Here is a 57,302-nt window from a genome sequence, read left to right as displayed (position 1 = left end):
AGACTTCTGCCTAGCAAACTTAAACTTCCCTTCTAACTCCTGTGGTACCTCCATCCCCTCAGAAAGCTTAAAACCAACGGCCCGCTTCTTAGGGTCATCAACCGTATACATGACATTAAGCCCAAGACCATCCTCATAAAAGACGTAGGTAAATTGGATATTTTCAACTTGAAAACGCGACGTTTCTAAAGGTTTGGCCGCAAACGCAATATCACGTTCTTCTTTCAAAATTCGGTTCACGTAATCAAGGCTCTCCTGACTTTCGCTAGCGGGTACAACCGTAAATTCATGCTTGTATTTGTTCATAAAGTAACGTGCTTCATTCGCACGTAAACCAGCAAGCGCTTCTACTACAGGCGAAGACTCTAAACCAACCGTAGACACATGATTAAAATCAACGATATACGACATTTCCATCCCTCCTATTCTCTCATTATTCCCTAACTGGTATTAATAAACACCAATTAAAATACTCGATAAATATTCGACGTTATTACGTCAAAACCTTTCATTTCGAGGAATTGAAACCGTACCAACATCCGCCGTCACTTATGGTATGGTTCTCCGCGCTGTCTGTAACGGCAAGTTTTAGAGCCATCCTTACGGGATGGCTCTTTCTTTGTCTCTCTTTTATTCAAACATCGTTATCCAATAGGTATCGAGCTTTACTGCGGACCATCATTTCCCTTCGTTCGAAGCCGTACTTCTCATAGAGTCCATGCGCGTCTCGTGTACCGAGATAAATAGACGTATGGCGAATGCGAGGATGGTCGACCAAGACAGCCATCATCCATTTGCCGAGTCCTTTTCCGCGATGTTCAGAGTCGACGATCACGTCGCACAGCCAGGAAAAGGTTGCTCCATCCGTTACGACCCGCATGAAACCTACTTGAAGCCCGACCTCGCTGTAAACTCCGAGACAAAGCGATTCTTTCCAGCTATTCATGATGGTTTCTTCCGACCGTTCCGCGGCCCAATAACTGCTCTTCAATAAGGCAATGATCACATCCGGCTGCAGCTCTTCCACACTGTCACTAATTCTGTAAGGTAAGCAATCATGAATCCACTCCATCTGTATACCTCCTATAGTTCACGATACGCAATGCGTTTAGTATAATGGTAACAGTTAGAAGTGAAAAATGAATTATTTTGCGACTATACCCATACAGATTGGGGTGGAAAGATCATGAAATACGAGAATGTGAAGGACGATCTGAAACAACAGATTAACAATGGGTCGATCAAGCCGGGCGGTAAATTACCGTCCATCCGAGAGCTTAGTATGCAATGGGAGTGCAGCAAAAACACAATAATCCGAGCCATCGATGAATTGGAAAAAGAACACCTGATTTACTCGGTACCGAAGAGTGGCCACTACGCGATTGTTCGTTCCTCCAAGTCTGAGGATCGGCCGGAAAGGCGGATTGATTTTGCCGTGGCTGCTCCGGATCCCGGTATTATCCCCTATGAAGAAATTCAGCACGGGTTGAACCGGGCGGTACAGCTATATGGGGATCGCCTTTTTACATACGGCGATCCGCTTGGATTTCCATCTCTACGCGAGGCTATATCCCGGCACCTGGCAGTCTCTCAAATTTTTGCCGGACCCGAACGGATCTGCGTCGTCTCCGGCGCCCAACAAGCTCTTCACTTGCTTACCTCCATGCCGTTCCCGAACGGGAAATCGGCCATCTTGGTCGAACAGCCCTGCTATGCCGGAATGCTGAAATTATTGAGCCTCCTCGGGGTAACCGCAATTGGAATTGCCCGAACGGAATCAGGCCTCGACCTTGATGAACTGGAACGGCATTTTCGGAACAATTCCATTAAGTTTTTTTATACGGTCCCCCGATACCACAACCCGCTCGGAACCAGTTTGTCACGTCGGGAGAAAAAAGCAATCGCATCCATGGCGGAGAAATATGATGTGTATATTGTAGAGGACGACTATCTCGCAGACTTGGAAACGGACAGCAAATCCGATCCAATCTGCAGCTATGATTATTCGGGCCGCGTCATCTACATCCGAAGCTTTTCCAAAATCATGCTACCCGGCCTGCGACTCGGTGCCGCTGTACTTCCCGAAGCATTCATCGCTTTGTTCCGAATGTACAAATCGTCGAGCGATTTAGGTACAACCGCCCTTTCACAAGCCGCTTTGGAGATTCATCTGGGCAGCGGATTGTTTCAGCGCCACGCCGCCATGATGAGGGAACGCTATGGCATTCGAATGAAGGCTCTGCAGGAGGCATCTCGCCGATATTTGAACGAGGGTTTTCGTCTAAGCAAATCAGCCGGCGGTATTTTTGCCCAACTCGAGCTGCCCAATCATCTGGCGGCAGAGGAGCTGGCCGCGACCCTTCGTCAGAAGGACGTATATGTTTTTCCTACGATGCATTGCTACCTTCCTAGCGTGGAAAGCGCGAACAGCTTGCGCCTCAGCATTATTCGCACGAATGAAAAAGAAATTGAGGACGGCATCCGGATCATCCGCCAGACGGCCGACGAGCTAATGAGCCAAAGAAGTGCAAACAAATTCAGCCGATCAGCCATTACTTGGATTTAGAAGCGGTCGCTAAAGAAGAAACTCCAATACTTGTTAAATCTTACGGATAAATGTTAATCCATGTAAACGGTCGACTTCGTCAGTTCTTCATACTTTAAATCCGATTCCGCCAACCGCTTTGCCCCGTCCCGTGCAATTTGCCAAGCACTCGTCCCCATTAATAAATGCACCGGTGGCTCAGCCATCTCCGTTAGCTTCCATACGGCTTCCGCTATTTTGGCAGGGTCGCTTAATTTTCCGATTCGCTCTTCGGGAGTCGAGGCATTCATGTCCCGCATATATGCCGCAACGGGACCAATGACAGGAAGGTAAGGTTCGCTTATCGGAGGGATATTCATGGACGAACCGGCCCAATCCGTCGCAATGCCGCCGGGTTCGACGGTTGTGACCTTGATACCGAAGGAAGCAACTTCTTTCGCAAGTACCTCCGTAAAACCGTTGACGGCAAATTTGGAGCTTTGGTAAGCGCCAAGACCTGCACTGCCGAAGCGTCCGCCAATCGAGGAGATATTGATAATCGACCCCTGCTTCTGCTCACGCATGATCGGCAGAATGGCCTTCGTCGTATACACCACGCCGAAGAAATTCGCGGCCACTTGATTTTGAAAATCATGGATGTCGATATCCTCAATAGAAGCGACGTTTGCATACCCTGCATTATTGACGAGCACATCAATTCTGCCAAAACGGCTCAAGCCCTTTTGGACGGCTGCCTGCACTTCTTCAACGTCTGTAACATCCAGCTTGAGCGTCAAAACACGATCTCCATGCTTAACCGACAATTCTTCTAAAGAAGCAAGATTGCGTGCGGTTGCAATAACACAATCGCCATGCAGCAAAGCTGTCGATGCAATCTCGTGTCCCAATCCTCGAGAACTCCCGGTAACCAACCAAACTTTGTTTCTCATTTCATTCACCTCTCATGGTTTTGTCAAGATGAAGTATAATAAATTCGAGTTACTCGAAGTCAACATCAATTTAAAAGGTGGTCATCCATGTCTTATTCTGTCAAGGAAGTCGCCGAAATGTTCCGTATCTCGCCTCATACGGTGCGCTACTATACAGATCAGGAACTAATACCCGGCGTCGCGCGAGATCATAATGGCCGCAGGATGTTTGATGATGCTGCGCTCGGGTGGCTGCGAACCATTATCGCGTTTCGATCCGCAGGGATGTCGATTGATATGATTCGTCATTACTTGGATTTGTATAACCAGGGCGAGGAGACGATCCCCGCAAGGTACCAATTGTTAGTGAAGCAGCAGCAACTCACCAGGCAAAAGCTTGACGACCTCACGCAACAGCTGGAAGTTATTAACGAGAAAGTCCAATCTTACGACGGCTGGATTCATCTTGCCGGAAGTACCCAAAACAAAAATAGCGGCTCAGACTGTTGAGACCCCCTGGTCCTTAGCTTACGAAGTCCGCGTTTTGTTGGCAGGTCCCCGTTAACTCAAGTCGCTGTGATCGGACCATCTTTCGTTAAAAACAGCGCGGCGAAGCGGCGGCAAGACTCCGAAAAGCTTCAAAAAGCTTTTGCCCGCCAATCGCGCTGCCGGGTTGGCGATGGCTTGTTTGGTGTTGCGAAGCGAATCCCCCACGGCGGCAAAGCCGTATTCCAGCATTTGCGTCTCATAACCTTCGATTGCAGCAATCAGCGCCGATTTCCCCTGGTTGACGGAGATCAATTGCTTGCAGATCAGACACGCATCGCGAAGTGCGGTATTGGCACCGATCCCTCCCGCCGGAGTCATGCTGTGAATGGCGTCGCCGAGCAGCGTAACATTTGTCGTCTTCCATGGTTTTACCGGAATCGATGTTCGGAAAGGGAACGCTTGGATGGTGACGGGATCGGTTTCGCCAATGATTCTACGAAGGTCGGGATGCCAACGATTGACCATCCGGCCAACCAGCCCTTGTAAGGCATCTCCGCGCATATGATCGGACTCGAAGGCGGGGTTATCCCGACGGGTAATGAAGGCCCAGAGAATGTAGTCACGGTCCTCGAGGTTTTGAAGGAGCTCTTCCGGGTTTAATCCTGCTGCACGAATTTCATCGCCAAGAAGGGGCAAAATTTCTTCCTGTTTGCGCCTCCGGTTGAAAACGGCGGTGAACAGAAAATGTCGGGGCCCTAGTATGACGTTCATTCCATTCTTAATTCGGCCAGGCAACCAGGCTCGAGTGGTGTTCGTTAATTCAAGCTTGCCGCCGATGCCGACGGCCCCCGTGTCCACACGTTCGGCATGGGGCAAGAACTGACGACGCACCCTGGAGTTCGCGCCATCCGCTCCTACGAGCAGGTCGCCAACAGCCGTCGTACCGTCAGCGAAAAAGGCGGTAACCTTTCCATCGGGAGATTGCTCATAACGGACGAACTCTTTGTCAAAGATAACCGCGTCTTCGAGGCCGGCCAGCAGAATCTGACGCAACGTAAGCCGACTCGCAGCATGGTGGCCTTCGGCGGGATCGTACACCCCTCCAGTAAAAATCTCATCTTCAATCATGACGAGCTTCCGCAGCCGTTCGGTGAGAAAACCGAAACCTGTGCCGGGATCGCCAGCCGTAGCGACGAATGCGTCCCATAAGACAGGAGGCAGACACTCGTGAAGCGATCGGCTACCGGTCGGATCGATGTGAATGCGGTAGCCCTGCTCTCGCGCAGTAGGGGTGCGGTCGCGTTCGTACACGGCGACGCTGATGCCGGCTTGCTTCAGCCCCTGGGCCAAACACAAGCCGCCGATGCCCCCTCCGATAACGAGGATATGGAGCGGCGAAGCCATTCCGTCATTCCTTGATACGGTGAAAGGTGGCGTTGAAAGCTGCGGCATCGCTCATTCTCCTCGTTCCTTCAACATGGTTTGAACAATTTCAAGATCGGACTTCCACACTTGGATATTGCGATTCATTACGGAAATAACGGAATTCAATTGGCCTTCGTTGTTCTCGAATCTTTGCCGAAGGTCCTCCAGCTCTTTTTGAATGTAGGAGATGTGCGCCTGGCAATAGCTCACGTAATGGTTAAGCAGATACTCCCGTTGATCGGACGTTAACAGGTCGAAAAATATCGCTTTAAGCCAAAATATCTTTTGATATTCGCCCAGGTTGGCCGAGCAATCCATCACCAATTGAATAAATTGCTTGCGTCCGGCATCCGTTATTTCATACATTCGTTGTCTGTCATCCGAATTTGCATGGCTCAATGTCAGATAGCCTTGTTTCTCCAGCTTGCCCAGCAACGGATACAGACGGCCGCTACTGAACTTGGCGTATGGCCCGACAATGTCATTCACGATTTTCGAAATTCGGTAGCCATGCATGGGATAGCGCATAAAAAAGCCTAAAACAATGAACTCGTACATGACGTACTCCCCTTCGTATTTATGTCATCATGATATATCATTATGACATATTATCATCACGAATGTTGGAAGTCAATATGTGGCAATATCCCGGATCCGAAATATAGAGCAAAATGAAAGGGCACCCGATTGGGCGCCCTTGGATCTCTTTATTTTTCACATACCATCAATCCGTTATGATCCGGATCGTAGAAAATGAAGAATCGAACGCCCAATCTTTCTTCAATGCCTCGTTCAACTTGAGCACCTTTGGAGATGACGTATTCGTGAGCTGCTTCGATATCAACGGTTTCGATAATCGCAACTGGATTCACTCTAAGATCCAATTGCAACCGCTCATAAAAGACGCGTGGCGACTGGCATAAACGATTGTCATCAATGAGCAAATGGGCGCCCCGGTCCATACGAATGAGCGGCAATTCATGGATCCAAGCGTCCGTCTCTGCCTTGCGATCCAAAAACGTTTCGTACCATCCTATGCTTTCCGTAAGCTGTTCGGCGTGTACAATCACTCTGCTGATGCGATTCAACAAGGCATGCGCCGGCTTGGGACGATCGGATTCCGGTGCTCGATGCGCTTTGCAGACCATGATTGAATTGATATTGAAGAAAGAGACTTCGTCCAATCTTTGGATATCTGTTATAAATCCATGAGGAAGCGTCTCGCAAAAGGCTCGCGACTCATCCACACGCTGCGTATCAAACATGATGGTCGGGGGAAATCCCCAAGCATTGCTATCTAATATCATGTCGGTTCCATCAAAATCAAAATAATAGATTCCCCCTCCATCCTGTCTCGGAACGATCGGTTGTTCAAGCAGGTCGGCATACCACTCGGTGGAACGCTTCAAATTGCTTACAGGCAAAAAAACGGCTGGCATAAACGGCAAAATCGGATGTTGCATGGTGTGACTCCTCCTTGATTATTAGTTGGATCCAACTAATAGACACAGCCGGTCCAAATTTTCTATCAAAATTAACGGATAAGGGATTCCAATAGGCATATCCCTTCCTTCTCTGCCTCCAATGCCGTGAGCAGTCCTGAACGTATGGAACTTAATCGGTTGGCATTGCTGCCTCCATATCCGAATGGAAAGGATGGGTAGATCCCTTCAAATGCTTCGCTCACACTCCGAAAGCATAAAGAAGCTTCTTCTAACTTCAATTGACTTTCTGCTCTCTCCGCCTTTTCCGACAACCTTTGCAAGTATAAAGCCCCTTGCTTCCGCGCTTCAGCTAAAATGGCTACCTTATAAGCATGTCCTTGAAGGTCAAGGCGTCCATTTTCAACGGCTTCCATCCATTGAGCATACCCTTGAAGACCAAACGCAAATCCGCTAAGTTGTGGTTCCTTTCCTTTACAGCAATTGACGATTGATGTTAGAGTTTCTTGCTCTGACGCTGGTAGGGTTACACGCCCGCGAATCGTTGCGACGAAAAGAGCAGGTTCCTCGCAAGTGCGTCCTAGTTGCTCATATCGGAAAGTATGATGACTTTGATAACTTGTGTAAGAGATCGTACGCTCCTCGTCGTTATATCCGTAAACAAAACCAAATTGATTTCGATTCAAATTCCATATGATCGCGGGCAAGCCACGGTCTATCGAATCTTGAATCATAGACAGGACGGTTATTTGATGTTCCGGAGAGGTTGTGCGTTCAGGTCTGCCGAAGCATCTTCCGCTTATCCCCAAGCTTTCGAATGCACATTGCGTCACATAACTCCAATCAAACGTGGAAATTCCTCTCCAGTTGCAATTCTGGGGTATATTCATTCGGAAAGCGTCGCCTGTCATACCCATTATGTCCGTCAGCGTCCAATCAGGCTCTCCTGCTATCCGAAGCAGCTCCCAAATCAGAAGAGAAAGGAGCGCATATGGGCGTCTAACAACAGGTGCCGGTAGTTGGCGATAAGGCGATATCCCAAGACGTCTTCTGTTCATAAGATGGCGCTGAATTTCACGGCTGTATCGTTCATCGTTCGCTTTTACCCTTGAACGTGAAAGTATATTGTAGACATTGCTTTTCTTCATGTTGAACTGCGCGGCTAATTCGTCGGGTGTCGCCTCCTCTAACGCATGCGACAATATCATGGAACGAGCCTTCTTGGGGAGCGGCTTAAGCGCATCCTGCAAGATGTCTTTTCCATCTTCAATTTGCTGTATGTATTCCAAAGGGTCATCTTCAAATTTCTGATTTCTTTCGCTAAGCCCAACAGGATCAGGAATGTCCTTCATAAGTAACGTGCGATTAGACAACCCGCGTATATGATTCATGGCCGTTCGGCGTACAATTTGGCGAAACCATGCCGGAAACTTAGCGGGATCTTGCAAATGATGAATTTTATCTCTCATCTGCAGGAACGACTCTTGAACGACATCCTCCGATAAGTAGGAGTCGCGTACAATCTGTAATGCCCAACCCTGTGCTTGACCGCTAAAGGAATGGAATATCTTTTGAAAGGCTTCTAGATCTCCGCGTTGCATGTTTGATACCGCTTCTACCCATTGCTTAGGTTCCATTGTGGTTCACCTGCAATCCAAGAATCGTGCAAGAATATATCCAATCTTAATCAGTTCGGTAAAATCATCCATATTCCTCCAAGAAGAAGGCCATCCTTTGCAGGATGGCCTCGAGGTTTCGACGATCGTATCCGTTAGTAGGCTTCTTTCAGCAGTCGGGCGGCTAGAGCGGAAACCCAACCGAAGGCGACCATCCCGGCTACGCCCATGATAATCCCGACCCAAATGTTGATCCCCATACCCGCAACAATTAGTAAGGGTGCGAGAATCGAAGCCGAAAGGCAGTAGACTCTCCAACCCCGTTCGCCTTGTACGCGGAATCGACGGGAGAATACGACCATTGCCGCAATCAGGCAGATAAAGGACGCGAAGAATGCCATGGAATGGAGCGCCGCGTGACCGCTCATGGATGTCGGCATACCTTCAGGGGCACCTGAAGGAAATCCAAGGCCGGGGTCGGGCTTAAATAAGCCTGCCATGATCATGCCGATCCCATAAACGCCAATCAGCCATAAGCCTGCCCTGCCTGTTCCTCTCATGAGTAATCCCCGTGCCCCAATGGCTGCCAATACGGCCAGCAATCCCGTGACGATAAAATTAGCGCTTTGAATCCATCCCAAGTCGCCCAAAGTGAGGGTGCTGATGGCATGACGCTTGATATCGAATTCTGTACGGGTGATTACCTGTACGATTGCAATGATAAAGAACAGCGGCGCGGAGATGACTCCTCCAAGCAATAATAACCTGGTTACGTTCATGTTTTTCATTGAAACCCTTCCCTTCTGATGATCGCTTCTTTCTTGCTTCTATCATGACGACGAACCACTGACGGTTAAATCGACACGTCCGGAAAAATGAATTTCGCGATACGCGATGAAACGGGGCTCCAATAAAAAAACCGCCCCATAAAGGGCGGCAGATACTGGTGCCACAAAAATTAATGTCCCATCGGTATGACGTTCGCCTGATGATCTGATTGTCCAGCCTCCGGTTCGACTTTGGGCTTTCGCAAAATCAGCGCAAGTACGGCGCCTGCGACGGCGAGGCATGCCGCGAATAAGAACGTATCCGCGAACGCCGTGGTCATGTCTACTACTTTGTCGCCTTTGGACGTTGCCATATAATGCGTGATTCGCGAGGAATAGTAACCGGTCAGACCCGCGACGGCGAAGGAAACGAAAACCTGCTGAGAAGCTGTCGTGAGCGAAGTGACCCGGCTGACCAGTCTCTGCGGCGCCGATTTGAGAATATGCGTATTGATCGGCATCATCGATAGCCCCATGCCCGAACCCATCAGCATATACGCTCCGATCACGTAGTACTTGCTTGTGTCGACGGTAATTTGGGACAGCATGAACAAGCCGCTTCCAACCAGACATAGACCGATAATCGCGAGAATTCTCGCTCCGATCTTGTCGAACAGTTTTCCGCCGATCGGCATGAACAACCCGGCCATGATAACTTGGGGAATGCTCATCAATCCTGATTCCATCGGGGAGAAGCCTTTCACGGTCTGCAAATACATCGGAACGAGCAGGAATGACCCGAACAACGCCATCGCCGATAGCCAAAAGACGAGAATGCCCCGCGTGAAGTCGGAAGAGCCGAAAACGCGTAGCTCCAAGAGCGGCTGCCTGTGGCGGAGCTCGGTGACAATGAACAGGATCAAAGCAACGCCCCCGACGATCAAGCCCGTGACCGTTTGCATGGAGCCCCAGTCTTTGCCGCCTTCGCTTACGGCATAGGCTAGCGATGCGAAGGTGATCGGGGCAAGCACCATGCCGAATACGTCAAGAGCGGGCACCGTTTTTTGCTCGAATTTGGGCAAATATTTGATGCCGATCAGCAGCGCGATGATTCCAATCGGCAAGTTGATCAGGAAAATCCAGTGCCAGCTGGCATACTCGACCAGGAACCCCGACAAAGTCGGACCGACGGCAGGCGCCAGCATCATCGGAACGCCGAGCACCCCCATGATGGAGCCTTGTTTGCCGGGAGGAGCGAGCCGGAAGATCATCGCCATGCCGATCGGGGAGACCATCCCCCCGCCCAAGCCCTGAATAATGCGGTACAGAATGAGTTGCTCCGGCGTTTGGGCTATCGAACAGAGCAAGGAACCCAATGTGAACAAGACAAGGGTGATCAGAAAGATTTGTTTGGCTCCGTACCGGTCCGTCAGCCAACCGGCCAAGGGGATAACGGCGGATAGCGCAAGGGTGTACGCCGTGACCGCCCATTGCATGGTAGATACTGAAGTGCCGAAGTAATGAATCAAGTTCGGCATGGCCACGTTGACGACCGTGCTGTCGAGAATGACCATAATCATGCCCACGACAACGGCCATGACCGGGCCGATGATGGTTTTGATCGAAAAGGGACGTTCAACTGAAGCCGATGAGACGGCGGATTGCGTAGTCATCCTTAACCTCTCTTCCTTCTCTTTTAAAATAAAAACGGCCGAAAATCCTACGTTTCGTCCGGAATCCGAACGGTTGTCAATTTATCAGGGTTGCGAACCACGTCAATCGCCACGATTCGTTGGTTATCGATGGTGATGGACACGACCGATAGCACACCGTCGGAACCACGTACGACGAAGCCCGGCACGCCGTTGACGAGAGCCATCCTGATCCGCAGGGGAACCCCCTTCGTAAATACGAGCAACCCATGCGCCACAGCCTCTGCCCCTTGGATGACGCGCGGTGACGTGCGGACCTTGCCGCCGCCGTCGCTTCGACATACCACCTGGGGATCGAGCATGTGGGCGAGCCTTTCCAGGTCGCCACCTTGGCAGGCTGCCGCGAATGCGCTGACGAGCTCCCGCTGCTCCGCCTGCGTTGGCGCGAATCGCGGTCGGCCGCTCTCGACATGCTGACGCGCGCGGGAGGCGAGCTGGCGAACCGCCGCAGGAGAACGACCCACGACTCCGGCAATCTCGTCGAAGGAAAGCCCGAACACGTCATGCAGCAAGAACGCGGTCCGCTCCGCCGCCGTCAATCGCTCGAGCACGACCATCAGCGCCATGCTGACCGATTCGTCCATCGCCATATGTTCGTAGGGATCTTCCGGGCCGACATCTTCGACCAGCGGCTCAGGCAGCCACGTGCCGACATAGTGCTCCCGGCGGGCGCGGGCGCTGCTCAGCGCATTGAGCGCCAGCCGGCCGACGGTCGTCGTCAGGAATGCCGACAGGTTGCGAATCCCTGCCGGATCCTTCATTCGCTGCACCCGCAGCCATGCCTCCTGCACGCAGTCCTCCGCTTCGGTAACGGAACCGACAATCGCATAAGCTACCCGCAGCAGTCGAGACCTTTGCGCTTCGAATGCCTGTAACAACGCCATGTTCTCATTTGGATTGGGAATATCCGCTTTTCCGTATGACTCGTTCATCGTTAACGTTCCCCCGTTCCCGCTCCATCGGCGACTTGCCGCGAATATCTGGACGTTCTTGATGTTCCGGCGCACTTCGGCTGGATCGCGATCTTCATATCGTTCCTCCCCACTCCTGTGATCCTTTACACCTTAAAGACCGCGCAGCAAGCTGAAGTGTGACATGGATTTCATCACAGGGTGAGATTATTGCTCCGAAAAATTTCGCCTTAGATGGGATGCGGTTCGGCGTATCCTATCCAAGGCGATATTTCAGGGCACCTACGATGGCGCCCAAAAGAACCTTACCCGATGCTACAATAGAGCCTCCTCCTGCCGTTCTCGTTTGGGTGCTCCTTTTTCTTTTATCCCTTTTGAGTTAAAGAATATAATTTTGATTACAATACAGGCAAGGGCCAATACAATAAACAGCAGGCCACTCCACAAGGTCCCTTTCACGCCTAAAAAATCAATAAACATCCCGCCGGCTCCCGAACCGATGAACACGCCAAGATTGATAAAAGAAATATACAGTCCGGCAGCAAATTCAGGCGCTTCGGGAGCCTCGGATGTGATCCATATCTGCGTTATAATGAGGCCGCTGGTATGAACCGCTCCCCACAAGACCATGATCAGAATAAGAGATACTAAAGACGACGTTTCGCCTAGGGCAAGCAAAAAGTAAGAGAACGCTAATAAGATCGGTTGGAACACAGTCGTTCTCGCCATGTTGATTCCAAGCCATCTCCCCGCGAGCAAGTTGCCGGCTACTCCCCCGACGCCGAATACGACAAGCATGACACTGACGGTCTCTCCGTTCACACCCATCACTTGTTCTAAATATTCGGCAGAATAACTATAGACTGAAAACATCGCCGCAAATATGAAAATGGCAGCGCCAATATTGATCCAAAGGGGAATTTTACGCAATATCCCGAGCTGACTCCCATAAGTTACTTTCTCCGCTTTCGGCGTTTTCGGAAGCATTATGGCGATCCCGATACCGGCGGCGATGTTGACAAGGGAACAGAATAGAAAAGCGGCCTCGAACGAGAATTGATGCTGGATATAGGTTGTGATCGGAATTCCAAGCACCATGCCCATACTGGTCCCGACAAATGCTTTGGCGGAGGCTTGCGTCGCTTTTTCCTTCGCATACAGTGAAATAGCCGTGACAAAGGCTAAAGAAAAATAGACGGGATGGAACAAAGCCGGAATCATGCGAAGCGCTAGCAAAACATAAAAATTCGGAGCGTAAGCTGACAACAAACTGCTCCCGGCAAAAATGATCAGGCATGTTACCAACACCGTTTTGCGGTTCAGTTTGGAAAGCAGCAATACCATAAAGGGACCAAATAACGCGATGACAATCGCAAACGCGCCAACGAGCATCCCGGCCTGGGATGTACTGATGCCGTAGCGTTCAATGATGGCCGGCAGGATCCCGACAACGCCAAATTCAATGGTGTATACGCCAAATAGCCCAAGCGCAATGAAAAATATAGGGTTAACGGTCTTTTTGACGGAACTGAATTGAACCAACTTCTCCACTCCCTTGTATAAAAGAGCCTGGTCCGGATCATACCGTACTAGGCTCTTAAACGAATCTTTATGGCTTGATTCCGTCATAAACGGCTTTGCAGAGATCGACGGTAAACTGGCCCGACATGCCTTCCAGAGCGGTATTGGTAAATGCCACAACGCTGAGCTTCCGCGCAGGATCAACGAACCACGAATGGCCATAGGTCCCGCCCATCCGCCAGGTGCCCGGCGATTCCGGCGTGTCTGCGGCGACAGGATCCTGAAGCAGCGTAAATCCAAGACCAAAGCCTCTGCCCGGCCAATAAGCCATCGGCAGATCGCCGATCTGGTTGGTCGTCATTTCGCGTACCAGCCGCTCAGGCAGCAGCGGCGTTCCTCCCTTGCGCAATGCTTCCAGCAGCCGCAAAAAGTCACTTGCGCTTCCGACCATGCCGGCTCCGCCGGAAGGAAAAGCCGATTCGTCAAGCGCCCGTCCAGGGGCAAGCCGGAAGCCCGCCGTGCCTTCCAAGAATGCCAGGCTGTCGGGATCATACAAAGGCCGCGGCAGAGGAACATCATTGGCATAAGCAGTGGTCAGTCGTTCCGGGTCAACGGCAGTAAACCCGGTGTCATTCATGCCAAGCGGTTGAAGCACCAAAGAATGAACGGCTTCTTGAAGCGGCACGTCAGCAACCTTGGCGATAACGGCGCCCAGCACATCTGTCGCGATCGAATATTTCCACTGCGTGCCTGGCGTGTAGAGGAGCGGAACGGAGGCAATACGGCGCAGATTCTCTTCCAATGTGATGCCGGCCTGGTCCATCCCATCCGACACCCCTGCACGGTGATAGGGACCATTCTCTTCCTGAAAGAAACGGTAAGTCAGCCCCGCCGTGTGCGTCATTAAATGCCGAATCGTGAGCTCCGCGATTTCGCCATTTGGCAAACGCGGCCGAAAGGATGGAAGCCATCGATCAACGCGGTCGTCCAGTTGAAGCCGGCCTTGCGATAGGAGTACCATGGCAGCCGTTGAAACGATCGGTTTCGTTACGGAGGCAAGCCTGAACAAGGCATTTTCTTGCATCGGAATGTTCCTCTCACGGTCGGCAAAACCGGCAACACCGTTATAAACCAGCACTCCGTCTACCGCCACCTTAACAACAGCGCCAACCAGCCGATGATCGGCAAGCGTATGCTCGATAACTTCATCCACGCTTTTATCCAAATTGTTATTCATCTTTCGCCACCCTTTCTCAATAGTCAAAGTCTTGATCACTTTACTATTGTGAGTTTATTATAATTATTAAGTTTAGTGATTTGCATAAAGCATTGAAGTTACATCTACCCTAAAACAAAGGAAATCGAGTTTGTTGATGAGGAAATCCTTAAAATTAAAGGAGCCAAGTTTGATGGACCATATCGATAAGCAAATCCTGTATTATCTTCAAAGCCAGGCGAGAATTTCAATGACGGAATTAGGCAAGTGTGTCAGGTTATCGCAACCCGCAGTAACGGAGAGAGTAAGGCGCATGGAGGAAAACGGAACCATTGAGGAGTACCGCACCATGATTTCCCCTGAAAAAGTCGGGAAACAGGCAGCGGCCTACATTCTGTTTCATACAAGGGAGTGTCATGCATTCCTCGATTTTTGCCGCTCATCTCCCGATGTCATCGAATGCCATCGCATAAGTGGAGAACACAACTATTTATTGAAAGTCATGACTGAATCCACACGATCGCTCGAAGAGTTCGGAAACCAATGCGATAAATACGGGACCTACACCATCCTCATCGTGATGTCATCACCAATCGAGACAAAGTTTCTTATCCCTTCGCTGGAAGAGGCAAGCGTACTTGCCGAGTCAAATTAATGCTGCTCGGGAACGCAAAAAGGAATCCGGATTTCCGGATTCCTGGCAATGAGATGATTTACTTGTGCCTCGACCCGGCCAAGCTAACTTTTCACGATCTGCACAAAAGGCCGACGATTCGGTGCCGAGGCACTTCGAAAAGTCGGCTATTTTATCTTTTACCTTAGCCACCAAACCATCCCTAACACTTGGTCTGGAAATTCGCTTTCCCTTCCAAAACGTCCTCCAGGAATTTTTTCGACTTCCTCAACTGCTTCTGAATGTCTTCAATTTCTTTGATTTTCTGCTCCACCACTTTTTTCTTTTCCTCGTAGGATAAATGAAGTTGTTGATTGACCAGCAAACTTAACTCTTCTATAGAAAATTCCACGGACAAAAGTGCCTTCACATCGTTTAAATATTCGACAATCTCTTCAGAGTAAATCCGATAATTGTTCGCATCTCTTTGAACAAATACGTCCGGAATGAGGTTTTTGCGTTCATAGAATCTCAAGGTGGATATCGGCAGACCCGTTAATTTGGAAACGTCATTTATTTTCATTATACGACCTCTCCTTGCCCCTCTTGCTATAAACCTAAGTTTATAGTTCATAATGCGTTTAGGATAACGAATGACATACGCCATGTCAAAAAAATAAGGTTATCCAAAGGAGAGATTCTATGTTCAACCATATCCAAAATAACGATTTCGCCAGCATCGTCAAGGAACGACGTTCCGTTCGCCATTATGATGAGAACTTTAAAATATCGAAAGAAGAGATGAACGAAATGATTGCGGAAGCCAGCTTGGCTCCGTCCTCTGCCAATATGCAGCCTTGGCGCGTAGTCGTGGTCGACACGCCGGAAGGAAAAGAGAAGCTAAGGCCTCTTGTGCGGTTCAATACGTTGCAAAACGACACTTCATCGGCCATGCTGTTAATTTTCGGCGATACCCAAAGCTACTTGAATGCTGAAGAAATCTACAATACGGCAGTGGAACAAGGGAAAATGCCGGCTGAAGTACGAGACAACCAACTCAAAACCATCCTATCGATGTTCCCGGCTCTCCCCCAAGAAATAAAAGTTGAAGTGGCAAAAGTCGATAGCAGCCTTTTTGCCATGCAATTCATGCTGGTAGCTCGTGCGCATGGATATGATACGAACCCCATGGCAGGCTTTGAAGTCGATCAGGTAGCCAAAGCGTTTGATTTGGATGAAGAACGCTATGCTCCGGTAATGATGATCTCCATCGGAAAAGCCAAGGTAGACGGGTATGAATCCGTTCGATTAAGCTCGGACAAGATTACATTTTGGAGGTAACCTTCAAAATAACGATGATTAGCTTGCTTCCGATTGCATCAAAATATTCGGCTGACGGGAAGCGATCGGTTCATTAAATACAAACAACGGCAGCTACGGACATTTTCTCGTCCATCGCTGCCGCTGTTTCTTTACGAGCTTGCATAGATCTTCTTCCACTCTTCCCAGGCCTGCAGGTACTGGGGAAAATCTTCCGGATGAAAGCGCAGGCATGTCGACATCCTTCTATATAGTTCAAGGATCATGTCTCGGGACAACAGCCTGATGTCGACTTTTTTCCCTTCCTCTACCCGTCGCACAGCATGAAGCAATAGGGGAAGGGTAAGCTCATCCGGAGACGAGCAGAAGGCATATAGCAAGTCGTATCGTTTGCATCCCATGACCGGAATCGGATCGATGACCCCCGTCAGCCCATTGTCGGTGAAAAGAAAGTTATGGACGCCGAAATCGCCGTGCAGCACATAGAGATCTCCGCGGTCCGTGACGCCAGAACGTTCCCGACTTAACGCCGTAGCCAATCTGTGATCTTCCTCGCCGAGCTGTCCGCCGATGAAGGACGCCGCATATCGGATCGAATCCACCGCATGTTCGGGTGCCTCAATCGACTTATATGCGTCGTACGACTCCGGGTGGACATAATGGGCAAGAATCCCGTCCACAAGCTCAGCCATTAACTTTTGCTTATTCCCGCGGACATAGCGAGTGCTGCCCGGAATAAAATCATAAACGAAATAACGAAGTGCCGGGTCAACGTAAAGGACCGTAGGTAGAAGCTCAATGCCCGGATACAGGGAAAGAAATCGTGTCTACCGGCTGTGAAAGAAACCCCAGCTCTATGACTTCATCGATAAATGCTTGCAGCATATCGATACTCCTTCTTTACAAGCGTTCATTAATTTTCATCAGTATTTCCTTTAAGGTTTGCTTTTCCTCTGCGGTAAGGGCTTGGACGATTTCGTCCTCCACGCTTTGGAAGGAGTCATGAAAGTCTTCAATCAATTCAACGGCTTTGGGCAAAACATATATATTTTTTTGCCGTTCATTATTGGCAGGGATCTTACGCTCTATAAATCCTCTTTTCTCAAGACCCTGAAGCATGTTTGTAATACTGGCTCCTCGCACATGAAACCGATCGGCAAGGTCCCTTTGAATTATATTTTTATCTTGGTTTTCGTAGATATAGTCGATTATTTTCCCTTGCTGGGCGTTTAAACCCAACTCTTTGATGCTCTCGTCCGCTCTTTTCTTTAACTTAAGGCCGATAATCTGAAACAAATCCAGATAAGGCGTATCCTTGCGGGGCTTCATGATCGTACCTCCTCAAATTATTAGAAGGCTAACTGTCTGTAAATAAACTATACAAAAAACCAGCATACACGTCAAATGAATCTTAGCTTGTTGACAGTTAGTGTTCTAACTTTTATACTCCTAATTGATCATGATACCACGCTAGGGAGGAATAAGAATGAAGAATGCAACTCCATACGCTCCGTTAGAAAAAGTGACTGCTATTACGAATGCGCGTATTTTCGATGGGGAAAAAGTGATCGAGTCCAGGAGCATTGTCATCAAAGGAGAAACCATTATTGCGGTGGGCGGCGACATTCCGGCGAATGCAACGATCATCGATGCCGAGAATGCGACATTATTGCCCGGCTTGATTGATGCGCATGTCCACACTTCCATCGGCGGATTACGGGATGCCTTACAATTCGGCGTGACGACAGAACTCGAGATGAACGGCGATTTTACGGAAAGAGGACGCGCGATCCAATTGAAAAATGTGGATGACGTCGCCGATGTCCGCTCCGCAGGCACGGCGATCACCGCCCCGGGTGGTCATCCGGATGAATTGCTGCCAGATGGGGATGAGATTCCGGAATTCGTGTTAAAGGAATTGGAGAAGCTATCGAAGGAAGACCGGGAAGCTATGCTGGCCGCCTACGCCCACGATCACGAAGAAGTGCCGCAAGTAACGACGGTGGAAGAAGCGATCAAACATGTGCATGCCCAGATAGAGAATGGCGCCGACTATATCAAAATCATGATTGAAGAAGGAACCGTCATGGGTGCCCCTGGCCTGCCTGTTCTAAGCGATGAGATTCTACAAGCAGCCGTGGCAGAAGCCCATAAGTTCGATAAAGTCGTCATCGCCCACGTCTTGACCGCTCATTCTTCGCAAACCGCCATCGATCTTGGAGTGGATGGATTGGGCCACCTGTTTATCGACAGGCCCGAGTACACGTCGGAGTTAGTGCAATCCATCGTCGATTCTGGCGCATTTGTTACACCGTGCTTGGTGTTAAACTCCTCCATTCTTGGAAACCCCGCATCGGAATTGGCGAATGACCCGCGTGTTTATTCCAAATTAAGTCCGGAATGGATCGATATTTTGAACGCCAGCTTCAATACTTTCCCGCAAGGCAATATGGAAAATAGCTTCAAAAACGTGATGGATCTTCACCATGCCGGAGTGGATATTCTGGTCGGGACGAATGTCGCCCCCGTTCCCGTTCCGAATCTTGGCGGCCTTGCTCATGGAGCCAGCGTGCATCATGAATTGCAATTGCTGGTTATGGCCGGGTTCACGCCGATAGAAGCGCTTCAGTCGGCCACCTCGAAACCGGCTCGTCGGTTCGGTCTTCATGATCGTGGCCGAATTGCCGAAGGGGCGCGCGCTGACCTGGTGCTGGTCAATGGCGATCCGACAACCCATATCTCGGATACCCTATCCATTCAAGCCGTATGGTTCAAAGGGGTGCAAAGATTAAGCAAACCATTTTGATTAGTCGAAAATGGCGCAAGGAGCATGCCACGGCATGCTCCCGCCCTAAGATATAAGCGATCCAAGGCCGGGTCGCATTCAGCCGCGTATTTTTATGCGGCTTTCATCACTTTACAGTTATATAACCATATGGTAATATAAAAGTCATTAAGGCTAATCTTGATAGTCGGAGGGATCATGTGGACGGAAAGGTTTTACAGATGGATGGTCACCGTATCGTTAGTTTCGAGCGTTTCTTGAAGCATCCGGTGGAAAAAGTATGGAGGGCTATATCAAATCCGGAGCAAATGTCCAAATGGTTAACCGTGAATTCGGAGATGGAATTGAAGGTAGAAGGTCAGCTTGCGTTTCGGTGGGAGAACGGAGATGTCGTTGAGGGGAAGTTCACCAAAATCGACCCGCCGTACGAACTGGAGTACACATGGCTGGAGCAAACTTCAGGATACTCCTTGGTGCGATGGAGACTGAAAAACGAAGTTGGGGGTTGTCGTCTTCATCTGACGCATACCTTCTACGAGTCCGCCGTTGTTCCCGATTTTTTGGCAGGCTGGCATGTGCATCTGGATGTACTGGATGTCGTCCTGAATGAACAGTTTACCCGTTTCCCTTGGGAACGCGTGAAAGAAATGCGCAAGAAATATGCATCTATTATGACTTGACAAGAGGAGGAAGAATAAGATGGAGACACTTTCTATTCACCATCGTACGTTTATAAATGCGACGCCGGATAAAGTGTATGAGGCAGTTGCAACGGGAGCAGGTTGGGATGCGTGGTTTACGCAAGGCACGACCGTCGACGCGAGACCGGGCGGATCGATTCATTTTCGGTTCATCGATTTCGGACCTGACCATATTACGCTTGAGGATGGCGGAACGGTGCTGGAAACGGTCCCCGGAGAGAAGTTCGTCTATCAGTGGACACCGGGCGAATCGACGACGACGATTTCCTTCCAGCTGACGAAACTGGGCGAAGGGACTTTGGTTTCATTAGTGGAGTCGGGCTACAAGCGGACCGACACGGACTTGAAGGCGTTCGCCGATTGCGCGGTCGGATGGGGAGAAGCATTGACTCTGCTCAAATATTACCTGGAGCATGGGGTTACGTACGGCGTCGTTCCGAGGCATCAAATGGAGAAGCCGATGACAGAGCAATACACGAAGCGAACGGACAACTTCGTGAAATCCCGCCAATGAGCTGGAGTACAGACAATGACAACTAGAAGCGTTTTTGAAGTTTTGGCAGAGCCGCACAGACGAACTATCCTGGACTTGCTTCGCATTCGTGAGCGTTCGGTGGGAGAGCTTGTGGACATTTGTCAGTTAAGTCAACCGGGAGTTTCCAAGCATCTTCGAATCATGCGGGAAGCCGGTTTGGTTGCAGTACGATCGGTTTCTCAAAAAAGCATCTATTCCATTCGTCCGGAGCCGCTTCAGGAAATCGATCAATGGCTGGAGTCGTATCGACACTTCTGGTCCGGGAAGCTTGATGATCTTGAGGCCTTTCTTGATCATGAAGAATAGAAAATATGGAGAAGCGATCGTTCATTCCATACAAACAGCGGCAGCTTCGGACTTTATTTTCTCGTCCATGGCTGCCGCTGTTTCTTTCCTTTCATCGGCGAAGATGCGCCTTCTGTATTCATGCCCTTTCGCTCGAACCCAGGCCCTCATCGACAATGGTTTGTCTCAGCAGGCGAATGAATTGCTGCGCCGCAAAGCCGATATATTTCTCTTTATGATAGACAAGCCCAATCTGCCTGCGGACAGACGGATTCTCAATTTTGATCATTCTGAGCTGATCATGGCCCCACATGTGAAGCAGCGTTTTCGATAATATCGATACGCCCGCCTCCGCCTGCACAAGATTAAGGATGGACTCCGTCGCATCGGTTTCAATAATCGGGCGAAGCGGCGCATCTATCAGCTTGAAGGCTGCCTCAATCTGCTGGCGGCACTTATAATTTTTCGGAAAAAGGATGAACGGCTCCTCCTTGATCTGTTCCAATCGGATCGTTTGCTGATCCGCCAGGGAATGCCGGTGCGAGACGGTCAAATACAAATCCTCCTCATATAAAGGAACAATCGTCAGCCGCTCATCATGGATCGGGACAATCGTTAGAGCGATATCGATTTCATTTTGAATGATGCCGTCTACCATATCATCCTTGCCAACTACTGTAAGCTGAATATTCGGGTATTGCTGATGAAAGGTAAACAGCAAGGTAGACACAAACTGGTTAAGCTCCCCTTTCAGTACGCCGATCGATAGCTTCCCGCCCTTCACCTCCTGAAGCTCTTGAATTTCCGCCATGGCGCTCTGGATGCTCTGGAAGATATGCGTACCGTGCCGGAACAAAATTTGGCCCGCCTCCGTCAAGGCGGTCTTCTTGCCGATCCGGTCGAACAGCGGCATCCCAATCTCGATTTCCAGCGCCTTGATCTGATGGCTCAGCGTCGGCTGGGTTACCCCCAATTGCTCGGACGCACGGGTGAAGTGCAGCTCCTTGCATACGGCCATAAAATATTCCAATTGTCTAATCTCCATCTATATGTCCCCCTAAACTGCAGTATTTCCAGGCTGATGACACTCCCTATTGGCATGACGAGACCAGAAAAAACACCCAATATTTTGGATGTTCTTTCTGATCTCGTCCTTATTCCGTCCAAGGCGAATGCAGAACACAATCGCAAAAGTTTGTTCTCTGGAAGCCCGGCATCAGCAAAGCGCACACATCGGCCTTGATGTTGCCGAAGGTGGTCTCCGGTTTATGCTTGAAGCCTTCGAGGAATGCAGGCAATATCTTGTGCTTGAAGTGATCTCTTGGGAACGCCGTCACAACCTGCTCCCGAATATCCTCGGTGAGACTGTCAAAATTCTCTCCCATTACATCGTAGCCGACACCGGAATAAATCAGCGCAACCTCAGGCTCTTTATACTGGGCAATCCCGATCGTCGTATGAAGAGCTACTGCATCCCATACCAGTTGGATCGACTCAGCCGAAACCCCATGCGACTGAAGATAGCTGCGAGCGGCATTCGCGCCATCCACCTCGAAGCGTTTGTCCGGGCTGCTGTAATGCTTGGTCAGACCTAAATCATGGAATAAAGCACTGATGTAAAGCAGCTCGGAATCAAATTTGACCCCGGCATTTTTTCCTTGAAGGGCGCCAAACAAAAATACGCGGTGGGAATGGTTCCACAATAAATCATTACCGTGCTCGCGAAGCAGTTCGGCTGCCCCCGCTGCCAATTTGCTGTCCGGAATTTTGATATCTGCGACGATACTGCTCATACCTTCATCCTCCTTGGGGTTTCATTTTGCTTGCACCTTGATTGTATAGCGCGGAGGAATTATTGATCAATATTATCATTTTTATGATAACAATAGATATCGTGCATAATAAAGGATTCTATCGGCGAAAATAGGGGAGAGAACAAACACCGCTTTCTACAATGCGGAATATACAAATGCATAGGCACTTATCCCACGCATGCTTATTCTGATCGATACCCCTGATCCTGTAAACTTGGCGAATCGGAATAGGCACAAAAGGAGTGTTTCAGGTTGGTGGAAAATGCATCTCACTACTTTGCCCGCGGCAACACAGCGCACGGAGCCCATTTCTTGTATCAATCCGCCTTTGATGGGCTGAACAAGATCTTCGTCCTTACGGGTCCCCAGGGTACGGGGAAATCGACGGTCATTCGCTGTTTGGCGGATAGCCTGCTGGATCAAGGCCAGCATGTGCAATGCTTCCACTCCCCACTCCGACCCGACGAACTGGATGGCATCATTCTAACGGAATTGAAGGTTGGTATTATCGATGGGCGCGTCTGCGGGGGAATTCCGGATAACGAGGCCGGAGAAATTGTCTTGATCCATTTCGGGGAAGCGCTTGATAACAGTCTTATTTCACTTGGACATTCCAGGACGATCGAAGATCTTAGTGGCAAGCTTGCCAGTGCTTATTCAAAAGCGTATGAAGCGTTCTTAACCGCATTGCGGATTCATGACGAATGGGAAAAATATTATATCGAAAGCATGGATTTCGCGAAGGCCGGCCAGGTTGCGCAGGATTTGATTCAAGAGTTGTACGCTGGTCATGAAAGCGATACGCCAACCGTTGGGCGTCACTTGTTTTTCGGAGCTGCGACGCCGAAGGGGGCATTCGATTTTATTCAAAGCTTGACCGCTCAGCTGGATAGACGGATTTTCATCAAAGGAAGGCCGGGATCCGGAAAATCGACACTGCTAAAAAAGCTTGCCACGGCTGCCGAAGAGAAAGGAATCGAAGTTCAAGTGTTTCATTGCGGCTTTGATCCCAACAGCCTAGATATGTTGATATTCCCGAAGCTCCGAACGGCGATCTTCGACAGCACCGCCCCTCATGAATACTTTCCTGATCGGGACGGGGATGAAATCCTGGATATGTACACGCTTACTATGGCTCCTGGCACAGATGAAGCCTTTGCAGCCGAAATAGCCGCTATTAAAGAACGTTATTCGGCAAAAATGAAAGAGGCCACCTCCCTTTTGGCGGAAGCCGAGGCCATCGATTCTCAAATTAAGGCCTACTATGTTGCGGCCACCAATTTTTCGATCGTGGAGGGACTCCAACAGCAATTACAGTCCGAATTGAATGAACTGATCGGCTCTGTGCAGCTTTCAAAATAAAGCTACAATCCAAAAGCGTTCTGTCCCAGACTGGGCTCAGCTGTCTTATGAAAGCTGAGCCCACTTTATTTCTCCCAAAGCTCGACCAGTCGACCTTCAGGAAAGTCTAGGATACACCGACCGTCCCGCTAGTTAAGACTTCTGACTTGCAAACTTAAACTTTCCTTCTAACTCCTTGGGTACCTCCATCCCCTGATGGAATAATCTTAATCTTTATATATCGTGATATAAATAAGACTGCCGAGACTTTCTCGACAGTCTGAGGCGGTCTATTCGACCACCACTCATTTACGTATCATCATTTCCCCAGAAACCGGTCATTCAATCGATCTAATGAATGGCCACATCCTTTATTGCGTTAGAAAAAGAACCCTGTAGACAGAATGATTACCAACAGAATGAAGAGAACCAGCGTGAACGCAGAAAAGCTACCTGTACCATAAGTTCCGCCTCCGTAACCCATAGGAATCACCTCCACATAAGAATTGTGATTTGTCATCACCGTATAACATATGGTTCGTCCACTTTGTTGGACAGGGCTTCAACACAACCTGCGTTAAATAGTGCTAACATCTAAATTTTTCTGCTTGGAGTCGATTTGCGCATAATAAAGCGGTGAATTGACCCATTCTAAGGGGCGTTGATTGCTTCAATATTCTCCTTTAATGACGAAGAACGAACCTCGAATTGTCCCAGCCAGTTTGGACTTCTGTCTTGCAAATTTGAACTTCTTCTCTTCCAGCTCCTCAGGTACTTCCATCCCCTCGGATAGCTTAAATCCAACCGCCCGCTTCTTAGGATCATCCACCGTATACATGACGTTGACCGCTAGACCATCCTCATAAAAGACGAAGGCCCATTTGATATTTTCTACTTGAAAACGCGATGTTTCTAGAGGTCTGGCCGCAAACTCAATGCCACGTTCTTCTTTCAAAACTCGTTTCACATAATCAAGCGTCTCCTGGCTTTCGCTGGCTGGTACGACCGTAAATTCGTGCTTGTATTTGTTCATGAAGTAACGGGCTTCATTCGCACGCATACCAGCTAGCGCTTCTGCTATTGGTGAAGATTCCAGACCAACCGTAGACACATTTTTAAAGTCAACGATAGGGGACATTCCACATTCCTCCTGCTGATCTCGTTTACTTTTCCACAACCGGAATCCACATTTCGCCATATACGAAGCCGTCTCGCTGCCCCATCTCAACCGTTGCATTGGGCCCGCCAACATAGGCGTAATTATCGGCTGCTGGCAAGACTTGACCAAAGGCAATGCCAGTAAGCATACTACTCAACTCATCAGCCGACTTCCCTTCGCCTTTAACGACGAGGTATTGTCCCTTAGGGAATTGGATCACTCTGTGTTCTTCCGGTATCGATGAATCTGTCATGACGCCAGCATAATACATCATCTTGTGATTTACCGCTTCGTTTACGGCAAAAATATAGTCGTTCGCAGCAATAGCCTTTAACGTGTCAAGCCTTCCATCCTGCTCCACTGCCCGCCAAAAGTTTTCCTTCTCCTTGTTCATGCCGGCATAATCCGTGTAATCGCTCTTCAGCTCCGTTCCAATACCAAGTACGATAAAGCTATCTTTTTCCTCAAAGGTATGCGTCGCCATCATCCCAGCTCCTTTTTTTGAATGGATCAATTGATTTGTTTTTTCACTTGATAAGTCAATAATAACTATAAATCATGTCAGAATGTGATACTTTTTAGAGGGCCGATGAAAAAAATCAATACCCACTAAAGTCTGCGGCTTTTCGGACGCAGCGCCCAGGAGGCGATGCCAAGCGCGGCATAGAAAAGCGGAAGAATAATATGGAATCCATAATCGCCGTAATCATTAGCGAACACGTGGGATAAGGCCGCACCCGTCATTAGAAAAAAGATACCGCTATACGCCCATTCCTTAAGCCGGGGGAAACCTGGCATTACGATCGCAATGATTCCAAGCAATTTCCAAGTTCCGAGAATGTTGGTGATATATAACGGGAAACCAATATCGGTCACTAAATCGACATTACCCCCATATCGCATCAATTGCCCGACACCACTTAATGCAATAGAGAATGCGAGAATGATTGTGACGGTCCAATAAGCGGCCATCCTTCCAATAGGGCGGGATTCTACATTCGCGATCTTTTCATTACCGATAATCGTACTCATTCCCATTCCTCCTTTGATCTCGTTTACTTCTTCACAACCGGAATCCACATTTCGCCATATACAAGGCCTTCTCGCTGCCCCATCTCAACCGTTGCATTGGGCCCGCCGACATAGGCGAAGTTATCGGCTTCCGGCAAGACTTGACCAAAGGCAATGCCAGTAAGCATTCTACTCAACTCATCGGCCGTCTTCCCTTCGCCTTTAATGACGAGGTATTGTCCCTTAGGGAATTGGATCACTCTATGTTCTTCCGGTACCGATGCTTCTGTCATGACGCCGGCATAATACATCCTCTTGCGGTTTACCAATTCGTTCACAGCAAAGATGTAGTCGTTCGCAGCGACAGCCTTTAAAGCGTCAAGCCTTCCATCCTGCTCCACTGTCCGCCAAAAGTTTTCCTTCTCCTTGTTCATGCCGGCATAGTCCGTGTAATCGCTCATCAGTTCCGTTCCAATACCTAGAACGATAAAGCTGTCTTTTTCCTCAAGGGTATACATTGCCATCATCCAAGCTCCTTTTTTTTTGAATTGATCAAGTAATTTGTTTTTCCACTTGATGGGTTTATAATAACCATAAATCATGTCAAAATATGATACTGTTTAGAGGGCCCGATGAAAAAAGTAGAACGGATTAACATCATTATGCGGTACATCAACAACCGCGCCCATTTTACCATTTCGGAAATCATGCATGAGTTTAACATCTCCCGTTCGACGGCGATTAGAGATATCAGGGAAATTGAAGCGATGGGAATGCCTCTAGTCGCCGAAGTCGGGAGGGACGGTGGTTATTTTGTGATGAACAACTCCGTCCTGCCCACTGTCCGCTTTACCGATAATGAGATTAAAGCTCTTTTTATCGCCTTCATGGCCACACGAAATCTACAACTCCCTTATCTCAAGAGTCGCCACTCTTTAGCGGAAAAATTGCTCGGCCTCATCTCTGAAAACCAGCAAGATGATCTTGTTCTGTTAAATCAAATCTTGCTCTTCGAAGGTACCAACCCCCACAATCCTGACCTGCTTGATCTATCAGATCTGCCCCATCCTATGTTAGAACAACTCATCCAAATCCTTCTTGTAGACAGCTACTTAGTGGTTTCCGTCGAAGAAGGAAGGGAAACAAAGTCTTATCCCATCTATCTCATGCGCCTATTTCGTGAAAAGAGCTCTTGGCAAATTGAAGGCTTCGACCTAGGGGAGGAAAAGAGGCGGATTATTCCTGTCGACAATCTCATCGATGTCAAACCATACCCCGAGAAAAAAAGAATAAGTAAGAAGAAGATTGTAGAACAACTAAGCAAGCAGGAAGAAGCCATCAACCTAGTCCTCGAGCTTGGTCCCAAGGCGATTGCCCAGTTCAAAAAGTACCATCCATTAAAAATTACAATTTCATACACGAATCCTTATCAAACTACGGCTATTTTAAAGACTTTCATCAATGTTCATCATCCGGATGAATTGGCCGAAATAACAAATTGGCTACTTTTCTTAGGTGGAGATAACAAGGTCAGGGAGATACCGAAAGAAGTCGTAGAAGGATTACGGGAGAGAGTGGATGTTTTAGGGAACAAGTAATTGACCATACCTACCGCCTGTAAAGCTCATCGAAGCCAGCAAGCCTGGGTTAACCGAGTTTTAAACAAAGCTCAATCAAGCAATCATCGAAACTTTCATAAAATATACACGGAAAGCCACCGAAGTATGGTGGCCTTATATCAATGCTTCAACTATCGTTCCCTGCTACTTGAATAATTCGTTTCTGAATCTGACCATCGTCTGTTTGGAAAAATCCCCACAGAAAAAGGGCCGGCTCACGATGTTATCATGAAACCGGTGCTAATTCGATCGTTTCCACATATACGTTCAAATGGAGTCTCTGTTAGGAAGCCCCGTTAATTGATGAAATGGAGCTGCTTTAACAACCGTTCCAAGAACACCGCCGCTTCCACCCGGGTCGTATACGCCAAGGGTGCAAATTGATCAGCGCTGCGCCCCTGGGCCTACTCAGTCCTATTGGGTACTGTGGGACTCCGGCTGGTTGCTATTCAGGAAGCGCGTGTCAATTGCGACGAGCCGTTCGCTCTATGCCATCAGCAGTTACTTTGTATAGTTGGTGCGGCAGGTCGTGTCCCATGCCGTCAACCAACATTAGCTCGGCGCCCGGGATGGCAGAAGCCGTGTCCTCGCCACACGCCGGGACGAACAGGGGATCGTCCACCCCATGAATGACAAGTGCTGGTACTTTTATGGTCGCCAGCCGCGGACGACGGTCGCCGGAGACAGCGATCGCAGCAATTTGTCGTCCGACACTGCCTGGATCGTAGGCTCGCTGGACTTCCTCCAGAATGAGCGCCCGATAAGCGTCCTCTTCAAACGGATAGCCGGTGCCGGCGATGCGTTTGGCAAAAGAGAGGCTGTGCGCCAAAAATCCTGCTTCATCCTCAAAGGGGTTCGGCGCCGGTTTAGTCATCATCGCCATGACATCCGGGGAAGCTTGCGGAAGGGTGGGATTACCGGAACTAGACATAATGGAGGTGAGTGATAAGACCCGTTCAGGGTACTCACTGGCTGCAATCTGGGCGATCATTCCGCCCATCGACCTGCCAACGAAATGTGCCCGGTCAATTGAAAGGGCGTCGAGCAGTCCGATAGCGTCGTTGGACATGTCATCGAGAGTGTAAGGGATATCCGGTCGCTGTCCTGACATGAGCGCAGTCGCCAGTGCGTCAAAATCCAGCGCCCGATAATGGCTAAAGTGTGTCGAGCAACCTACGTCGCGATTGTCAAAGCGGATTACGCGAAAGCCCCGCGCTGCTAATATCCGACAAAACGGAACCGTCCATCGAATCATCTGGGTTCCAAGCCCGGCGATTAGGATAATAGCCTCGTCATTTTCGTTACCGAAACTGTCATAGGCCAAATCAACGCCGTTGACTTTCAGAATATTCATGATCATGTTCTCCTTCAATTAATTCGGTATCGGAAGTTCTGCCATAGGCAGAAGGCGTGAATCTTCGATCGCTGCAGTCCGATGCCCGATGCGTTGCGATGGTTCGATGTAACGAATAGATTCAAACGCTGTCATAGCGGCTCCTTTCGTAGTTCCTTTTTAATTCTTTACGCCTCCAAATGCTTTCATTCATAAGTTCTCTTCAGGGAATGCATTAGCGGCTAATCTTTTGACATGGTTTCTGATATCAGGTGCCCAGTCATCGATGAAGTGGTAAAAACGATCCAAATCACCAGCATACAGTGCCCGCAGAGCTTCTTCGTATTGATGGAAGTTCCCGGCCATAGCTGTCATAAAGTTAAATGTTGCTTCTTGTGACTCTCGGATATTGCTCTGTTTTTCTCCAGCACGGCGAGCCTCATCAATGAGTTTTCGTAATGTTACCGACGCCCCTCCAGGTTGACTCTTGAGCCATTCCCAATGCCGTGGCAATAACGTAACCTCTCCGGAAACAACCCCCAGCTTGGGGCGACCGACCCGCCGTGTAGGCTGGTGATTCACTTCCGTACCGGGCAAGTCACCAAACTGTTCTCCTAATCGTTTGAGCACATCATCTGTCTTTCCACGAAAATCAACATCTACCGGCTTCCCCGTGGAATCGTCAAATAAAAGCAACTGTGTGAGGTCTCTGTCATCCAGAGCATCCTTCACTGTAGTAACAACGTGCTGTAACGAACCACTGGCGACGACTCCCACACCCAAAAATGCCGTGCAGTAAAAGCGCGTTAGGGCATTACTCATGCTGACCTCCTCTCTGATTGTCTCACCAATTATACCCGGATAAAAATAAATAATCAATATTACCCGGGTAAAATGTATTTTCTCGTTCGTTATGGAGGGAATAAATGCAAAAGGCACGGCCTAAGAGGAACCGCGCTGTTGAGGGCTAGTGTTTGCTTTATCCGCAAGAATTCGAGCTTTACGCCGCTGGCGTCTCCGCACGACATCTACGTATAAAAAATAGATTTATTTATTGTAGATCACTGGCATTTTACAGACCCAACGCTTCCATAGCAAGGGGTCTGTGGCCAGTTCCGCCATGAAGTGGCCTACATTCCTTCTGCTTGTTTTACCCTGATTGAATAATGGGCTTCTGACCAGGGAACTTGTTACTTCATAGGGGCTTACTTCGTCATCATTCACTAATGTGTCCGGTCTTACGGCAATCCAACTGATATTCTCATCTTCTTTTCCCAAATCGTCAACCAAGTAGTCGGCCGCCATTACATTGTCGCGATGCGGGGGCAGAAGCAAGCTCAATACAGAGAAGAGCACCCTCTCCCCCCAGGAATGCGACTCCCCTTCTGAGTGATTCGTATAGCCCGTCGTACTCATAAGGATCAGTTTTATTTTGTGTTCGGACCTTTTCACAGTTTCGCTTACTTTTTTAACCGCATCCGAAACCAAATCGCGGGGTTTTCCGAACATTCCCTTGAGAGTAGGGGTGTGGCCAAGACAAGAGATCACGACGCTACAATCGCTCAGCAGTTGATTCAGTTCGGATCGATCAAGTTCGCTTATGTTCCCTTTCACAATCTCAACGAATGAACTTTTCTCAATGTCAGGATCAAGAACGGCTGTTTTTCGGATAAGTACCCTGGTGTGAATGTTACGGTTAATCAATTCCCAGACAACTTGCCGACCGGTGGTTCCACTTGCTCCAAGCACAACGATTTTCATACGTTCTTCCCCTATCCTCTCAGCTTTTTTCGTAAACATGGAATCCTCTTATCATCAGAAATAAAGCCAGAACCAATTCGCAAAAAGCCGTTGGCGCATTTAAGAGCAGATAGGCCGGACTTGTGACCGTAATCTTGTTCGCTAATAGAATCAACGTAGCGGCAAGTGTACAGGCGGAACCTATTATCCCCCATACCGCCAGCCATCTTGGAACCCACCCATTTATAAAGAGGCAATAATACAGAATCAGACTGCCGATGCTCCACGGCAAGATCATGCCAATATGATTAACGAAATCCCTGCCTTGCCGAAGCCATTCGACATTCCGTTCAAAGATAACTTCGTTTACATGAGTGGCCGATGCTGCACTTTGGCTGATTTCCACTAAAAGAGGAAGAAAACCGATTCCGAGAAACAGAAAACCTGCCCCTATCATTTTAAAAGCGACAAATCCTGTTACTAATCGCTCGCTGTGAGGCTTAAGAATGGAATAAAACAATACGGTTATGGCAACATATGCTACAGCCATTGCCGCTTGAAAGAAAGCCGCTATCAACACTTGCTTCTCGAGATCAGGCAACTGTTCAAAGTAATCCGGACGTTCTAATACAGGTACGGAGCTAAAGATACCGAATACGAAGCTGCATATAAGGAGCAGCCCAAGGTGGATCGCCGTTCTTCTATTTGCTTTAATAGCCATTCACTCCCCGATATGATCAATGCGCTTATTTGCATCATATCGGTTCCTGCTATAACCCGGTAGCTACTAAAGTAGGGTAAGAAAAGGCCTCGACATTGTCTATAAGAACAAAGCTGCGACCACTCCAAGACGGGCATTTCCCTCTAGAGCAACCCGATCTCTCGAGCACGCGCAATCGCTTCCGTGCGCCTTTTCACCTGCAATTTTTCAAAAATACTGCGATTATATCCTTTAACCGTGCTTATAGCCAGGAAAAGGCGATCCCCTATTTCCTGATTGGAAAGACCTTTTGCGATCAACTGCAAAACATCCCATTCTCACTCGGTTAGCGGCTCCATGAAAAGCTCGGACGGGGGAGGATTGCTGCTGTCAAGAGTAACGTCGAGCAGGTGACTCTCCTCACGCAGATGGGCCAAAAGCTTCCCCGGCGTGTGTTTACTCGTGTCCTTGGCTTGTTCTTGTTTTCTTGCCATCATGTTCACCCTCGTATTGGAATGCTGTATAACCGTACACAAAAGCTCACCAGCAGCGCAAGGAGAAGCGTGCTCAAACCAAAGTAGAGATTACTCAGGAACTTGCGGACCAGGAAAACCCGAAGCGCATCAGGCACGATATGGAGCTGCTGGACGAGATCATACAGAAGGGCTTCAAGACGCTCAACATGATGGAAGTGATCAGCCCAGTGACGGCCATCAAGGCTATGGAGATGAAGCACAAATGTCCAATGGGTCGACTGGTGGATATTTTCATAATGGATTGGAAAATTCAAACAACAACACTCCTCACTTGATTCCATAAAGGTAAGAATCTCCTTTTCCAATTGTTCATTTCTACAAAATGACTGCCAGTTAGCTTAAAACTGGTTCAAGCAAATTTTTAGACAAATATCATATCCATGACCTTAATACCAAAACCCCTTTTCGAGGGGTCATTTTCTTTTTTAGGAGGTATGTAGATTGAGATCCATTAAAACGAAGCAGGACATTGTCACTTTGCGTCGAGCGGGAGTGCTTTCTGCTGCGCTCGTCGTCCAGGTCGAGGACTACTTCAACCAACTAAGGGCTGAACTGGACGATGAGGATGAGAGCGAATTTCGTCTGGGAAGGAACGGCTCCCTGCAATTCCCCTTCGTCCTAATTTTTCGCCGTCACTTATGGTACGGTTCAGCTTGACGGGTCTATCGGCGAAAAATACGAAAGGAGCATGTCGCGGCGCATGATTGCCAACGTTTTATATCCGCTTCAATGGCTATGACCAAGCCCTCATAACATGCACAGAAGGCCGCCGAAGTTATCGGCGGCCTGATTATCGGTGATTCAACTTTCGTACCCCATCCCTCGGTTTAGCAAAATCATAGGGTTACTCAGTTACTTTGTGGTTTCTTGAAGCCTTCCATTCCATCGCTCTTCGTTCGATTTCCAATACAAGGTGATTTTTCCGCTGTCACAGGAATGGTCGCAACGTCTGCAAGGGAGCCGCTGCAGGTTCGTCGGATTTGCAGGCGAATAGGTAATGGTTCTCGATCTCCCCGTTACCAACCGTTCGCAATTTCAAATCAAGTCGGAACGCTTCTTGGTAATCGTCCGGTATGCTCCAGTTAATCGAGCCGCAAGCCGTGACGAGTTCTTTCATCGGAAATCTTTCCGTCTCGCCTTTCAGCAACGTCTCGCCGGCTTTGTTGCATATCGTCCAGGACAATTGCGCATCGGCGTCGTCAGGGTGATCGGCGCAAATGAATAATCGCGCTTGAAACGATTCGCCGCGCGTGTAGGCCAGCTTGTCAAACTGCGCCGACGGATGAATCGGACGCTGAGCGAGTGCCGTCCGGAAGTAGGCGGGCTTCGGCAAGCCGTAGTAATCCACGGCGCTCGTGCAAGACACATTCGGGAAAGGTTCGTTCATTTGCCACAAGATGCTCCCGCTGCACTGAGGCGCCCGGCGCCGGTTGGACTCCACGGCATAACCAATGGACTCAGCCTGAAGCCATTGGGACAGCCGGACCTTTTCCTCGAGCGTGCAGCCGGGCCCGAATAAGCGCTCCAACTGCTCGTCCATGTTCCAATATTCGTATCCGTGATGCAGCCAGGTCGGCGAGGGGTCGGACATCGTCGTCAACTCGTCTTCGGGCAGGAACCTCTTCAAGCTTTCCATGCTCGCGAAGCCGTCTGCGCCGTACTCGCTGTGAAGCAATGCGTCGCTGCCGTTATAGAGCGTGTAGTGATCGACGTCCCCGGCATATTTCCAGGGGCCGTGTACGTCGTAGGACAAGCCTTGCCCGGCGTGCTGTTGTTCCAGAAAAAAGACCGGGCCGGAAGAGGAAGAGGGCAGAAACAATCTCTCCCCGTCGAGATCCGCGACCAAATCCCGAAGCATCCGCAAGTTCGGATGGTTGTCGGTGAGCGGCACGAGTCGATCTTGCAAATGCCCTCCTTCGGTCAATTCGTTGCCTCCGCACCAGATGGCCAGCGATGGATGGTTTCGTTTTTCCCGAATGACGAAACGCATCGTTTGTTGCAATTTGTGGAGGAAGGCGGCGTCCGCGCTAGGCTCGTTGTTGAATCCGGAACTGGACTGCATCATTTCTTGCCAGATCAAGATGCCTGACCGGTCGCACAACTCGTAGAACAGTTCCCGTTCGATCAGACCGCCTCCCCATACGCGCAACAGATTAACGTTCGCCTCTTTGGCAAGTCGGATGAGATGTTCGTATTGCTCCCTTCTTTCGCGACCGTACAATTGATCGACGGGGACCCAGTTCCAGCCTTTCAAATAAACGGGACGGTCATTGACGATAACGGTATAGGCGAGCGAATCGTAGGGGGAGTCCGGGTTTTGCTTGAAAGCTAGCGTGCGAATGCCGACGGTTAACTCCCGATCGTCGGAAGGTTCCGCGTAAGGTTGACCATCGAGACGCACTTCCGTAACCAAACGGTACAGCGGTTGGTTACCGTAGCCGTTCGGGTACCAGAGCTCAGGATGAGCGATATTTAATCGTTGCTCAATGATTTGTAGTCCCGGGCTTAGATGCACTTGGGTTGTCCGGGATGAGCAAAGCGATCCATCGGGGGCGTACAGGTTCGTTATGACGCTTCCTTGTCCGCCCTTCTCGTTATCGAGTACGACCGTCACGAGCCCCTCCGCGCCGTCTTCGTTTAAGCTTGTCTTCCAGTGAACGTCGTTAAAACGGGACGATCCGTTAATACAAAGATAAACGGGCTTCCATAGCCCCATGTTCTGGAGTCGCGGGCAAAAGTCCCACTTGTATCCGAAACGGCTCTTCAGGTGATTGACTTGATTCGTGTAGCCCAATTGAGGAACGCCTTCAGGCGTTACATCAATGCCGATGAGAAGATCGTTCGATTCCCCCCAGCGCAGCCGATCGGTGAGATCGAACTCGGCAGGCGTAAACATTCCGCGATGCTCGCCCAGGGGTTCGCCGTTTAGCCGTAATTTAGCCGAATAGTCGATACCTTCGCATACAAGGCGCACTTTTCTTCCGCGCCAACGCTCATCGGCGATAAAAGCGTTTCGATAAAGCCAATTGCGATCGTTTACCCATTCGCACGCCTGCGAGTTTAGCCCCCAATAAGGATCGGGAAGATAACCTGATTCGTACAAATCGTAATGGACACTTCCCGGTACCTTCGCAGGTATCCACGGTATGAGCCCTTTTAATTCCGTGCCAAGCTCCATGCTGCGTCCGAACTCCCAAAATCCGGGGTGCGAACCGGTTAGGAGCCATCCGTTCTCGATCGGTGCTTTCATGTAGTTTCCCTACTTTATGTGTTAGTTTCAATTTATTAATGTCGGCCAATTGTCGGAGAAATAGCGGCGCGATATCGGGGCCGATGAACGCTTCCGCGATGTCGTGCAAACGCGGGTCGCTCACGAGACGCAACCAGAACGGATCGTCGGCAAGCAACGTATGGTTTCCTTAACGCTCAGGCCCTGCTCTTATTCCGCATCAGGGACAGGTTCTGGACCGTTCGGCCTTCGTACAAGCTGATGGGGGTAACGATGCTTTCGCAAACCGCTTCCTCGCGCATAGCCTTGGCCAGCAGCTTAACGGCCTGCTCTCCCATTGCAGCCGTATCTTGCTGAATGAAACTAAAGTAGTAGCCGTCCAAATCATGCATGCCGGGATTGTCGAATGAAAGAATGGAAAGATCCTCCGGAACGCGCCTGCCCATTTCTTTCGCGACTTTAGCTATAAAGACGGAAAGGTTGCGGTTAAACGAAAAGACCGCCGTTATTTCCTTGTGCCGTTCTATCCACGACCTGACCAATGATTCGATTTCTTCCTCGCTACTATAAGTATCGCGAATTCCGATTAGCCATTGGTCGGGATTTATGACCAGTTGATGCTTCTGCGCCGCTTCGAGGTAGCCGCGAAACCGTTCGTCCGCGCTCGACGTCTTCGATTTGGCTTCGGATAGAATGCCAATATTCCGATGGCCTTGGCCGATTAAATATTCCGTCCCCAACATCCCGCCCGTATAGTTGTCCGAGTATACCGCGTTCGTCGGAATGCCCGGCAAATACTTGTCGACCAGAACAAACGGAAAAGACAATGTTTTTAACTTAATAATTTCTTCGCTGTAGATTTCGTTGTCGATCGGGTAAATAATAAGCCCGCTCGTCTGTTTATCCACCAGATCCTGAATGGTCCGCAGCTCTTCCTCGGGGCTAAGATTCATCTTGAGAATCAATTCAAAGCCTTCCTTCCGGCAAGCTCGCTCGATCGCTATGAGCATGGCCTTGGCAGCCGCATCCAGCAACGTCGTTAGCAGCACGCCGATTCGTTTCCCTTCCGTTCTTTCGCTCCGTGCAACGAATGTTCCTTTGCCGGAAACGCGGTAGACGAGGCCTTCTTCCACGAGTTGCTTGATTGCCGAGATGACAGTCACTCTGCTCACGCCGAACTGAGCCATCAGCTCCGCTTCCGTCGGGATCTGGTCGTCAGGTCTAAACGCCTGGCTGGAAATTTGGGTTTTAATATAATCCCGTATTTGTAAATACAACGGAACCTTCGAGGGATCGGGCCCAGAAGACATCCAAAATTCACTCCTTAAGCATAGTCGAGTACTCTAATACATTTAAATATATTGTATCATGCCTTTTCCAAAATATTAATTATTTTTTGTTCAAAAATAAGATTTTTATCAAATGTATTAATACTTTTATTCAATTTAATGTATTGACTGATTGTATTTAAGGTTTTATGATACTAATAAATGTTGTAACCGTTCTCAGGAGAGGGTGCCGAAATGCCTAAAGCAATACTCAAGCATAAGTTCATTTATTTAATGATCCTGCCGACGTTCATCTACTTTCTAGTTTTCAGTTACGTTCCAATGATCGGTATTATTATTGCTTTCAAAGATATCCAACTGTTTAAGGGAATCTGGGCGAGCCCGTGGGTCGGGCTTGAACATTTCCGAACGTTTTTCAGTTCCATACAATTCAATCGGCTAATGGGCAACACACTGACCATCAGCCTATCCCGCATCTTGTTCGGCTTTCCCATTCCAATCCTGTTCGCCCTCCTGCTGAACGAGGTACGTATAGGCGTTTTCAAGAAGGCCGTGCAGACCATTACTTATTTTCCCCACTTCCTGTCTTGGGTTATTTTCGGCGGCATTATCTACAACTTGCTTGGACCGATCGGGGCGGTAAACCTCATATTGGACTTGCTCGGTATGGAGAAAATTGACTTTATGACGAACCCCTCCATTTTCCGAGGCATGCTGATCGTGACGGGTATTCTTAAAGAGTTTGGATGGGGCGCCATTATTTATTTGGCAGCTCTCTCGGGCATAGACGGCACGCTGTACGAAGCGGCGCGAATCGACGGGGCCGGCAAGCTCCGACAGATTTGGCACATTACACTGCCGGGCATTCGCTCGACCATTGTGTTAATGTTCGTGCTGTCGCTTGCCGGGATTATGGATGCCGGTATGGAACAAATTCTTATTCTCGCAAACCCGCTCGTTTACAGCACTAGCGATATTATCGATACCTACGTATACCGCATCGGCTTACAGGAAAGCAATTTTGGACTGGCTACGGCGGTTGGCCTGTTCAAAGGCGTAATCGGCACCATCCTTATCGTGTTGGGCAACATGATTGTTCGGAGAACGGGGGAACGTTCGATATGGTAACCAAGTCGACGGAGCAACGAAACCGATCCTTGGACAACAATCCGTTTTGGGCGAATGCCCTCATTTATCTTGTACTGACAGCGTTAAGCTTGATTACGCTGCTTCCGATGGTCAATGTTCTCGCTTTCAGCTTTAGCGAAGCGCGGGCAATATACGATAATCCGCTGATGCTGCTCCCGCACGACTTCACGACGGCTGCCTATACGTACATCTTCTCCACGCCGGCCCTGCTCAAGGCTTTCGGCATTACGGTTTATGTGACGATTACAGGAACGCTGTTGAACCTTCTGTTTACGGTAACCGGAGCTTACGGACTATCCAAGACCCATATTCCGGGCCACCGTTTCCTTCTCTGGTGGACGATCGTTCCGATGCTGTTCGGAGCCGGATTGATTCCGTTCTATCTGCTGCTCAAGGAGTTGCACCTGATCAATTCGCTGTGGGCCATGATTCTTCCCGGACTTGTCGCCCCTTTTAATCTGATTCTCATGCGCAACTTCTTCTGGTCCATTCCGGACGAACTCGAGGAGTGCGTAAAGATCGACGGAGCCACCGAGTGGACGGCGCTTACGCGAATTATTCTGCCGCTCTCCAAACCGGCCATTGCCACGATTGCCCTCTTTTATGCCGTCGGACATTGGAACGATTACTTTAACGGATTGTTCTTTCTCACCGACAACGGCAAATGGCCGCTTCAAGTGCTGCTTCGCTCCATCATTATTGATATGAGCGCCCTTAACATGCGGGGTACCAACCTCGGACAGGATGTCACAAAAGTCATTCTGACGCCGGAAAACATCAAGTCGGCTACGATTGTGTTCTCGATCGTTCCCATTCTGGTCGTTTACCCTTTCCTTCAGCGGTATTTCGTTAAAGGCATCATGATGGGCGCGGTCAAAGGATAAAGCAATACGGGCATGACACAAAGTAACTACCCTCCGGGGTTTACATATTCATTAAATTACAGGGGTGAATGGTAATGAGTATCGCGAAACAGAAACAACAACGCACAAGTCTAAAGCTGTCGGCTTTATTGCTGACGGCGGTAATGACGACAGGAATGATGGCGGGATGCACCGGCAAGAACGACAAGGAGAGCACAAGCAGTCCCGGGTCCGCGTCGCCGCAGCAATCGTCGACATCTTCGGCATCCGCTTCGTCCTCCGAAACAGCTACGCTTGCCGAGTTCTCGTATATGCGGCCGGTCTGGGGCCCCGCCACCTTCGTGGCAGGCGGCGCTTACGAGCAAGCGTTGAACAAAGCCGCGAACGTGAAGATGAGCGTTCAAATCGTCCCCGTCGCCGAATACGACGCAAAGCTGAACACGGTCTTCGCTTCCGGCGACTTGCCGGATGTGTTCTGGGCGTCCGGGCCTGCGGACTACAAGTTCGTCGACATGCAAAAGCAAGGCGCATTTTTGAAAATCAACGACTATCTGGAGAAGTATCCCGCTATCAAGGCAATGGCGCCGCAAGCCCTGTGGGATCAGTTAAAGGACGAGAACGGCGACATCTTCTTCCTGCCGAACGCAAGCAATCCTTTTAATCCGATGTTTAATTTCTACCGTAAAGACCTGTTCGAAAAGCTGAGCATTCCCGAGCCTACGACGATTGCCGAACTGGAAGCCGCTCTGGAAAAAATCAAAACAAGCGACCCGAAAATCATTCCGCTTACCGGCCAGGACAGCTTCTGGGGACTTGGCGCGCTGGGCACGTCGTTCGGCTTCGCCAAAGACGGGTGGATGCCATCCAAGGAAGACCCGAACAAGCTTGTTCCTTACTGGATGTTGGACGGCGTCGTCGATTTCAACATGTGGCTGAAGGATTTGCGGCATAAAGGTCTTCTCGATTCGGAATATCTCGTGAATAAAGATTGGTCGCACTCAAAATCGAAGTTCGAGACGGGCAAAGCCGCCGTGCTGGGGATCAACTGGGCGTATACCCCGGAGATCCTTCAAAACATGAAGAAATCGGCACCCGATGCCGAGCTCGGAATTTTGCCGCCGTTGCAAGGTCCTAACGGCGATGCTGGCGGCGCCCAGTTGTTCAGTTTGTACGACAGAGGCATTTACGTCTCCTCGAAGATGAAAGACCCGGATGGATTCTTCCGCGTGCTGAACTGGTCGTTGACGGAAGGCAGCGACTTTAGCCGCTATGGCGTCGAAGGCAAAACGTATACAGTCGTAGACGGCAAGAAGGTGCCGCTGCCGCAAGACCAAGTAGAGAACGACTTCAAGACGACGCAGATTGAACCGCTTCAATTCCTCCGTCCGATTCAGGAGAAATTGGACTGGGACGCGCTGAAAAGCCAATACGAAGGCGCCGGCATCGGCGATATGTTCGACGAAGTCAAAAATAAATACTACGCTTACACCGCCAACTATTACAGCACTTACCGCCTGCCGAGCACGGTGTCCGAGACGGAACAGAAGGATGGCGCGCGGATTTACACCGATTACTTGCAACCGCTGATTGACGGCGGCGCGACACTCAACGACAAATGGAACAAACCGGAATGGGAAGCAGCCGTGAAGAAATGGCTTGACGCCGGCGGCGCCAAAATCATTGAAGAAGTTAACGCCAACCAGCCCTCCAAGGCTAAACCGCAAATCAACATTAACGAGCTGTTTCCCCAATAACGGTCAAGGTAACGAGTAATTGCCATCTATCGGCCCGCCCCCGGATAAATAAAGGGTGGCGGGCTTCCATTTTCGGAATAGAGACAGGAGAGAGCCGTATTGGAACGCCATAAAAGCAGCGATGATCAAACGAAAGTGTTCGTTATCTCGCATACGCATTGGGATCGGGAATGGTATCAGGACTTTCAGAGCTTTCGCGTCCGGCTTGTCTACTTGATAGACGAATTAATCGATACGATGGAGCGAAATTCCGCCTATCGATATTTCATGATGGACGGGCAAACGATTGTCATTGACGATTACTTGGCAATACGTCCCGAGAACAGGGAACGGCTTCTTTCCTTAATCGAACAAGGACGTATCGATGTAGGTCCGTGGTACGTCATGCCGGATGAATTTCTTCCGGACGGAGAATCGCTTATTCGCAATTTGCAGACGGGAGTTCGGCGTGCGCGCTCTTGGAATGCCGAGCCGTTGCTTGCCGGATATTTGCCCGATTTGTTCGGACACATCAGCCAAATGCCGCAAATCCTGCAAGGCTTCGGCATCGATAATGCCGTTCTTTACCGCGGACTCGACGGCCGCTCCTCCCCTTCCGAGCTCTGGTGGGAAGGCGCCGACGGAAGCCGCGTTCTGACGCTAAGACTCGAAGAAGAACGCTCGTACGGGGATTTCTATTTCGCCGTCCGATGGCCTTTCGAAGACCGTGATTTCACGTACGATGGCGAAGAAGTCGTTCGGAGGGCACGCGATTTACTGCAACTCAAACGCGATCGGGCGCTAACGGACCGGCTCGTCGTGTGGGACGGCGTAGACCACGTCGAAATCGAACCGTGTTTGCCGGATTTGCTGCATACGCTTAACGGAGCCGGACTAGGAGCCGACTTTCAACACGCCCGCTTCGACGACTACATGCGGGAGCTTCGTCCTCTAGCTAGGGAAACATGGCCTGTCGTGCGAGGGGAACAACGGTTCCCCGGTTATGCCGGCCTTAATCATATGGTGTTGGCGAACGTGCTCTCTTCCCGCATCCACCTCAAGCAGCACAACGACCAGTGCGAAACGCTTTTGACGCGATGGGCGGAGCCTTGGGGCGTGTTCTCGTCGTGGGAGGGGCGTCCGTATCATCAGAGCTTTCTCCAGCAAGCCTGGGAAATCTTGCTGCAGAATCATCCGCACGACTCCATCTGCGGTTGTTCCATCGATCAAGTTCACAGGGACATGCTGTACCGATTCGATCAATCCCGTTTGATTGCCGAGTCGATGCTGTCCGAACAACTGACATATATCGCGAACAGCATTGATGCGCCCTGGAGCGCCGATGATCGTACGCTCGTGCTATTCAACGCCTCCCAGTATCCGCTGGACGGCATCGCAACGGCGGACGTCGAGCTGCCTAGCGGCACGGACGCTTCCCAAACAATACGCATGCTTGGCGGAACCTCGTTCAGGCTGTTCGATGCCGAAGGACGAGAAATGGCCTATCAGGTTCTCGGCATGGAGACAGGCATCGTCAAACGAGTTCGCCCATTCCGTTCGGTACCGGTAAGCGAATCCGTAGATCGGATTCGGATCGCGTTCAAGGCGAACATTCCGTCTTTTGGCTATTCGGCCTACCGCGTGCAGTCGTTTACGATTAGCGGTCCGGCGTTCGGAGAGTACGCAGCCGAAAGGTTTGTCGCACCGGTACGCCATACAGGTACGATGAGAACCGACAATTTAACCTGGAATAATGGAAGGTACATCGTACGGGTCGCGGACAACGGATCGATCGGTATCGAAGATTTACATACCAATCGCGCTTTCGACGACCTCGTTGTATTCGAAAGCGAAGGAGACATTGGGGACGGTTGGAAGCATATCGCACCGCTTCGCAATTCGTATGCCTACTCCGCTGGCTGCCCGGCGGAGATCTCTGTCGAAGCGGACGGACCGCTCTTCTCCTGTATTAAAATTGCCGTTACCATGCAGGTTCCCGCGTTCGCTGGCGCCGATCTGAACGGCCGCTCGGAAGAAACTGTCCCGCTGCGCGCAACAACTTGCCTTGAAATCCGCAAAAACGATCCCGTGCTGCGAATTCAAACCGTCGTCGACAACCGCTCGCGCAATCACCGTTTTCGCGTGTTGTTCCCGACCAGCTTTACCGGCAAACACTATCGGACCAACACGGCATTCGACTTGGTCGAGCGCACGATCGAGAAACCGAATTTCGACGGATACTTGGAAAAGTGGGCAGATGTCGTTCCGCACAGCGGCCTGATCGTTATAAACGACGATACATGCGGGGTGGCGGTCTATTCCGAAGGCTTGCACGAATTGACGTTGCGTGAACAGAAGCGCACGATCGCCCTGACCCTCTTCCGCGCGACAGGAGACGAAGTGCTAACCAACGGATCGGACGGAGGACAGTTGCTCGGCCGCCTGACATTCGACTATGCCCTTCGCTTATTCGATCCTGACCAAACCTCTTCCGCGCAGCTGTGGACCGAACATGCACGGTTCAAGTCGTCCGATCGGTCATTAACACGCAAGCAAGGCCCGATTCGCCATGAAACGCCTCATCGGCGGGAACCGACGCTCCCGCTGTCAAACGGTTACTTGACATTGGCGTACAATCGACTCATTGTCACGGCAATTAAGCAAAGCGAAGACGAGAAAAATGTGTTTATCGTAAGACTGTTCAACGCGGAGAACCGTGAAATATCCGACCGCTTACGCTTTGCGTTCGCCGTCGAATCCGCCGATTATGTCAGCCTGAATGAAGACCGCCCTTATCCGATTCGCCTATGCGAGGACGGCAGCCTTGACGTTACGGCCAAATCAAAAGGCATTGTTACCATTCGCTTGCGCATCGCGATACCGGTTGACGGGTCTCCGCGGCCGGACAATCATACAGAGGAGCCTGAATCATGAATAAAGCGATTACCCCCTTTATTGAACACCCGGCTTATACGGGACCGATCGTCGTGTCCGCTTCCGTACTTGAATTCGGTGCGGCGCCGAATTCGCAAGCCGATCAGACCCGCTGCTTCCAGGATGCGCTCGATTGGACGGCTCTGCAAGGCGGAGGAGTCGTTTGGGCGCCGGCCGGCAAGTATCGTTTCGACGGCTGCTTGAAAGTGCCTTCCGGCGTTACGTTGATGGGGCAATGGTACGATCCGAATACGCCGGGCAAGACGGGCGCCGCGACCGTCTATCACGTCTATGCGGGCAAAGGCTTAGGACCGAATGGGGGCTCCTTTATCGAAGTTGGCGCAAGCGGCGGGATTGCGGGAGCGATCATATTCTATCCCGAGCAAAATGAATGCTCGCCCGTCCCTTATCCGCCGGCAGTCAAGCTCGCCGACAGGGGGCGCAGCTTCGCGACAGCGCGTCGCTTGACCCTCGTTAATCCGTGGGAAGCCATTCATGCCGGTCCGGAAGGCAATGAGCTTCATACGATCGAGCATATTTATGGAACGCCTCTGGCTCGCGGCATTCTCGTCAACAAAACAACCGATATCGGGCGCATCCAGCACGTTCGCTTCTCTCCTTATTACTGGCTGCGATATGCGGATACGTCCGTAGACGAACAAGCGCTGCTGAAGCTGCTCGGCAACGCCGTCGGTCTCGAACTGCAGCGTACCGATTGGGAATACGTCTATCGATTCGAATGCGAAGATTACGGTATCGGCATCCGCTTTGAACGGGACCCCGGCTCGACGGATATTACGGACGGTCCGAACGGTCAATTGTATGACATTCGCATTGATCGAGCACGTATCGGATTACAGTTCCGGCACCTGAACACGATTGGCATGTGCGTAACGCGGGGACGCGTCCACGCCTCTCCCGTCCCCGGCTCGTTAGCCGTTGAAATAGCGGCGGACTTCGATTCCGTCGCCCAACTGTTCGATCTGTCTCTGGCCTCTTCCGAGACAGCCATCGTATCGATTCGGCAAGGCGCCGGGGGCTCGGTCTCCTTTCAAAGCTGCGACTTCCAGAGCAGCCGCTCCGACTACGCGGCTGCATTGGAAGCTGCGGGAGCTGCCGTACTGCTATCGGGATGCTCCTTCAATAACAAAGGAACGTCGATCGAGTGCCTGGAAGGATTGATCGCCGCGTCTATTGCGGGATGCCGCTTTCCTTCCGACTCGATTCCGGTTCGTTGCGAACAAGGAACGGAAAGCCGCGTCATGTTAGATACCGCTCCCCGCGATTTCGTCGAGATTCGCGAGCCCGAGCCGGATTTGGGCACTCAACCGCAGCCGCGCCGGTCGGTATTGTATCCGCTGCCCGGGTCTCCCGTTGGAATCGACTGGACGCAATTGCGCGATAAAGCGCATTTGATACAAGCCGCGCTTGAAGCGGCCGCCCGAGAAGGAGGAGGAATCGTGTATTTGCCTCCGGGACCGCATCTCGTCGCCTCCCCTTTGGTCATACCGGAGGGCGTAGAGCTTAGAGGGTCTTACCACGTCCCTCACCATACGAACGCACCGGGAACGACACTCTACATCGTGCATGGAGAAGGAGATCCCGACTCTGCACCTTCCATTACGCTTATGGATAGGGCCGGAATTCGCGGCTTGAACATTTGGTACCCGCGTCAGCGGATGGAAGCCGTCACGCCATATCCTTGGACGATTCGACTGGCCGGAGAAGAAACCTGGATCATCGAGGTCAGCCTCGGCAACAGCTACAAAGGCATTGATGCGTGGAGCGGGACCGGCGGGCACTACATTGAATTCGTGACGGGCTGCATGCTGAAGGAGGGCATTCGAGTTTCCGGTTCAGAAAGACGAGGCTGGCTGAAAAACATTCATCTTAATCCGCATATGTATTTCCGTACGATCGGCACCGGCTTGCCGAACAGCACGATCGACCAGGCGGATGAAGCCGTCAAATTTTCTTTGTTGTTGGCCTGGTTGGATCGTGAACTCGAATATGCCTTTCGCTTCGGGAAAACGAAAGACGAAGTCGTGTTCAACTGCTTCAGCTACCGATCCAGGCTTGGATTGGACATTGCCGGGTTGCCTGGCGAAGGGTTCGACGGCACGTTCTACGGCCTTGGCTGCGACGGAACCGTATCCGGATTCCGAATCGTTCATACGGGCGATCGCGAGCTTCAGTTCATTAACGCGGGCATCGACATTGTGTACCAAGATTATATGCAAATTCAAGAAATGGATGGAATTCCGGCAAAAATCGCTTTTATGAACAGCGTTTTCGGCGGTTATAATCTCAATCCGCGTCGGGGTGCAGTCATCGACGGAGGACGCGTCCGCATGCAACAAGTCCATTTTCGCGCAAACGGCGCCGAAGAAGAATCCGACGCAGGCGTTAATTTGCGCTCGGGAAGGCTGTCGCTTTACGCTTCCGTCTTCGGACATATCGGCCCTATCGACGGCAGCCGCTTTTCAAAGCAGGAAAGAGTGACAGACGTTCGAATCGGCGCGGGCGCCTCGCAAGCCGAAATCGTGTGTAATGCTGCTCGGGATACGTTTATGCTCGTCTCGCAGGACGCAGACGTCCTCCCCGTCGCCGTAGGCAACGTATCCATGTAGAAGACTGGACCGAAAGGAGGCGATGCCCAGGTCCGCACAAGCGGACTCGATCGGCGGTTGCTCATTCTCGTTTGTACACCATTACGCGAGGAGGAAATGGATTGGGAAAAAACAAGCTTATTTCGAGAAATATTTGGAACCGCTTGGCGATGGGCCTGGTTCTGGCTGTAACGTTGAACGTGATGCCCATCGTGCCCGGTTACAACGGGGCGATGACCGCTTCGGCTACGGGTACGGGTACGGGAAACACGGCATTGAAATTTACGGTAACCAACGACGCCTCGGCTACGACGAATCGTTACGTCTACCAGACGATTTCGACGGCGAGCTATACGACCCAGCCCGGAGACAGGTTGGAGTACGACGTTTACTTGCCGGACGCAGTAAGCGGTGCAGGCGGTCTGGATTTTTATTTCACCTCGCCCAGCGCGGGCGTAAGCAAGTATTTTCGCGAAAGCAATCCCGTCGATTCCAGCAATGCCGGCGCGCATCCGGCTGCCGATTTGACCGGACAAGCCTATGGCCAGTGGTTCCATCGTACGCTCGTATTAAATCCAGGTCTTAATATCTCGAATTGGATTGTCGCCGGTGAGAACGATCAATCCGGACTCTCGTATACCGCGCTTTACGACAACATTCAAGTGGTGAATACCGGATATTCAAATCCCGTTCGTCTAAACGTTTATCAGAACGGAGCGCCGTCCGTCAACTCGGCAACGTTCTCTCCTTCGGGCGCATCGGGTTCCTTGACAACGATATCGGTTCAGGGTACACCGGACTTTCAACAGCCTGCAGGCCACGAGCTAAAATACACGGTGACCAATACTTCGGGGACCGGAGCCAAGCTTTCGTATCGCAAAATATCGGAAGGAGGCCGAGGCTTTGTCTTCCAATCGGGCGATCTCATTGAATATGACGTCAAATTGCTGGACAACCGAAATAATGCCGGAGGCATTGATCTAAGGATGCAAGACGGCTCGTACTTCCGGGATGCCTCGGGATGGAAGGACCAAAACAACATTGACGGGCATCCCGCCAACGATATTTCCGGTTACGCATACAACAACTGGTATCACCGGACGTTGGCTGTCCCGCCCTCCATGGTCGGCAAGTCGCTCGACTACTGGATCGTGGCGGGGGAAAATACGACCCCGGGCATATCGTACAGTTCCTTATACGATAATCTTCGCGTCGTACGCAGCGGAAAAACGCTTGTGTGGGGCTATCAGGACGGCGATCGCGCGAATAACGGCAATCCTTTTTTTAACACGGTCAGCAGCGAGACCGGCGTGACGGGCGTTTCCTTATCGGGACTTTTTCCGAAAGCGCTTTATTTAAAAGTCAACAATGCCGCTTCGGGAAGCAACAAGTTTGCCTACTACAGCTTTTCGAATACCGCCTATACGTTCGCAAGCGGCGATTCCGTCGAATACGACGTTATGCTTGCGGATCGGGTGAACGGTGCGGGCGGTCTCGATGTCTGTGCAGGAAGCTCCTGCGCGAAGGATGCGGGCTGGACCGATCAGAATGGTATCGGCGGACACCCTGCTTCCGATTTGAGTCCTTATGCTTACGGGGCATGGTATCACCGTAAAATGAACGTTCCTGCTTCGCTCGTGGGCCAAAGCTCAACGCAATGGTTGATCGCCGGCGAGAACGATACGAACGGCCAGCCTTACGGAAGCTATTACGCGAATATTGTCGTGACGAACGGGTCTACGGTAAAAGCGGTAATTTTTCGCGGCGATCAAAGCTCGACCCCTACGATGGCAATAACGTCATCTAACGCTATTCAATCCTCGTCCGCGACGGAGATCAAGGACCCTTCTTTCATTGCCTTTAATCCGCAGAAGGTGACTCCGACGAATGCAGACTCTTCGGATTCGGCCATCATCTCCGGTTTTAACGTTAAGGATTTCAATGCCATCGGCGACGGCCTCATGGATGATACGATCGCCTTCAAACAGGCGCTAAGCGCGGCTTCGCGCGCCGGCGGAGGCGTCGTATGGGTTCCTGCCGGAACTTACAAAATTATGGGACAGCTCACGATTCCGAAATCGGTCGTGCTGCAGGGCGACTGGAAAAACCCCGACAGTACGGGCGGCTTGGGAAGCGGCACGATATTGCGCGCCTATTCCGGACGCGGCAATCCGGCGGCGGCTCCGTTCCTTACCGTCGGCCCGAGCGCCGCGGTAAAGGGAATGACGATCTATTATCCGGAACAGACCGACCCTTCCGCGATCGTCGCTTATCCGCCAACGATTCGTCTGCAGGATAACAATTTCGCCTATGCGAACGTTCAGAATACGACGCTCGTCAACGCCTACGATGCCATTCAAGGAGGCCCGGACGGCGACCAAATGCATGTGCTCAAAAACGTTTACGGGACGCCTCTTCACCTAGGGATATCAATTAACCACACGACGGACGTCGGCAGAATCCAGAACGTATTTTTCGACCCGAAGTATTGGATCGGCTACGCCGCTGCAGTCGGTGCGCCAACGGTCAACGCGGGAACCTTGAACACCGCTCTCGCCGGGGCAACGGGTATGACCTTCATGCGAACCGACTGGGAGAACGTCTATAACATCGGGATCGTCAATTACGGGAAGGGAATCGTTCTGAATGAAGACGGTGCGGCGAGCGGCCCTGTCAAGGCTGCCCAAGCTATGATGACCAAAATTAGCATCACGGGAGCCAACAAAGGCATTGTCGTCAATAAAGTCAACTATGCGGGCGTCATATTTGCTAAATGCTCGATAAGCGCTACCTCCGGTACCGACCCGACGGGCATCGAAGTGGCCGCGACGCATGACAGCATCGTCCAGTTTAACGGCTGTACCTTCAACGGCAGCGCTGCCCAGCAGGCTCGAATCGCATCGGGAAGTACCGGAACGCTTTCCATTGCCAACTCCAGCTTTGCCGATTGGGCTAACGGGGCCTCGAACTATGCCGTTACGGCGGAGGGAGGTACGCTCCAGCTTGAAAATAACTCTTTCGGCAAATCGCAGCCCGCGGTAAACATCGGCTCCGGGGTGTCAGCCGCCGCGGTCTTGAGCAATACGTTTACCGGGACGCCGCAAATCACGAACGCTCAATCATCCAATCCGAATATCGTCGTCGATCATACGGCCAGACCTTTCAAGCCAGTGCCGCCCGATCCCGACCTCGGCTCGGTGCCTAACGTGACGGGAAGCGCTTTTGCCGTCGTGACGGACGCGCCTTACAATGCGGCAGCAACGGATACGCTCACCGGATTCGACAACACGGCCGCGTTCCAGTCTGCGTTGAATACCGTAAGCTCCGCCGGAGGAGGCATCGTCTATGTGCCGCCCGGAGCTTATTATTTGACCGGGCAGTTGAATGTTCCTTCCGGGGTTGAGCTTCGGGGCGTCTTTGAAATCCCGCACCACACGACCGCGGCAGGCTCTGTGCTGTATACGACCGCGAACGCCGGCAACGAGAACGCGACGCCGTTCGTAACCCTTCAGCTGAATGCCGGAATCAGGGGGATTACGGTTGTCTACCCGAATCAAGACCTATCCTCTATGAGTGCTGTTAAAGCTTATCCGTGGACGATTCGCGCCGCATCAACGGGTGCGTGGGCCATCAACGTTACGCTGCCGAATACGTTTCGCGGTTTGGACTTTAGCTCGAATGCCAGCGGCGGGCACTACATTGACCATGTTAACGGAGCGGCGCTAAAAACGGGTATCGCCATCGGCAACTCATCGAGCGCGGGGCGCATCCTTAACGCGCATTTCAATCCTACGTTCTATTTTGCCAGCTGGGGCTCTTATCTGCTTGGCATGGGCGACTTTACGACGCTCGACTACAACACCCGTGTCGGCACGTTGTTCGGCTACCAAGACAGCAACCTGATCGGCTTCGACATCGGCAAAACGACAAGCGAAACCCTGTTTCACTCATTCGTATATAGGGGCAACATCGGCCTTCATTTGTACCCCCAAGGGGCGGGCTCGTTCGAGGGCTCGATTTACGGCTTCGGCGCCGAGTCGGTTACTCCCCTCGATATCGAAAGCATAGGCAGCGGAGGGCTGACATTGCTAGGCGGAACATTCAACACGTTCGGCGGCACGACGGGACGCATTCGGTCCACCGTGTCCTCCAGCGCGTCCATTACACTGCAAAATGCCCAGTTCTATTGCTACAATTGTTCGCCATCAAACGGGCTTGTCGTACAGAACGGCAACGTAACGATTCAGCAGAATCATATTGCCGCCGATGCCGCAGGCAGTAACGGCGGGGTCCGCATCAGCGGGGGCACCGTAAACGTGCTCGCCTCAGCATTCAGCAAAATCGGCCCGCTGTCCGGCTCCGCCTTCACTGTACAGAGCGGCGTCAAGGATGTCGTCGTCGATTCGGGGGTGACAAGCGGCCTCGTCGCCGGAAATGCAGGCAAGACAGGATTCATGTATACGAATAGCGGCTCGGCGAATTTTATCTCTAACGTCGGCAACTAATCAAGAACGTTGCGCAGAATGATTGTGCGCAACGTTCTTTTGAATGTATTTATGCATAACACCTCATTCAAACATCCCAGAACTAGCGGTATTCATTGACCAAGAAAGCATTCTGCCTGACCATCTCACAAACTGGTTCCCACAGATTTCGCCAGCACTATTTTTCGCCCTACTTATGGTAAGGTTCCCCCCGATTAATCCGCATCGCCCGGTAAATCTGCTCCACCAGCACGAGCCGCATTAGCTGATGAGGGTATGTGAGCCGGCCGAAGCTTAGCTTCTTGTCGGCGCGCTTCAGCACGGCGTCGGAGAGGCCGAGGGAGCCGCCGATGACGAAGACGACATGGCTCGTGCCGTAGGTGCCGAGCTTGTCGATATGGGCGGCGAGCTCCTCCGAGGACCAGAGTTCGCCGCCGATGGCGAGGGCGACGACGTGGGCGTCGTCTTTGACGTGCGACAAGATACGCTCGCCTTCGCGAGCGACGACCTGGCGCTCTTCGGCGGCGCTGAGCACCTCGGGCGCTTTTTCGTCGGGCACCTCGGTGAGCGTGATGCGGGCGTAGGGACCAAGCCGTTTGACGTATTCGGCGATGCCTTGGACGAGGTACTTTTCCTTGAGCTTTCCGACGCTGATGATCTGAATATGCATATGAGGTAAATCCTCCTGAATCGATTTAACGAGATACTGAGATGTAGCGAACCAATTATCTGATCATCTTCCACGTTACCCTCTAAGTAGCTTTCAATAGCTTTCTTATTCCCCAATAGCGACCTCATCTACCCTAGCGACAGGTCCCGCTCCGCTTGGCGCGGTACAGCACCTCGTCCGCCTCGCTCAGCAGGTGCCCCAACGTGTCGCTGCCGCCGCCCGACGCAGCGCCTGATCGCCGCTCCCTGAGCCCGATCCGTTTCTATACCGAGATGGTACCATAAAATATTGTCGAATTGGATGAAACTCACCAGCCCGCGCGGAAAAATCGGCCGAAGCGGTGGGAATCGCGGCGCTTTTTTGATACAATAACTGAAAATTCACTCGCATAAGGGGACCACTATGGAATACATCAGCACTCGGGGCCAGGTCGCCCCCATCGGCTTCATCGACGCGATCCTGATGGGGCTGGCAGACGACGGCGGTCTGCTCGTCCCTCAACATATTCCGCAGCTGTCGGCAGACATGCTCAAGTCGTGGCAGCGGCTCAGCTACCAGGAGCTGGCGCTCGAGATCTTCACTCTCTTCGTGAACGACGAGATTCCGTGCGCGGACCTGAAGCGGCTCGTGGACGACAGCTACGCGACGTTCCGCGACGAGGACGTCACCCCGGTGCGTCGCATCAACAACGGCCTGCACGTGCTGGAGCTGTTCCACGGTCCGACCTTTGCGTTCAAGGACGTCGCCCTGCAGTTCCTGGGCAATCTGTACCAATACGTCTCGGGCAAGACGAATTCGATCATCCACATCCTCGGCGCGACTTCGGGCGACACGGGCGCATCGGCGATCGAGGGCGTGCGCGGCAAGGCAGGCATCCGCATCTGCATTCTGCACCCGCACGGCAAGGTGAGCAAGGTGCAGGAGCTGCAGATGACGACGGTCGACGACGCCAACGTGCTCAATCTCGCGGTAGACGGCACGTTCGACGACTGCCAGCGCATCATCAAGGAGCTGTTCGCGGACGTGGACTTCAAGCACCGCTACCACCTGCGCGCGATCAACTCCATCAACATCGCCCGCATCCTGGCCCAGACGGTGTATTACTTCTACGCGTACTTCCAGCTGGCGAACAAGGGACAGGCCGACAAGGTCAACTTTAGCGTGCCGACGGGCAACTTCGGCGACATCTTCGCAGGCTATCTGGCGTTGAAAATGGGACTGCCGATCAACAAGCTCATTCTGGCGACCAACGAGAACAACATCCTGGAGCGCTTCGTGCGCGAAGGCGTGTACGAGCCGGGCGAGTTCCGCGGCACGTACAGCCCGTCCATGGACATCCAGGTCGCGAGCAACTTCGAGCGCTACCTGTACTACCTGTATGGCGAAGACAGCGCCGCCGTCACCCGCCTCATGGGGCAGTTCAAGGCGGACGGCCGCATCGCGATCCCGGCCGACAAGCTGGCCGCCGTCCAAGCCGACTTCGCGGCCTACGGCGTGCAGAACGAGGAATGCCTGGACGCGATCAGCGATTACCATGCGAAGTATGACTACCTGCTCGATCCGCATACCGCCTGCGGCGTAGCCGCCACCGACAAGCTGGCCGACGACGGCGAAGTGACGATCGCCCTGTCGACCGCCCATCCGGCCAAGTTCGACGAAGCGATCCGCCTGCGCGGCATCGCGCAGACGTATCCGCCGCAGATCGAAGCGCTGTTCGACAAGCCGCAGCATCAGACGGTCGTAGGCGGTACGAACGATGACATCAAGGACCAGCTGGTGAAGTTCTTCTAGATCTCAACCAGCATGCATAGCAAGCCCCGTCCGGCAACGACCGGTACGGGGCTTTTTATCGCGCAGATGTGCTTGAATTTTCAGGTAATTCTCAGTTTGCGCTAAGGTTGCCTTCACGGCTGTTTAAGGTGGGCGGGCTAACCTAGGGATTGTAAAGCCAATCACCGAACCCAAGGAGGCATAACCCTATGACCCATCCCTTCAAGCATGTCAAGAAGCGAACCTTCGTCTCGCTCACCCTCGCCGCCGTCGTCGCCGGCAGCGCGCTCATCGCCAGCAGCGCATTCGCGGCTTCCGCGACGCCGACGGCCGACTCGTCCTCATCGGCCGCGGCCGCGCAGAAGAGCGAGCGCGGACCCGGGCACGGCGGGAAGCTCCGCATCGAATGGGACAACCCGGAGCTGGCCACGCTGCTCGGCCTGACCGCCGATGAACTGAAGACGAAGCGCGAGGCAGGCCAATCGCTCGCCGCGATCGCCCAGGCGCAAGGCGTGGACGTGCAGAAGGTCATCGATCTCGAGGTCGCCGCGATGACGAAGCAGCTGGATCAACGGCTGGCAGACGGCAAGATCACGCAGGCGGAGTATGACACGCACAAGGCCAAGCTGGCGGATCAAGCAGCCCAATTCGTAAACAGCACATTCAAGGACAAAGTAGGCAAGGAAGGCGATGTAGGCAAGCGCGGCGGGCATGACGGCTTCGGCGGACACGGCATTCTGCGCTCCGAGGAGATCGCCAGCCTGTTCGGCCTGACGACGGACGAGTTAGGTACGCAGCTCAAGGCGGGCAAATCCCTCGCCGCGATCGCAGCCGACAAAGGCGTCGCCGTTCAGACCGTCACCGACAAAGTGAAGGCGCTGCTCGCGGCTGAACTGGCCCAAAAGGTGACCGACGGCAAGCTCACGCAAGCGCAGGCCGACGCGTTTAAGGCGAAGTTGGACGAGCGCATCTCCAAGCTCGTGAACGAGACGCCGAAGGCGCATGGCGACCGCGAGCACGGCCGTCACTCCAAAGATGCGGATGATTCGACCGACAGCGCATCGGATGCCGCCGCGAGCAGCGGTACGACTAACGGCTAACGGCAAGCCGATGCTAGCCTAGCTCCAACACGGAACTAGCTCATGCTGGTTGCTGGTTGCTGGTTGCTGGTTGCTGTCTCCGTCCAACTCACTGATCACCCTCTCAGCGTTGCTCCGATTCGGCACCAGCTTCAGCTGATCGCTAGCTCCGTCTCCCTATTTGATGTCTCGACCTAGCTCCAATATTGAACTTGCTTTCGCAAGTTGGATCTCAGTCTTGCTCGCTGTTCGCTATCTCTGCCCTGACGAAGCAAATCGCCTGGCCTCGCGCGCAAGCTGTGAGGTCCCTAGATCAATCAAAACAAGCCGACACCGGAGTTGCCCCGGTGGTCGGCTTGTTATTTTGGGCCCAACTATCTTAACGATCCATTCACGACAAGACTTTCAATGGTATCCGATCCGGCAGCAAAGTTCGTATACCAGGGCCCAGACGCCGGCATTGTCCGCTTAGCTGCTACTCCGCCTCGACGACGAATTCGGCCCACTGCGTGGACAGAGATCCCATCTCCGTCGAAGGAATATACTTCGGACTGTTCACCGCGATAAGATAGGTTCCAGGCTTGCTCAGCGAGATCGCGCCCGCGAACTTGCCGTCCTTGATGGCGAGCTCCTTTTGGCTGTCCTTCACATAGACTGCCGGAGCAAGACCCGTGCCGCCGGGCGAATATTTCTGCGCGACGACCGTAACCTTATCGAACGCCTCATTCGGCTTCAGGATGCTGCCGGCTACCTGGATCGCATCGCCCGCCTTCACCTTCATATACCCGGAGGCAGGCTGCGACAAGGAGAGATAAGTTTGGCCTTCTTCCGTCCTCGTCACCGGCACGACGGAAGGATCTGCGACCCGGCGCTGCACCGTGAAGTTGGCCGTTCCGGCCGAGACCGCATACAGCTGCATCGGATTCGCGCCCGGACGCAGGTTCGCGGTGAATTCCATGCGGTTGTAGAGCCGCCCGTCCATCGCGATGTCTTTGTCGGTCACCTTGCCCGAACCGCCGCCCCAAGACCCTGCGCCATAAGGGTACATGAACTGCGGCTCGTACATGTCTTTCTGATACAGCATGGTAAAGGTCGTCTGCGCCTCGTCCGTCCCCCAGCTCGGCTCGAGCACTTCGATGATCTTATCGCTCCAGTTCCAGCTAACGATGTCGTCCTTGGTGGCGACCGACATGCCCAGCCAGGTGAGCGCGCTCACCGGCACGTAGGTAATGCCGTTCTCGATGAACGGCTTGGGGATCGTCTCGTCCGCCAGTGCGGTGCCCTCCGGCGTGTAGATCTTATCCGACCCGATCTTGAACGTCAGGTCGCTCCACGAAGGCATCACCTTCTGCTCCATGACGATGCGCACTTCGCGCTGCGCCGGCTGCCAGGTGACCGAGGCTGCGGCGCCGGTCTGGCGCAGCGTGCGCAGGGGCACGAATACCCGACCGTCCTTCAGGATCGGCTTCTCCGCCTGAACGGCCTTGCCGTCGAGTTCGGCGCTCGTGCCGTTCAGATCGAACTTCAGCTCGTGCTTCACTCGGTACATCTTGGCAATGTCCTTCACCGGATCGGCCGGCGCCGAATTCGCAGCCGCATATGCGTTCGAGCTCATGCCAACGACGGCGGCGACGGACAAAGCGATCGTTGCGATTTTTCTCATAGACGAATGAATCCCTCCCGAACCTCTATTAACCCCGGCGTCCGCGATCAGAACCAGTAAAATGTTGGTTATGCCGCGGACGCGGGCGCCGCCCGATCGACCAGCCTCGCCAGCAGGTCCCCGGACAGCTCCCATACCTCGTCCCTTCCCGGATTCTGCGGGTAGATCTTCCCGTCGATGGACGACCCCGACCCTCGCAGGTCGTTCAGCTCGTAGACGCTCGTCCCGCCCCCGCCGTGCAGCTCCACCCGGTACATCCGACCGGACTGCTCAGGATCTCCGAAGTAGGATCGCGGCGCTTGGCCGAGACGTTTCAGGAGTTCGGCGATGCCCACTTCGCCGTCGATCGTCCTTACAATCTCCCCTGCCTCATCCAGCACGACGACGGAGGTCACGCCGGACACGACCGGGAATCCTTGCGTCCTGCGACTCGCATACTCCTCTCGATGCTCGCCCATCCACAGTCCGTAATAGGCGATCCCCATCCCAATCGCGACCACGATCGCGAGCACGATCCCGTATGCCGGGCGCATCCGCCGCCCTCCCGTCTCTCTGCTCGTTTCCCATTAGACGAACGGCGCCGACAAAGAGTTGCAAACGCTGACAACCGGATACCGGCGTCCAAGTCGCCCTCCCCGCCGAACTGTACAATCCGACGAGCGAGCAGAAAAACCCGGCGCAATCGCCGGGTTCGGGAATCATCCTATGCTAATGCTTGCCGCCGGTGCGATGAGCTCCCCTATTCCGAGAGGATCTCCTTCACCCGGCCGACCTGTCCGTCCTGCAGCCGCACCTTGATCCCGTGCGGATGCGTCGCCGAGTTCGTGAGGAGGTCCTTCACGACGCCTCGCGTCAATTTGCCGGTGCGCTGATCCTGCTTCAATACGATATCCACCGTCAACCCCGGCTTCACGTCGCTGCGGTTCTTGCCGTTCCCTGCCATGGGCGATTCACCTGCTCTCTAGCTTAATGTCCGGCACGTACGCGATCCTCGAGTTGGCCTCGATCGTGAGCTGCTGCCGACCTTCGTCGTACGTTACCGGCCCTTCGTTCACATAGTACCCAGTTTTCTTCGTCGGGGCATCCTCGTATTCGTGGAGAACGAACACGATCAACTATCTCCTCTTTATCCGTAAACCATAGGTTACTGCCGAATAGAGAAACAACCCCGGACCGACCGCGTCAGCCCAAGGTTGTAGATGGAAACGATGTGATGTCGCGATGGTAATGCGACATGCCGGATCCGCAGTGCGGCCATTCCCCCAACGCCGTTCACCGTACGTCAGGACGCAGCACGATGGCGGCGGTCGCACACCATCTACCGATATTTAGTTGCATTTGTACAACTTATTCGAGCCCCTAATGACGTTTGGTGCGATTAAGTTGCATTTGTACATCTTTTTCGGGGGAAAAGGGGCCGTTAAGCGATATTCCGCGAAATAAGTTGTATTTTTGCAACTAAATGCCGCTAATGAGACGAAGTGGCCGAAATAAGTTGTACATTTGCATCTTATTCACGGAGTGCCCACGTCATGGCGACTTGCTGCCCGCAGCATAAGCGGTGACTACGAGGTGCGCGAATGGACGGTTAATCCGATCAACCGACCAGCCGACTATCGTTGCCCGGCTTACTTGCCTCGGCGCTGCGAACGGATCGGCGACTTGCCGCCGCCGGGACCGTTCCGGCCCCCCGGACCGCCCGCTCCGCCTCGGCCGCCGAACGACGGCTTCCCGCCGCCGCCGAAGCCGCCGCCCGCGCCACCGCTAGCGCCGCGAGGCCCGCGCC

55 protein-coding genes and 2 pseudogenes (1 of these 57 running past the window's edge) are annotated in these 57,302 nt (G+C 51.8%); 21 read left to right on the top strand and 36 right to left on the bottom strand.

All coding sequences use genetic code 11. The features are described 5' to 3' along the window. Together H7C19_RS14170 and H7C19_RS14165 are read right to left on the bottom strand one after the other, a co-directional pair. Positions 1 to 411: the 5' portion of a DUF8821 family protein gene (locus H7C19_RS14170; protein WP_185143315.1), read on the bottom strand. The gene continues 54 nt to the left of window position 1, outside the view; 411 of the gene's 465 nt are visible here — the first part of the coding sequence; it begins with the start codon at positions 409 to 411; the stop codon falls past the left edge of the window. 223 nt (positions 412 to 634) lie between these two features. After that, positions 635 to 1,072 (bottom strand): GNAT family N-acetyltransferase, encoded by a 438-nt coding sequence (locus H7C19_RS14165; RefSeq protein WP_185143314.1) that lies wholly within the window; start codon positions 1,070 to 1,072, stop codon positions 635 to 637. Between the two features lie 114 nt (positions 1,073 to 1,186). Between H7C19_RS14165 and H7C19_RS14160 the strand changes: the two genes are divergently transcribed. Beyond that, the gene (locus H7C19_RS14160; protein ID WP_185143313.1) at positions 1,187 to 2,566 is read left to right on the top strand and encodes an aminotransferase-like domain-containing protein; all 1,380 of its coding nucleotides are present in this window, start codon (positions 1,187 to 1,189) and stop codon (positions 2,564 to 2,566) included. A gap of 53 nt (positions 2,567 to 2,619) precedes the next feature. Here the strand turns inward: H7C19_RS14160 and H7C19_RS14155 are convergent, their stop codons facing one another. After that, positions 2,620 to 3,474 (bottom strand): SDR family NAD(P)-dependent oxidoreductase, encoded by an 855-nt coding sequence (locus H7C19_RS14155; RefSeq protein WP_185143312.1) that lies wholly within the window; start codon positions 3,472 to 3,474, stop codon positions 2,620 to 2,622. 87 nt (positions 3,475 to 3,561) lie between these two features. Between H7C19_RS14155 and H7C19_RS14150 the strand changes: the two genes are divergently transcribed. After that, positions 3,562 to 3,963 carry a MerR family transcriptional regulator gene (locus H7C19_RS14150; RefSeq protein WP_185143311.1) on the top strand — a complete coding sequence of 134 codons (402 nt, stop codon included), beginning with the start codon at positions 3,562 to 3,564 and terminating at the stop codon, positions 3,961 to 3,963. A gap of 51 nt (positions 3,964 to 4,014) precedes the next feature. On the opposite strand, the gene H7C19_RS14145 is transcribed toward H7C19_RS14150, so the two are convergent. From H7C19_RS14145 to H7C19_RS14105, 9 genes are all read right to left on the bottom strand, one after another. Further along, complete coding sequence (locus tag H7C19_RS14145; RefSeq protein WP_185143310.1) at positions 4,015 to 5,394, bottom strand: FAD-dependent oxidoreductase; 1,380 nt, start codon at positions 5,392 to 5,394, stop codon at positions 4,015 to 4,017. Positions 5,395 to 5,397: 3 nt separating this feature from the next. After that, on the bottom strand, positions 5,398 to 5,925 hold the full coding sequence (locus tag H7C19_RS14140; protein ID WP_185143309.1) for a PadR family transcriptional regulator: 528 nt from the start codon (positions 5,923 to 5,925) through the stop codon (positions 5,398 to 5,400). A 149-nt stretch (positions 5,926 to 6,074) separates the two neighbouring features. Next, the gene (locus H7C19_RS14135; RefSeq protein ID WP_185143308.1) at positions 6,075 to 6,830 is read right to left on the bottom strand and encodes a VOC family protein; all 756 of its coding nucleotides are present in this window, start codon (positions 6,828 to 6,830) and stop codon (positions 6,075 to 6,077) included. A gap of 71 nt (positions 6,831 to 6,901) precedes the next feature. Further along, positions 6,902 to 8,446, bottom strand: coding sequence for an RNA polymerase sigma factor (locus tag H7C19_RS14130; RefSeq protein ID WP_185143307.1), 1,545 nt, complete (start codon positions 8,444 to 8,446; stop codon positions 6,902 to 6,904). A 134-nt stretch (positions 8,447 to 8,580) separates the two neighbouring features. Then, positions 8,581 to 9,213: a DUF998 domain-containing protein gene (locus tag H7C19_RS14125; protein ID WP_185143306.1), complete on the bottom strand. Its 633-nt coding sequence runs from the start codon at positions 9,211 to 9,213 to the stop codon at positions 8,581 to 8,583. A gap of 170 nt (positions 9,214 to 9,383) precedes the next feature. After that, complete coding sequence (locus H7C19_RS14120; RefSeq protein ID WP_246469505.1) at positions 9,384 to 10,790, bottom strand: MDR family MFS transporter; 1,407 nt, start codon at positions 10,788 to 10,790, stop codon at positions 9,384 to 9,386. A gap of 122 nt (positions 10,791 to 10,912) precedes the next feature. Beyond that, positions 10,913 to 11,836 carry an RNA polymerase sigma factor SigJ gene (sigJ, locus tag H7C19_RS14115; protein ID WP_185143304.1) on the bottom strand — a complete coding sequence of 308 codons (924 nt, stop codon included), beginning with the start codon at positions 11,834 to 11,836 and terminating at the stop codon, positions 10,913 to 10,915. 294 nt (positions 11,837 to 12,130) lie between these two features. Further along, on the bottom strand, positions 12,131 to 13,366 hold the full coding sequence (locus H7C19_RS14110; protein ID WP_313731638.1) for an MFS transporter: 1,236 nt from the start codon (positions 13,364 to 13,366) through the stop codon (positions 12,131 to 12,133). A gap of 58 nt (positions 13,367 to 13,424) precedes the next feature. Further along, on the bottom strand, positions 13,425 to 14,573 hold the full coding sequence (locus H7C19_RS14105) for a serine hydrolase domain-containing protein (RefSeq protein WP_185143303.1): 1,149 nt from the start codon (positions 14,571 to 14,573) through the stop codon (positions 13,425 to 13,427). Between the two features lie 172 nt (positions 14,574 to 14,745). Here H7C19_RS14105 and H7C19_RS14100 point away from each other — a divergent pair, with 172 nt between their 5' ends. Next, the gene (locus H7C19_RS14100) at positions 14,746 to 15,207 is read left to right on the top strand and encodes an Lrp/AsnC family transcriptional regulator (protein ID WP_185143302.1); all 462 of its coding nucleotides are present in this window, start codon (positions 14,746 to 14,748) and stop codon (positions 15,205 to 15,207) included. 181 nt (positions 15,208 to 15,388) lie between these two features. On the opposite strand, the gene H7C19_RS14095 is transcribed toward H7C19_RS14100, so the two are convergent. After that, on the bottom strand, positions 15,389 to 15,748 hold the full coding sequence (locus H7C19_RS14095; RefSeq protein ID WP_185143301.1) for a MerR family transcriptional regulator: 360 nt from the start codon (positions 15,746 to 15,748) through the stop codon (positions 15,389 to 15,391). A gap of 119 nt (positions 15,749 to 15,867) precedes the next feature. Between H7C19_RS14095 and H7C19_RS14090 the strand changes: the two genes are divergently transcribed. Further along, positions 15,868 to 16,506 carry a nitroreductase family protein gene (locus tag H7C19_RS14090; protein WP_185143300.1) on the top strand — a complete coding sequence of 213 codons (639 nt, stop codon included), beginning with the start codon at positions 15,868 to 15,870 and terminating at the stop codon, positions 16,504 to 16,506. Positions 16,507 to 16,637: 131 nt separating this feature from the next. Here the strand turns inward: H7C19_RS14090 and H7C19_RS14085 are convergent, their stop codons facing one another. After that, on the bottom strand, positions 16,638 to 17,177 hold the full coding sequence (locus H7C19_RS14085; RefSeq protein ID WP_185143299.1) for a protein kinase family protein: 540 nt from the start codon (positions 17,175 to 17,177) through the stop codon (positions 16,638 to 16,640). Positions 17,178 to 17,385: 208 nt separating this feature from the next. Beyond that, positions 17,386 to 17,814, bottom strand: coding sequence for a MarR family winged helix-turn-helix transcriptional regulator (locus H7C19_RS14080; protein ID WP_185143298.1), 429 nt, complete (start codon positions 17,812 to 17,814; stop codon positions 17,386 to 17,388). Between the two features lie 157 nt (positions 17,815 to 17,971). On the opposite strand from H7C19_RS14080, the gene H7C19_RS14075 reads away from it, so the two are divergent. The 4 genes from H7C19_RS14075 to H7C19_RS14060 all read left to right on the top strand — a co-directional run bounded on the left by H7C19_RS14075 (position 17,972) and on the right by H7C19_RS14060 (position 20,812). Continuing rightward, positions 17,972 to 19,291 (top strand): amidohydrolase family protein, encoded by a 1,320-nt coding sequence (locus H7C19_RS14075; RefSeq protein ID WP_185143297.1) that lies wholly within the window; start codon positions 17,972 to 17,974, stop codon positions 19,289 to 19,291. A 179-nt stretch (positions 19,292 to 19,470) separates the two neighbouring features. Then, the gene (locus tag H7C19_RS14070) at positions 19,471 to 19,950 is read left to right on the top strand and encodes an SRPBCC family protein (RefSeq protein ID WP_185143296.1); all 480 of its coding nucleotides are present in this window, start codon (positions 19,471 to 19,473) and stop codon (positions 19,948 to 19,950) included. A 19-nt stretch (positions 19,951 to 19,969) separates the two neighbouring features. Next, entirely contained in the window at positions 19,970 to 20,485 is a 516-nt protein-coding gene (locus H7C19_RS14065) for an SRPBCC family protein (RefSeq protein WP_185143295.1), read from the top strand. Between the two features lie 15 nt (positions 20,486 to 20,500). After that, a complete protein-coding gene (locus H7C19_RS14060; RefSeq protein WP_185143294.1) occupies positions 20,501 to 20,812 on the top strand; it encodes an ArsR/SmtB family transcription factor in 312 nt (103 codons plus the stop codon). Between the two features lie 118 nt (positions 20,813 to 20,930). Here H7C19_RS14060 and H7C19_RS14055 read toward each other — a convergent pair whose 3' ends face one another. Together H7C19_RS14055 and H7C19_RS14050 are read right to left on the bottom strand one after the other, a co-directional pair. Then, positions 20,931 to 21,836 carry a LysR family transcriptional regulator gene (locus tag H7C19_RS14055; RefSeq protein WP_185143293.1) on the bottom strand — a complete coding sequence of 302 codons (906 nt, stop codon included), beginning with the start codon at positions 21,834 to 21,836 and terminating at the stop codon, positions 20,931 to 20,933. A gap of 109 nt (positions 21,837 to 21,945) precedes the next feature. Continuing rightward, positions 21,946 to 22,584 carry an HD domain-containing protein gene (locus H7C19_RS14050; protein ID WP_185143292.1) on the bottom strand — a complete coding sequence of 213 codons (639 nt, stop codon included), beginning with the start codon at positions 22,582 to 22,584 and terminating at the stop codon, positions 21,946 to 21,948. Positions 22,585 to 22,860: 276 nt separating this feature from the next. Between H7C19_RS14050 and H7C19_RS14045 the strand changes: the two genes are divergently transcribed. Further along, positions 22,861 to 23,967, top strand: a complete 1,107-nt coding sequence (locus tag H7C19_RS14045; protein ID WP_313731679.1) for a nucleoside-triphosphatase — start codon at positions 22,861 to 22,863, stop codon at positions 23,965 to 23,967. A 132-nt stretch (positions 23,968 to 24,099) separates the two neighbouring features. On the opposite strand, the pseudogene H7C19_RS35915 reads toward H7C19_RS14045, so the two are convergent. From H7C19_RS35915 to H7C19_RS14020, 5 genes and pseudogenes are all read right to left on the bottom strand, one after another. Further along, positions 24,100 to 24,162: pseudogene (locus H7C19_RS35915) on the bottom strand (DUF8821 family protein); the annotation flags it as partial. Between the two features lie 454 nt (positions 24,163 to 24,616). Further along, positions 24,617 to 25,084 (bottom strand): DUF8821 family protein, encoded by a 468-nt coding sequence (locus H7C19_RS14035; RefSeq protein WP_185143290.1) that lies wholly within the window; start codon positions 25,082 to 25,084, stop codon positions 24,617 to 24,619. A 25-nt stretch (positions 25,085 to 25,109) separates the two neighbouring features. Continuing rightward, positions 25,110 to 25,589 carry a GyrI-like domain-containing protein gene (locus tag H7C19_RS14030; protein WP_185143289.1) on the bottom strand — a complete coding sequence of 160 codons (480 nt, stop codon included), beginning with the start codon at positions 25,587 to 25,589 and terminating at the stop codon, positions 25,110 to 25,112. A 125-nt stretch (positions 25,590 to 25,714) separates the two neighbouring features. Beyond that, entirely contained in the window at positions 25,715 to 26,137 is a 423-nt protein-coding gene (locus tag H7C19_RS14025) for a DoxX family protein (RefSeq protein ID WP_185143288.1), read from the bottom strand. Positions 26,138 to 26,160: 23 nt separating this feature from the next. Beyond that, a complete protein-coding gene (locus H7C19_RS14020) occupies positions 26,161 to 26,640 on the bottom strand; it encodes a GyrI-like domain-containing protein (protein ID WP_185143287.1) in 480 nt (159 codons plus the stop codon). A gap of 108 nt (positions 26,641 to 26,748) precedes the next feature. On the opposite strand from H7C19_RS14020, the gene H7C19_RS14015 reads away from it, so the two are divergent. Beyond that, a complete protein-coding gene (locus H7C19_RS14015) occupies positions 26,749 to 27,714 on the top strand; it encodes a helix-turn-helix transcriptional regulator (RefSeq protein WP_185143286.1) in 966 nt (321 codons plus the stop codon). A 484-nt stretch (positions 27,715 to 28,198) separates the two neighbouring features. Here the strand turns inward: H7C19_RS14015 and H7C19_RS14010 are convergent, their stop codons facing one another. From H7C19_RS14010 to H7C19_RS34765, 6 genes are all read right to left on the bottom strand, one after another. Then, positions 28,199 to 29,089, bottom strand: coding sequence for an alpha/beta fold hydrolase (locus H7C19_RS14010; protein ID WP_185143285.1), 891 nt, complete (start codon positions 29,087 to 29,089; stop codon positions 28,199 to 28,201). A gap of 189 nt (positions 29,090 to 29,278) precedes the next feature. Next, complete coding sequence (locus tag H7C19_RS14005) at positions 29,279 to 29,890, bottom strand: DUF2239 family protein (RefSeq protein WP_185143284.1); 612 nt, start codon at positions 29,888 to 29,890, stop codon at positions 29,279 to 29,281. 225 nt (positions 29,891 to 30,115) lie between these two features. Beyond that, positions 30,116 to 30,829, bottom strand: coding sequence for an SDR family oxidoreductase (locus H7C19_RS14000; protein ID WP_185143548.1), 714 nt, complete (start codon positions 30,827 to 30,829; stop codon positions 30,116 to 30,118). Between the two features lie 19 nt (positions 30,830 to 30,848). After that, positions 30,849 to 31,529: a DUF4386 domain-containing protein gene (locus H7C19_RS13995; RefSeq protein WP_185143283.1), complete on the bottom strand. Its 681-nt coding sequence runs from the start codon at positions 31,527 to 31,529 to the stop codon at positions 30,849 to 30,851. A gap of 143 nt (positions 31,530 to 31,672) precedes the next feature. Next, positions 31,673 to 31,834 (bottom strand): helix-turn-helix transcriptional regulator, encoded by a 162-nt coding sequence (locus H7C19_RS34770; protein WP_376775363.1) that lies wholly within the window; start codon positions 31,832 to 31,834, stop codon positions 31,673 to 31,675. Between the two features lie 12 nt (positions 31,835 to 31,846). Continuing rightward, entirely contained in the window at positions 31,847 to 32,002 is a 156-nt protein-coding gene (locus H7C19_RS34765) for a hypothetical protein (RefSeq protein ID WP_246469536.1), read from the bottom strand. A 140-nt stretch (positions 32,003 to 32,142) separates the two neighbouring features. Between H7C19_RS34765 and H7C19_RS34285 the strand changes: the two genes are divergently transcribed. Then, positions 32,143 to 32,319 carry a hypothetical protein gene (locus H7C19_RS34285; RefSeq protein WP_221469244.1) on the top strand — a complete coding sequence of 59 codons (177 nt, stop codon included), beginning with the start codon at positions 32,143 to 32,145 and terminating at the stop codon, positions 32,317 to 32,319. A 166-nt stretch (positions 32,320 to 32,485) separates the two neighbouring features. Then, a complete protein-coding gene (locus tag H7C19_RS13980) occupies positions 32,486 to 32,701 on the top strand; it encodes a hypothetical protein (protein ID WP_185143281.1) in 216 nt (71 codons plus the stop codon). 271 nt (positions 32,702 to 32,972) lie between these two features. On the opposite strand, the gene H7C19_RS13975 is transcribed toward H7C19_RS13980, so the two are convergent. Continuing rightward, positions 32,973 to 35,222, bottom strand: coding sequence for a glycoside hydrolase family 2 protein (locus H7C19_RS13975; protein WP_281384873.1), 2,250 nt, complete (start codon positions 35,220 to 35,222; stop codon positions 32,973 to 32,975). 248 nt (positions 35,223 to 35,470) lie between these two features. Next, a complete protein-coding gene (locus tag H7C19_RS13970; protein ID WP_185143279.1) occupies positions 35,471 to 36,583 on the bottom strand; it encodes a GntR family transcriptional regulator in 1,113 nt (370 codons plus the stop codon). A gap of 213 nt (positions 36,584 to 36,796) precedes the next feature. On the opposite strand from H7C19_RS13970, the gene H7C19_RS13965 reads away from it, so the two are divergent. From H7C19_RS13965 to H7C19_RS13940, 7 genes and pseudogenes are all read left to right on the top strand, one after another. Further along, the gene (locus H7C19_RS13965) at positions 36,797 to 37,690 is read left to right on the top strand and encodes an ABC transporter permease (RefSeq protein ID WP_185143278.1); all 894 of its coding nucleotides are present in this window, start codon (positions 36,797 to 36,799) and stop codon (positions 37,688 to 37,690) included. Positions 37,691 to 37,719: 29 nt separating this feature from the next. Beyond that, entirely contained in the window at positions 37,720 to 38,595 is an 876-nt protein-coding gene (locus H7C19_RS13960; RefSeq protein ID WP_221469243.1) for a carbohydrate ABC transporter permease, read from the top strand. Positions 38,596 to 38,669: 74 nt separating this feature from the next. Beyond that, entirely contained in the window at positions 38,670 to 40,328 is a 1,659-nt protein-coding gene (locus H7C19_RS13955; protein ID WP_185143276.1) for an extracellular solute-binding protein, read from the top strand. A gap of 135 nt (positions 40,329 to 40,463) precedes the next feature. Then, positions 40,464 to 41,282, top strand: a pseudogene (locus H7C19_RS35705) (glycoside hydrolase family 38 N-terminal domain-containing protein); the annotation flags it as partial. 45 nt (positions 41,283 to 41,327) lie between these two features. Further along, positions 41,328 to 43,241, top strand: a complete 1,914-nt coding sequence (locus H7C19_RS13950; protein WP_246469502.1) for a glycoside hydrolase family 38 C-terminal domain-containing protein — start codon at positions 41,328 to 41,330, stop codon at positions 43,239 to 43,241. After that, a complete protein-coding gene (locus H7C19_RS13945) occupies positions 43,238 to 45,871 on the top strand; it encodes a glycosyl hydrolase family 28-related protein (protein ID WP_185143274.1) in 2,634 nt (877 codons plus the stop codon). Before H7C19_RS13950 ends, H7C19_RS13945 begins: the two co-directional genes overlap by 4 nt. 101 nt (positions 45,872 to 45,972) lie before the next feature. After that, entirely contained in the window at positions 45,973 to 50,355 is a 4,383-nt protein-coding gene (locus tag H7C19_RS13940; RefSeq protein ID WP_185143273.1) for a glycosyl hydrolase family 28-related protein, read from the top strand. Between the two features lie 169 nt (positions 50,356 to 50,524). Here H7C19_RS13940 and rlmH read toward each other — a convergent pair whose 3' ends face one another. Continuing rightward, positions 50,525 to 51,004: a 23S rRNA (pseudouridine(1915)-N(3))-methyltransferase RlmH gene (gene rlmH, locus H7C19_RS13935; RefSeq protein ID WP_185143272.1), complete on the bottom strand. Its 480-nt coding sequence runs from the start codon at positions 51,002 to 51,004 to the stop codon at positions 50,525 to 50,527. A 402-nt stretch (positions 51,005 to 51,406) separates the two neighbouring features. Between rlmH and thrC the strand changes: the two genes are divergently transcribed. After that, positions 51,407 to 52,795 (top strand): threonine synthase, encoded by a 1,389-nt coding sequence (gene thrC / locus H7C19_RS13930; RefSeq protein WP_185143271.1) that lies wholly within the window; start codon positions 51,407 to 51,409, stop codon positions 52,793 to 52,795. 188 nt (positions 52,796 to 52,983) lie between these two features. After that, positions 52,984 to 53,874 (top strand): hypothetical protein, encoded by an 891-nt coding sequence (locus H7C19_RS13925; protein ID WP_185143270.1) that lies wholly within the window; start codon positions 52,984 to 52,986, stop codon positions 53,872 to 53,874. Between the two features lie 454 nt (positions 53,875 to 54,328). On the opposite strand, the gene H7C19_RS13920 is transcribed toward H7C19_RS13925, so the two are convergent. The 5 genes from H7C19_RS13920 to H7C19_RS13900 all read right to left on the bottom strand — a co-directional run. After that, positions 54,329 to 55,516, bottom strand: a complete 1,188-nt coding sequence (locus H7C19_RS13920) for a stalk domain-containing protein (protein ID WP_185143269.1) — start codon at positions 55,514 to 55,516, stop codon at positions 54,329 to 54,331. 68 nt (positions 55,517 to 55,584) lie between these two features. Then, positions 55,585 to 56,049, bottom strand: coding sequence for a hypothetical protein (locus tag H7C19_RS13915; protein WP_185143268.1), 465 nt, complete (start codon positions 56,047 to 56,049; stop codon positions 55,585 to 55,587). 206 nt (positions 56,050 to 56,255) lie between these two features. Next, positions 56,256 to 56,459 carry a YwbE family protein gene (locus H7C19_RS13910; protein ID WP_185143267.1) on the bottom strand — a complete coding sequence of 68 codons (204 nt, stop codon included), beginning with the start codon at positions 56,457 to 56,459 and terminating at the stop codon, positions 56,256 to 56,258. Between the two features lie 7 nt (positions 56,460 to 56,466). Then, the gene (locus tag H7C19_RS13905; RefSeq protein WP_185143266.1) at positions 56,467 to 56,625 is read right to left on the bottom strand and encodes a hypothetical protein; all 159 of its coding nucleotides are present in this window, start codon (positions 56,623 to 56,625) and stop codon (positions 56,467 to 56,469) included. Positions 56,626 to 57,113: 488 nt separating this feature from the next. Beyond that, the coding region (locus H7C19_RS13900) for a hypothetical protein (RefSeq protein WP_221469242.1) at positions 57,114 to 57,302 on the bottom strand (189 nt) is incomplete at its 5' end.

Origin of the sequence: Cohnella nanjingensis, from assembly GCF_014212125.1 — a bacterium.
GTDB classification, from domain to species: Bacteria; Bacillota; Bacilli; order Paenibacillales; family Paenibacillaceae; genus Cohnella; species Cohnella nanjingensis.
This window is presented reverse-complemented; position numbering and strand designations above follow the sequence as displayed.

What these genes read in the sequence shown, in the direction of transcription:
- H7C19_RS14015 (WP_185143286.1), top strand. Translation starts at nt 26,749, where the DNA reads ATGAAAAAAGTAGAACGGATTAACATCATTATGCGGTACATCAACAAC.
- H7C19_RS14125 (WP_185143306.1), bottom strand. Translation starts at nt 9,213, where the DNA reads ATGAAAAACATGAACGTAACCAGGTTATTATTGCTTGGAGGAGTCATC.
- H7C19_RS14150 (WP_185143311.1), top strand. Translation starts at nt 3,562, where the DNA reads ATGTCTTATTCTGTCAAGGAAGTCGCCGAAATGTTCCGTATCTCGCCT.
- H7C19_RS14145 (WP_185143310.1), bottom strand. Translation starts at nt 5,394, where the DNA reads ATGCCGCAGCTTTCAACGCCACCTTTCACCGTATCAAGGAATGACGGA.
- sigJ (WP_185143304.1), bottom strand. Translation starts at nt 11,836, where the DNA reads ATGAACGAGTCATACGGAAAAGCGGATATTCCCAATCCAAATGAGAAC.
- H7C19_RS14060 (WP_185143294.1), top strand. Translation starts at nt 20,501, where the DNA reads ATGACAACTAGAAGCGTTTTTGAAGTTTTGGCAGAGCCGCACAGACGA.
- H7C19_RS14035 (WP_185143290.1), bottom strand. Translation starts at nt 25,084, where the DNA reads ATGTCCCCTATCGTTGACTTTAAAAATGTGTCTACGGTTGGTCTGGAA.
- H7C19_RS14085 (WP_185143299.1), bottom strand. Translation starts at nt 17,177, where the DNA reads ATGGCTGAGCTTGTGGACGGGATTCTTGCCCATTATGTCCACCCGGAG.
- H7C19_RS14160 (WP_185143313.1), top strand. Translation starts at nt 1,187, where the DNA reads ATGAAATACGAGAATGTGAAGGACGATCTGAAACAACAGATTAACAAT.
- H7C19_RS14020 (WP_185143287.1), bottom strand. Translation starts at nt 26,640, where the DNA reads ATGGCAATGTATACCCTTGAGGAAAAAGACAGCTTTATCGTTCTAGGT.
- H7C19_RS14165 (WP_185143314.1), bottom strand. Translation starts at nt 1,072, where the DNA reads ATGGAGTGGATTCATGATTGCTTACCTTACAGAATTAGTGACAGTGTG.
- H7C19_RS14100 (WP_185143302.1), top strand. Translation starts at nt 14,746, where the DNA reads ATGGACCATATCGATAAGCAAATCCTGTATTATCTTCAAAGCCAGGCG.
- H7C19_RS13920 (WP_185143269.1), bottom strand. Translation starts at nt 55,516, where the DNA reads ATGAGAAAAATCGCAACGATCGCTTTGTCCGTCGCCGCCGTCGTTGGC.
- H7C19_RS14130 (WP_185143307.1), bottom strand. Translation starts at nt 8,446, where the DNA reads ATGGAACCTAAGCAATGGGTAGAAGCGGTATCAAACATGCAACGCGGA.
- H7C19_RS14090 (WP_185143300.1), top strand. Translation starts at nt 15,868, where the DNA reads ATGTTCAACCATATCCAAAATAACGATTTCGCCAGCATCGTCAAGGAA.
- H7C19_RS34765 (WP_246469536.1), bottom strand. Translation starts at nt 32,002, where the DNA reads ATGGCAAGAAAACAAGAACAAGCCAAGGACACGAGTAAACACACGCCG.
- H7C19_RS13995 (WP_185143283.1), bottom strand. Translation starts at nt 31,529, where the DNA reads ATGGCTATTAAAGCAAATAGAAGAACGGCGATCCACCTTGGGCTGCTC.
- H7C19_RS14095 (WP_185143301.1), bottom strand. Translation starts at nt 15,748, where the DNA reads ATGAAAATAAATGACGTTTCCAAATTAACGGGTCTGCCGATATCCACC.
- H7C19_RS13970 (WP_185143279.1), bottom strand. Translation starts at nt 36,583, where the DNA reads ATGTCTTCTGGGCCCGATCCCTCGAAGGTTCCGTTGTATTTACAAATA.
- H7C19_RS14080 (WP_185143298.1), bottom strand. Translation starts at nt 17,814, where the DNA reads ATGAAGCCCCGCAAGGATACGCCTTATCTGGATTTGTTTCAGATTATC.
- H7C19_RS14000 (WP_185143548.1), bottom strand. Translation starts at nt 30,829, where the DNA reads ATGAAAATCGTTGTGCTTGGAGCAAGTGGAACCACCGGTCGGCAAGTT.
- H7C19_RS14155 (WP_185143312.1), bottom strand. Translation starts at nt 3,474, where the DNA reads ATGAGAAACAAAGTTTGGTTGGTTACCGGGAGTTCTCGAGGATTGGGA.
- H7C19_RS14030 (WP_185143289.1), bottom strand. Translation starts at nt 25,589, where the DNA reads ATGGCGACGCATACCTTTGAGGAAAAAGATAGCTTTATCGTACTTGGT.
- H7C19_RS13925 (WP_185143270.1), top strand. Translation starts at nt 52,984, where the DNA reads ATGACCCATCCCTTCAAGCATGTCAAGAAGCGAACCTTCGTCTCGCTC.
- H7C19_RS34285 (WP_221469244.1), top strand. Translation starts at nt 32,143, where the DNA reads ATGGAGCTGCTGGACGAGATCATACAGAAGGGCTTCAAGACGCTCAAC.
- H7C19_RS13910 (WP_185143267.1), bottom strand. Translation starts at nt 56,459, where the DNA reads ATGGCAGGGAACGGCAAGAACCGCAGCGACGTGAAGCCGGGGTTGACG.
- H7C19_RS14005 (WP_185143284.1), bottom strand. Translation starts at nt 29,890, where the DNA reads ATGAGTAATGCCCTAACGCGCTTTTACTGCACGGCATTTTTGGGTGTG.
- H7C19_RS13955 (WP_185143276.1), top strand. Translation starts at nt 38,670, where the DNA reads ATGAGTATCGCGAAACAGAAACAACAACGCACAAGTCTAAAGCTGTCG.
- H7C19_RS14065 (WP_185143295.1), top strand. Translation starts at nt 19,970, where the DNA reads ATGGAGACACTTTCTATTCACCATCGTACGTTTATAAATGCGACGCCG.
- H7C19_RS14050 (WP_185143292.1), bottom strand. Translation starts at nt 22,584, where the DNA reads ATGAGCAGTATCGTCGCAGATATCAAAATTCCGGACAGCAAATTGGCA.
- H7C19_RS14075 (WP_185143297.1), top strand. Translation starts at nt 17,972, where the DNA reads ATGAAGAATGCAACTCCATACGCTCCGTTAGAAAAAGTGACTGCTATT.
- H7C19_RS13915 (WP_185143268.1), bottom strand. Translation starts at nt 56,049, where the DNA reads ATGCGCCCGGCATACGGGATCGTGCTCGCGATCGTGGTCGCGATTGGG.
- H7C19_RS14055 (WP_185143293.1), bottom strand. Translation starts at nt 21,836, where the DNA reads ATGGAGATTAGACAATTGGAATATTTTATGGCCGTATGCAAGGAGCTG.
- H7C19_RS13965 (WP_185143278.1), top strand. Translation starts at nt 36,797, where the DNA reads ATGCCTAAAGCAATACTCAAGCATAAGTTCATTTATTTAATGATCCTG.
- H7C19_RS14135 (WP_185143308.1), bottom strand. Translation starts at nt 6,830, where the DNA reads ATGCAACATCCGATTTTGCCGTTTATGCCAGCCGTTTTTTTGCCTGTA.
- H7C19_RS13950 (WP_246469502.1), top strand. Translation starts at nt 41,328, where the DNA reads ATGGTGTTGGCGAACGTGCTCTCTTCCCGCATCCACCTCAAGCAGCAC.
- H7C19_RS14010 (WP_185143285.1), bottom strand. Translation starts at nt 29,089, where the DNA reads ATGAATATTCTGAAAGTCAACGGCGTTGATTTGGCCTATGACAGTTTC.
- H7C19_RS13975 (WP_281384873.1), bottom strand. Translation starts at nt 35,222, where the DNA reads ATGGAGCTTGGCACGGAATTAAAAGGGCTCATACCGTGGATACCTGCG.
- thrC (WP_185143271.1), top strand. Translation starts at nt 51,407, where the DNA reads ATGGAATACATCAGCACTCGGGGCCAGGTCGCCCCCATCGGCTTCATC.
- H7C19_RS14140 (WP_185143309.1), bottom strand. Translation starts at nt 5,925, where the DNA reads ATGTACGAGTTCATTGTTTTAGGCTTTTTTATGCGCTATCCCATGCAT.
- H7C19_RS13945 (WP_185143274.1), top strand. Translation starts at nt 43,238, where the DNA reads ATGAATAAAGCGATTACCCCCTTTATTGAACACCCGGCTTATACGGGA.
- H7C19_RS14105 (WP_185143303.1), bottom strand. Translation starts at nt 14,573, where the DNA reads ATGAATAACAATTTGGATAAAAGCGTGGATGAAGTTATCGAGCATACG.
- rlmH (WP_185143272.1), bottom strand. Translation starts at nt 51,004, where the DNA reads ATGCATATTCAGATCATCAGCGTCGGAAAGCTCAAGGAAAAGTACCTC.
- H7C19_RS14025 (WP_185143288.1), bottom strand. Translation starts at nt 26,137, where the DNA reads ATGAGTACGATTATCGGTAATGAAAAGATCGCGAATGTAGAATCCCGC.
- H7C19_RS14120 (WP_246469505.1), bottom strand. Translation starts at nt 10,790, where the DNA reads ATGGCCGTTGTCGTGGGCATGATTATGGTCATTCTCGACAGCACGGTC.